General features: G+C 70.7%; 56 protein-coding genes (2 of these 56 running past the window's edge). 15 read left to right on the top strand and 41 right to left on the bottom strand.

Going from position 1 to position 55,367, the window contains the following annotated elements; genetic code table 11:
• Positions 1-956, top strand: the 3' portion of a protein-coding gene (locus DEJ48_RS30030; protein ID WP_223832254.1) for a S1 family peptidase. 208 nt of this gene lie to the left of the window's left edge; the window shows 956 of its 1,164 coding nt (coding positions 209-1,164); its start codon lies beyond the left edge, outside the window; it ends in the stop codon at positions 954-956.
• 26 nt (positions 957-982) lie between these two features.
• Positions 983-1,438 (top strand): hypothetical protein, encoded by a 456-nt coding sequence (locus tag DEJ48_RS30025; protein WP_150219322.1) that lies wholly within the window; start codon positions 983-985, stop codon positions 1,436-1,438.
• Between the two features lie 97 nt (positions 1,439-1,535).
• On the opposite strand, the gene DEJ48_RS30020 is transcribed toward DEJ48_RS30025, so the two are convergent.
• A complete protein-coding gene (locus DEJ48_RS30020; RefSeq protein WP_150219321.1) occupies positions 1,536-2,987 on the bottom strand; it encodes a hypothetical protein in 1,452 nt (483 codons plus the stop codon).
• Positions 2,988-3,211: 224 nt separating this feature from the next.
• On the opposite strand from DEJ48_RS30020, the gene DEJ48_RS30015 reads away from it, so the two are divergent.
• Positions 3,212-5,071: an endonuclease/exonuclease/phosphatase family protein gene (locus DEJ48_RS30015; protein ID WP_150219320.1), complete on the top strand. Its 1,860-nt coding sequence runs from the start codon at positions 3,212-3,214 to the stop codon at positions 5,069-5,071.
• Between the two features lie 21 nt (positions 5,072-5,092).
• On the opposite strand, the gene DEJ48_RS30010 is transcribed toward DEJ48_RS30015, so the two are convergent.
• The 7 genes from DEJ48_RS30010 to DEJ48_RS29980 form a co-directional block, all read right to left on the bottom strand.
• Positions 5,093-5,926 (bottom strand): SRPBCC domain-containing protein, encoded by an 834-nt coding sequence (locus tag DEJ48_RS30010; RefSeq protein ID WP_223832253.1) that lies wholly within the window; start codon positions 5,924-5,926, stop codon positions 5,093-5,095.
• Positions 5,927-5,999: 73 nt separating this feature from the next.
• Positions 6,000-6,623, bottom strand: a complete 624-nt coding sequence (locus DEJ48_RS30005; RefSeq protein ID WP_150219319.1) for an antibiotic biosynthesis monooxygenase — start codon at positions 6,621-6,623, stop codon at positions 6,000-6,002.
• Positions 6,624-6,716: 93 nt separating this feature from the next.
• On the bottom strand, positions 6,717-7,517 hold the full coding sequence (locus DEJ48_RS30000; RefSeq protein ID WP_150219318.1) for an SGNH/GDSL hydrolase family protein: 801 nt from the start codon (positions 7,515-7,517) through the stop codon (positions 6,717-6,719).
• A gap of 51 nt (positions 7,518-7,568) precedes the next feature.
• Complete coding sequence (locus DEJ48_RS29995; RefSeq protein WP_150219317.1) at positions 7,569-8,357, bottom strand: SDR family NAD(P)-dependent oxidoreductase; 789 nt, start codon at positions 8,355-8,357, stop codon at positions 7,569-7,571.
• Positions 8,358-8,427: 70 nt separating this feature from the next.
• Entirely contained in the window at positions 8,428-8,694 is a 267-nt protein-coding gene (locus DEJ48_RS29990) for a DUF4235 domain-containing protein (RefSeq protein ID WP_150219316.1), read from the bottom strand.
• Positions 8,694-9,386 (bottom strand): DUF3618 domain-containing protein, encoded by a 693-nt coding sequence (locus DEJ48_RS29985; RefSeq protein WP_150219315.1) that lies wholly within the window; start codon positions 9,384-9,386, stop codon positions 8,694-8,696. The genes DEJ48_RS29990 and DEJ48_RS29985 overlap by 1 nt, the downstream gene beginning before the upstream one ends.
• Entirely contained in the window at positions 9,383-9,805 is a 423-nt protein-coding gene (locus DEJ48_RS29980) for a phage holin family protein (protein WP_411757495.1), read from the bottom strand. Before DEJ48_RS29980 ends, DEJ48_RS29985 begins: the two co-directional genes overlap by 4 nt.
• 148 nt (positions 9,806-9,953) lie before the next feature.
• Here DEJ48_RS29980 and dapA point away from each other — a divergent pair, with 148 nt between their 5' ends.
• Entirely contained in the window at positions 9,954-10,868 is a 915-nt protein-coding gene (gene dapA, locus DEJ48_RS29975; protein ID WP_150219314.1) for a 4-hydroxy-tetrahydrodipicolinate synthase, read from the top strand.
• Here the strand turns inward: dapA and DEJ48_RS29970 are convergent, their stop codons facing one another.
• The 5 genes from DEJ48_RS29970 to DEJ48_RS29950 form a co-directional block, all read right to left on the bottom strand.
• Entirely contained in the window at positions 10,869-12,095 is a 1,227-nt protein-coding gene (locus tag DEJ48_RS29970; RefSeq protein WP_150219313.1) for a WD40 repeat domain-containing protein, read from the bottom strand. It abuts the gene before it with no gap.
• Positions 12,092-12,655, bottom strand: a complete 564-nt coding sequence (locus tag DEJ48_RS29965) for a SigE family RNA polymerase sigma factor (protein WP_150219312.1) — start codon at positions 12,653-12,655, stop codon at positions 12,092-12,094. The genes DEJ48_RS29970 and DEJ48_RS29965 overlap by 4 nt, the downstream gene beginning before the upstream one ends.
• Before the next feature lie 158 nt (positions 12,656-12,813).
• Positions 12,814-13,434, bottom strand: coding sequence for a hypothetical protein (locus DEJ48_RS29960; protein ID WP_223832252.1), 621 nt, complete (start codon positions 13,432-13,434; stop codon positions 12,814-12,816).
• Between the two features lie 35 nt (positions 13,435-13,469).
• Positions 13,470-14,459, bottom strand: coding sequence for a 2,3,4,5-tetrahydropyridine-2,6-dicarboxylate N-succinyltransferase (gene dapD / locus DEJ48_RS29955; protein WP_150219311.1), 990 nt, complete (start codon positions 14,457-14,459; stop codon positions 13,470-13,472).
• 9 nt (positions 14,460-14,468) lie between these two features.
• Positions 14,469-15,725, bottom strand: coding sequence for an MFS transporter (locus tag DEJ48_RS29950; protein ID WP_150219310.1), 1,257 nt, complete (start codon positions 15,723-15,725; stop codon positions 14,469-14,471).
• A 93-nt stretch (positions 15,726-15,818) separates the two neighbouring features.
• Here DEJ48_RS29950 and DEJ48_RS29945 point away from each other — a divergent pair, with 93 nt between their 5' ends.
• Positions 15,819-16,709, top strand: a complete 891-nt coding sequence (locus tag DEJ48_RS29945) for a winged helix-turn-helix transcriptional regulator (RefSeq protein ID WP_150219309.1) — start codon at positions 15,819-15,821, stop codon at positions 16,707-16,709.
• A gap of 45 nt (positions 16,710-16,754) precedes the next feature.
• Here the strand turns inward: DEJ48_RS29945 and DEJ48_RS29940 are convergent, their stop codons facing one another.
• The 10 genes from DEJ48_RS29940 to DEJ48_RS29895 form a co-directional block, all read right to left on the bottom strand.
• Positions 16,755-17,309, bottom strand: coding sequence for a TetR/AcrR family transcriptional regulator (locus DEJ48_RS29940; protein ID WP_150219308.1), 555 nt, complete (start codon positions 17,307-17,309; stop codon positions 16,755-16,757).
• The gene (locus DEJ48_RS29935) at positions 17,309-17,629 is read right to left on the bottom strand and encodes a DMT family transporter (protein WP_150219307.1); all 321 of its coding nucleotides are present in this window, start codon (positions 17,627-17,629) and stop codon (positions 17,309-17,311) included. The genes DEJ48_RS29940 and DEJ48_RS29935 overlap by 1 nt, the downstream gene beginning before the upstream one ends.
• A gap of 117 nt (positions 17,630-17,746) precedes the next feature.
• Positions 17,747-18,085 carry a metal-sulfur cluster assembly factor gene (locus tag DEJ48_RS29930; protein ID WP_030358830.1) on the bottom strand — a complete coding sequence of 113 codons (339 nt, stop codon included), beginning with the start codon at positions 18,083-18,085 and terminating at the stop codon, positions 17,747-17,749.
• The gene (gene sufU, locus DEJ48_RS29925; protein WP_150219306.1) at positions 18,082-18,552 is read right to left on the bottom strand and encodes a Fe-S cluster assembly sulfur transfer protein SufU; all 471 of its coding nucleotides are present in this window, start codon (positions 18,550-18,552) and stop codon (positions 18,082-18,084) included. Before sufU ends, DEJ48_RS29930 begins: the two co-directional genes overlap by 4 nt.
• Before the next feature lie 16 nt (positions 18,553-18,568).
• Positions 18,569-19,825 carry a cysteine desulfurase gene (locus DEJ48_RS29920; RefSeq protein WP_150166478.1) on the bottom strand — a complete coding sequence of 419 codons (1,257 nt, stop codon included), beginning with the start codon at positions 19,823-19,825 and terminating at the stop codon, positions 18,569-18,571.
• Complete coding sequence (gene sufC, locus DEJ48_RS29915) at positions 19,822-20,586, bottom strand: Fe-S cluster assembly ATPase SufC (protein ID WP_055566802.1); 765 nt, start codon at positions 20,584-20,586, stop codon at positions 19,822-19,824. The genes DEJ48_RS29920 and sufC overlap by 4 nt, the downstream gene beginning before the upstream one ends.
• Positions 20,587-20,593: 7 nt before the next feature.
• Positions 20,594-20,938: a bifunctional 3-phenylpropionate/cinnamic acid dioxygenase ferredoxin subunit gene (locus DEJ48_RS29910; protein WP_055566801.1), complete on the bottom strand. Its 345-nt coding sequence runs from the start codon at positions 20,936-20,938 to the stop codon at positions 20,594-20,596.
• On the bottom strand, positions 20,935-22,116 hold the full coding sequence (sufD, locus tag DEJ48_RS29905; protein ID WP_150219305.1) for a Fe-S cluster assembly protein SufD: 1,182 nt from the start codon (positions 22,114-22,116) through the stop codon (positions 20,935-20,937). The genes DEJ48_RS29910 and sufD overlap by 4 nt, the downstream gene beginning before the upstream one ends.
• 61 nt (positions 22,117-22,177) lie before the next feature.
• Positions 22,178-23,599, bottom strand: coding sequence for a Fe-S cluster assembly protein SufB (sufB, locus tag DEJ48_RS29900; RefSeq protein ID WP_150219304.1), 1,422 nt, complete (start codon positions 23,597-23,599; stop codon positions 22,178-22,180).
• Positions 23,596-24,339, bottom strand: a complete 744-nt coding sequence (locus tag DEJ48_RS29895) for a helix-turn-helix transcriptional regulator (RefSeq protein ID WP_150219303.1) — start codon at positions 24,337-24,339, stop codon at positions 23,596-23,598. The genes sufB and DEJ48_RS29895 overlap by 4 nt, the downstream gene beginning before the upstream one ends.
• A gap of 161 nt (positions 24,340-24,500) precedes the next feature.
• On the opposite strand from DEJ48_RS29895, the gene DEJ48_RS29890 reads away from it, so the two are divergent.
• The 4 genes from DEJ48_RS29890 to DEJ48_RS29875 all read left to right on the top strand — a co-directional run bounded on the left by DEJ48_RS29890 (position 24,501) and on the right by DEJ48_RS29875 (position 28,113).
• Entirely contained in the window at positions 24,501-25,322 is an 822-nt protein-coding gene (locus tag DEJ48_RS29890; protein WP_150219302.1) for an aminoglycoside N(3)-acetyltransferase, read from the top strand.
• A gap of 11 nt (positions 25,323-25,333) precedes the next feature.
• Positions 25,334-26,257, top strand: a complete 924-nt coding sequence (locus DEJ48_RS29885; RefSeq protein WP_150219301.1) for an ABC transporter ATP-binding protein — start codon at positions 25,334-25,336, stop codon at positions 26,255-26,257.
• Complete coding sequence (locus DEJ48_RS29880) at positions 26,254-27,042, top strand: ABC transporter permease (protein ID WP_150219300.1); 789 nt, start codon at positions 26,254-26,256, stop codon at positions 27,040-27,042. Before DEJ48_RS29885 ends, DEJ48_RS29880 begins: the two co-directional genes overlap by 4 nt.
• 63 nt (positions 27,043-27,105) lie before the next feature.
• Complete coding sequence (locus DEJ48_RS29875) at positions 27,106-28,113, top strand: COX15/CtaA family protein (RefSeq protein WP_150219299.1); 1,008 nt, start codon at positions 27,106-27,108, stop codon at positions 28,111-28,113.
• On the opposite strand, the gene DEJ48_RS29870 is transcribed toward DEJ48_RS29875, so the two are convergent.
• The 3 genes from DEJ48_RS29870 to DEJ48_RS29860 all read right to left on the bottom strand — a co-directional run bounded on the left by DEJ48_RS29870 (position 28,093) and on the right by DEJ48_RS29860 (position 30,713).
• Positions 28,093-29,199 carry an amidohydrolase family protein gene (locus DEJ48_RS29870; protein ID WP_150219298.1) on the bottom strand — a complete coding sequence of 369 codons (1,107 nt, stop codon included), beginning with the start codon at positions 29,197-29,199 and terminating at the stop codon, positions 28,093-28,095. The genes DEJ48_RS29875 and DEJ48_RS29870 overlap by 21 nt on opposite strands.
• A gap of 128 nt (positions 29,200-29,327) precedes the next feature.
• The gene (locus DEJ48_RS29865; protein WP_150219297.1) at positions 29,328-29,675 is read right to left on the bottom strand and encodes a hypothetical protein; all 348 of its coding nucleotides are present in this window, start codon (positions 29,673-29,675) and stop codon (positions 29,328-29,330) included.
• An 84-nt stretch (positions 29,676-29,759) separates the two neighbouring features.
• On the bottom strand, positions 29,760-30,713 hold the full coding sequence (locus tag DEJ48_RS29860) for a heme o synthase (RefSeq protein WP_190538076.1): 954 nt from the start codon (positions 30,711-30,713) through the stop codon (positions 29,760-29,762).
• 419 nt (positions 30,714-31,132) lie between these two features.
• Between DEJ48_RS29860 and tkt the strand changes: the two genes are divergently transcribed.
• From tkt to pgl, 5 genes are read left to right on the top strand one after another with little or no spacing between them, the layout of a single operon-like run.
• The gene (gene tkt / locus DEJ48_RS29855; protein ID WP_150219295.1) at positions 31,133-33,220 is read left to right on the top strand and encodes a transketolase; all 2,088 of its coding nucleotides are present in this window, start codon (positions 31,133-31,135) and stop codon (positions 33,218-33,220) included.
• 34 nt (positions 33,221-33,254) lie between these two features.
• Positions 33,255-34,373 (top strand): transaldolase, encoded by a 1,119-nt coding sequence (gene tal / locus DEJ48_RS29850; RefSeq protein WP_150219294.1) that lies wholly within the window; start codon positions 33,255-33,257, stop codon positions 34,371-34,373.
• Between the two features lie 6 nt (positions 34,374-34,379).
• Positions 34,380-35,903 (top strand): glucose-6-phosphate dehydrogenase, encoded by a 1,524-nt coding sequence (gene zwf, locus DEJ48_RS29845; RefSeq protein ID WP_150219293.1) that lies wholly within the window; start codon positions 34,380-34,382, stop codon positions 35,901-35,903.
• Positions 35,900-36,982, top strand: coding sequence for a glucose-6-phosphate dehydrogenase assembly protein OpcA (gene opcA, locus DEJ48_RS29840; protein ID WP_150219292.1), 1,083 nt, complete (start codon positions 35,900-35,902; stop codon positions 36,980-36,982). The genes zwf and opcA overlap by 4 nt, the downstream gene beginning before the upstream one ends.
• Entirely contained in the window at positions 36,979-37,758 is a 780-nt protein-coding gene (gene pgl / locus DEJ48_RS29835) for a 6-phosphogluconolactonase (RefSeq protein WP_150219291.1), read from the top strand. Before opcA ends, pgl begins: the two co-directional genes overlap by 4 nt.
• Positions 37,759-37,811: 53 nt before the next feature.
• Here the strand turns inward: pgl and DEJ48_RS29830 are convergent, their stop codons facing one another.
• The 14 genes from DEJ48_RS29830 to DEJ48_RS29765 all read right to left on the bottom strand — a co-directional run bounded on the left by DEJ48_RS29830 (position 37,812) and on the right by DEJ48_RS29765 (position 53,792).
• Positions 37,812-38,306 carry a DUF2087 domain-containing protein gene (locus DEJ48_RS29830; protein ID WP_150219290.1) on the bottom strand — a complete coding sequence of 165 codons (495 nt, stop codon included), beginning with the start codon at positions 38,304-38,306 and terminating at the stop codon, positions 37,812-37,814.
• An 87-nt stretch (positions 38,307-38,393) separates the two neighbouring features.
• Complete coding sequence (pgi, locus tag DEJ48_RS29825; RefSeq protein ID WP_150219289.1) at positions 38,394-40,046, bottom strand: glucose-6-phosphate isomerase; 1,653 nt, start codon at positions 40,044-40,046, stop codon at positions 38,394-38,396.
• A 189-nt stretch (positions 40,047-40,235) separates the two neighbouring features.
• A complete protein-coding gene (locus DEJ48_RS29820) occupies positions 40,236-40,571 on the bottom strand; it encodes an RNA polymerase-binding protein RbpA (protein WP_003957010.1) in 336 nt (111 codons plus the stop codon).
• Between the two features lie 159 nt (positions 40,572-40,730).
• Positions 40,731-40,961, bottom strand: coding sequence for a preprotein translocase subunit SecG (gene secG / locus DEJ48_RS29815; RefSeq protein ID WP_030784160.1), 231 nt, complete (start codon positions 40,959-40,961; stop codon positions 40,731-40,733).
• A gap of 102 nt (positions 40,962-41,063) precedes the next feature.
• Positions 41,064-41,840 carry a triose-phosphate isomerase gene (gene tpiA, locus DEJ48_RS29810; RefSeq protein WP_150219288.1) on the bottom strand — a complete coding sequence of 259 codons (777 nt, stop codon included), beginning with the start codon at positions 41,838-41,840 and terminating at the stop codon, positions 41,064-41,066.
• 6 nt (positions 41,841-41,846) lie between these two features.
• Positions 41,847-43,058 (bottom strand): phosphoglycerate kinase, encoded by a 1,212-nt coding sequence (locus DEJ48_RS29805; RefSeq protein ID WP_150219287.1) that lies wholly within the window; start codon positions 43,056-43,058, stop codon positions 41,847-41,849.
• Between the two features lie 101 nt (positions 43,059-43,159).
• Complete coding sequence (gene gap / locus DEJ48_RS29800) at positions 43,160-44,170, bottom strand: type I glyceraldehyde-3-phosphate dehydrogenase (protein WP_055566781.1); 1,011 nt, start codon at positions 44,168-44,170, stop codon at positions 43,160-43,162.
• 189 nt (positions 44,171-44,359) lie between these two features.
• Positions 44,360-47,326: a M14 family metallopeptidase gene (locus DEJ48_RS29795; protein WP_150219286.1), complete on the bottom strand. Its 2,967-nt coding sequence runs from the start codon at positions 47,324-47,326 to the stop codon at positions 44,360-44,362.
• Between the two features lie 171 nt (positions 47,327-47,497).
• Positions 47,498-48,487, bottom strand: coding sequence for a DNA-binding protein WhiA (whiA, locus tag DEJ48_RS29790; RefSeq protein ID WP_150219285.1), 990 nt, complete (start codon positions 48,485-48,487; stop codon positions 47,498-47,500).
• Positions 48,478-49,500 carry a uridine diphosphate-N-acetylglucosamine-binding protein YvcK gene (locus DEJ48_RS29785; protein WP_150219284.1) on the bottom strand — a complete coding sequence of 341 codons (1,023 nt, stop codon included), beginning with the start codon at positions 49,498-49,500 and terminating at the stop codon, positions 48,478-48,480. The genes whiA and DEJ48_RS29785 overlap by 10 nt, the downstream gene beginning before the upstream one ends.
• Complete coding sequence (gene rapZ / locus DEJ48_RS29780) at positions 49,497-50,432, bottom strand: RNase adapter RapZ (RefSeq protein ID WP_150166520.1); 936 nt, start codon at positions 50,430-50,432, stop codon at positions 49,497-49,499. The genes DEJ48_RS29785 and rapZ overlap by 4 nt, the downstream gene beginning before the upstream one ends.
• Positions 50,429-52,579, bottom strand: coding sequence for an excinuclease ABC subunit UvrC (gene uvrC / locus DEJ48_RS29775; RefSeq protein WP_150219283.1), 2,151 nt, complete (start codon positions 52,577-52,579; stop codon positions 50,429-50,431). Before uvrC ends, rapZ begins: the two co-directional genes overlap by 4 nt.
• 36 nt (positions 52,580-52,615) lie before the next feature.
• On the bottom strand, positions 52,616-53,245 hold the full coding sequence (locus tag DEJ48_RS29770; protein ID WP_150219282.1) for a L,D-transpeptidase: 630 nt from the start codon (positions 53,243-53,245) through the stop codon (positions 52,616-52,618).
• Positions 53,235-53,792, bottom strand: a complete 558-nt coding sequence (locus DEJ48_RS29765) for a SigE family RNA polymerase sigma factor (RefSeq protein WP_150219281.1) — start codon at positions 53,790-53,792, stop codon at positions 53,235-53,237. The genes DEJ48_RS29770 and DEJ48_RS29765 overlap by 11 nt, the downstream gene beginning before the upstream one ends.
• Before the next feature lie 124 nt (positions 53,793-53,916).
• Between DEJ48_RS29765 and DEJ48_RS29760 the strand changes: the two genes are divergently transcribed.
• Positions 53,917-54,864, top strand: coding sequence for an Ig-like domain-containing protein (locus DEJ48_RS29760; protein WP_223832251.1), 948 nt, complete (start codon positions 53,917-53,919; stop codon positions 54,862-54,864).
• 68 nt (positions 54,865-54,932) lie between these two features.
• Here DEJ48_RS29760 and DEJ48_RS29755 read toward each other — a convergent pair whose 3' ends face one another.
• Positions 54,933-55,367: the 3' portion of a hypothetical protein gene (locus DEJ48_RS29755; protein ID WP_223832250.1), read on the bottom strand. The gene runs 402 nt beyond the window's last position; 435 of the gene's 837 nt are visible here — the last part of the coding sequence; the start codon falls outside the window, past its right edge; it ends in the stop codon at positions 54,933-54,935.

Raw genomic sequence — 55,367 nt, 5'->3', positions numbered from 1 at the left:
TGCCGGAGCGGGACGTCGTCCCGCGCCAGATGGACGACGGCACCCCGACCGACGTCGTCGCGGTGGGCCACATCGCGGCGCAGCGCCAGCAGAGCAGGGCCGGCGGCCGGCGCGCCGAGGACCGCGCCTCGGTGACGTACGGACCGGACGGCAGCGTCAGCGAGCAGCTGGCGGGCCTCGGGCAGCCGCAGCTCGAAGAGCTCGCGGGACGCGGCGCGTTCGAGCCGCAGCTCTTGAAGCGCCGGATGCGCCCGTGCCCCTCGGGCTTCTCGGTCGGCAACGTCCGGGTGACCGCGGGCACGCTCGGCAGCGTGGTCTACGACTTCCTGCCCGGCGCCTCCGTCGACCCGCCCGGCGCGGGACTCGGCGTACCGGCGAAGTTCTACATCCTCTCCAACAACCACGTGCTCGCCGATTCCAACCGGGCGCAGCTGGGCAGCGCGATCGTGCAGCCCGGCGTCTTCGACGGCGGCCAGGACCCGGCCGACCGCATCGCGACCCTGGAGCGGTTCATCACGATCCAGTTCGCCCCGCAGATCCCGCTGGAGCGGCACAACAACGTCGTGGACGCGGCGCTCGGCGCCGTCGACTTCCAGGACGCGACGCGCGAGCAGTACTTCAGCGGCGCCCCGCGGGCCTGGCGGCGCAAGGCCAACGTGGCCGTCGGCGACCTGCTCAAGAAGACCGGCAGGACCACGAACATCAGCTTCGGCCGGATCATCGCGGTCGACGCGACGGTCGACGTGAACTACGGCACGGCGGGCACGGCCCGCTTCAAGGACCAGATCGTCACGACGAACATCTCCGCGGGCGGCGACTCCGGTTCGCTGGTCACCTCGCAGGACGACGTCGCGGTGGGTCTGCTGTTCGCCGGTTCGTCGGTCGCGACCATCGTCAACCACATCGAGAACGTCCGCGCGCTGCTGCGTGTGGAGATCGCCGAGCTGCTGGCCTGACGGTCAGGACGGGAGGAGGGTTTTCCATGACCACTCAGGCACGTAAGCAGAAGGGCGGCCAGTCGCGGACGTCGGAGCACCGCTTCCACAATCCGCAGGGCGCCGAGGTCAAGACGCGCGACGAGGCGTTCGCCGCGCCGATGGCCGAGGTGTCGGCCGAGGCCCTGTCGACGGAGTGCAAGCTGACGCTGCACGCCGGTGCGGTCACGTTCGCCATCGAGGTGAAGTACAACCCCAACACGTATCCGCATGTGGTGACGGGCGGGCAGATCACGTCCGGCATCTGCGGCGCGCCGTGGGACATCACGGGCGGCGCGATCGGCGAGACGATCCGGCTCGACGCGAAGCGCGCGGGGCAGGGATCGTGCGCGAACACGATCACGATCGTGGGCGAGTACCAGAATCCTCCGGCGTACCGGGGGACGTACGGGTTCGACGGGGCGACGTCGTCGTTCAAGCACACGACTCGGTACGAATGTTGATGTGAGCGGGCCTCGGGTGGGCCTGCACCGTTGCCTGCGGGCCCACCCGAGGCGCCGTCGATCGCCCTTCGGGCTCGTCCTCAATCGCCGGACGGGCTCAGAGGTTTCGCGCCTTGAACGCCGCCTTGCGGGCCTCCTTCGCCACCTTCTTGTCGGGGTGCAGGCGGCCCATCGCCTCCAGGACGTCGGCCGTGGCCGGGTGCTCCACGCGCCACGCCGTGGCGAAGAAGCCGCTGTGCTGCTGGGCGAGGCCCTCGACCAGGCCCTGCAGTTCGTCCGAGTTCCCCTCGACGGAGAGCTGCGCGGCGAGCGTGTCGATGGTCAGCCAGAAGATGAGCTCCTCCGACGGCGCGGGCACGTCCGAGGCTCCGTGCTCGGCGAGCCAGACCCGGGCGAGGCCGCCGAGTTCCGGGTCGTCGAGGACGTCGCGCAGGGCGGGCTCCGCCTCGTCGCCGACGAGGGAGAGCGCCTGCTGACAGCGGAGCCTGCGCAGCGGCGCGCCCTCGTCGGAGCCGCGGGCCGCGGCCAGCAACTCCCGTGCGGCGACCAGCGGTTCGTGCCGTCCGAGCCACTGCTCGATCTCGGCCTGCGCGGCGTGCTGCGGGAAGCCCGAGGTGCCTTCGAGCAGCGCGTCCGCGCCCTTGTCCGCGAGGTCGCCGACGGCGGGCGCGTCGACGCCGGCCTCCAGCATGCGGGCGCGCACGCCGTACAGGCCGAGGGGGGTGAGGCGGACCATGCCGTAGCGGCTGACGTCCTCGTCGTCGACGGGGGCGGGCTCCGGCTGGGCGGCCTCGTCGTCGATGTCGGCCATGAGCGCCTCGTCGACCGGCTGGTACTCGACGAGGCCGAGCGGCTCGAAGAGCCGGAACTGGTCGTCGAGCTTCATCATCGCGTCCGACACCTGCTCCAGGATGTCGTCCGTGGGCTCGCCCATGTCGTCGGGGACGATCATCGAGGCGGCGAGCGCGGGCAGCGGCACCGGGCTCTCACCGCCCGCGGCGTCGCCGACGGTGAGCAGGTAGAGGTTGCCGAGGACACCGTCGAGGAAGTCGGCCTCGGCCTGCGGGTCCCAGCCGAGCTCGTCGAAGTCGACCTCGCCGTTCTCCTCCAGGACGTCGAGGAGGTTCTCCATGTCCGGCACGGTCGCGTCCGCGTACACGGTGTCGAGGGCGCCGAGCCAGATGCCGAGGACGTCCTGCGGGCTGCCCTCGGAGAGCAGCGCGAGGTCCTCGCCCTGGGTGACGGTGCCGTCCGCGCCCTCCTCCTCGGCGTCCGTGACGTCGATGAGCCCGGTGTCCACGGCGACCCGCCACGCCTCGCTCGCGTACGCGGCGGCGTCGGGGTCGTCCGCCGAGAGGCCCAGCTCGGCCGCGGCGGCCGGGAGCTGTGCGTCGACGAGCTCGCCGCCCGCGCCGACGCGGGTCTCGGGTCCGGCCCAGCGGGCGAGGCGCACGGCCCGGGAGAGCAGCGGCGTGGCGAGCGCGGCCCGCGCGAGTTCCGCTTCGGAGTGCAGCAGCACCGGCGGCAGGGTGGCGGGGCTTACGGACATCGGCTGGTTCTCCTCCGGAGGGACGGGCTCTGCAGTGGGCAAGCCTAGACGGATTTGGGACCATGCCGCCCGGTTCATGTCCCTGTCAGGAAACGTACAGCGCGGGAACACCCGCGGAACCTTGACAACTCCCCTGGTCACACAAGAGATTGACGCGCGTAGAGCGCCCGACCGGCCCTGCACTGCCGCAGCTTCGTTCCCACACCCTCATCCGGAGTTCCCTGATGTCTCACATATCGTCGCCCCGCGTTCCGAGATCAGCCGCCGTCGGCGCCGTGGTCGCCGCCGCCCTGGCGGCGGGACTGCTCGCCGTCACCTCGTCCCCGGCCGCCGCCGACGAGGTCCGCATCCACGACATCCAGGGCACCACCCGTACGTCGCCCCTGGCCGGGCAGCAGGTCAGCGATGTGCCCGGCATCGTGACGGGCGTGCGCGGCTACGGCTCCAAGGGCTTCTGGATCCAGTCCGCCAAGGGCGCGGCCGACGACGACGCGGCCACCAGCGAGGGCATCTTCGTCTTCACGGGCTCCGCGCCGCTCACGGTGAAGGCGGGCGACGCGGTACGGGTCTCCGGCACGGTCGGCGAGTACGTGCCCGGGGGCACCGGATCCGGCAACCAGTCCCTGACCCAGATCACCAAGCCGACGGTGACCGTGGAGTCCTCCGGCAACGCGCTGCCCGCCCCGGTCGCGGTCACCGCCGAGTCCGTGCCGAGCCGCTACGCGCCCGCGGGCGACCCCGCGCAGGGCGGCAGCATCAACGCGCTGCCGCTGAAGCCGCGCTCGTACGCCCTCGACCTGTACGAGTCGCTTGAAGGCATGAACGTACGGATCGACAGCTCGCGCGTCGTCGGGGCGACCGACGCGTACAACGAGCTCTGGGTGACGGTGAAGAAGCACGAGAACCCGAACCGGCGCGGCGGCACCGTCTACGGCTCGTACGGCGCGCAGAACGGCGGGCGGCTCCAGATCCAGCAGCTCGCCCCGGTCTCCGAGCAGCCGTTCCCCAAGGCGAACGTCGGTGACGTCCTGCGCGGCGGCGCCGTGGGCCCGCTGGACTTCAACCAGTTCGGCGGCTACACCCTCGTGGCGCGCGAGCTCGGCAAGGTCGACGACAAGGGCCTGAAGCGCGAGAAGACGCGGAAGCAGGCCAAGGGCGAGCTCGCCGTGGCCACGTACAACGTCGAGAACCTCGACCCGACCGACCCGCAGACGAAGTTCGACGCGCTGGCGGGCGCGGTCGTCGCGAACCTCTCCTCGCCCGACATCGTGGCCCTGGAGGAGATCCAGGACGACAACGGGGCGAAGAACGACGGCACGGTCTCCGCGGAGGCGACGCTGAAGAAGTTCACGGACGCGATCGTCGCCGCGGGCGGGCCGCGCTACGCGTGGCGGTCCGTCGACCCGCAGAACAACAAGGACGGCGGCGAGCCCGGCGGCAACATCCGTCAGGTCTTCCTCTACAACCCGCAGCGGGTCTCGTTCACCGAGCGCGCGCCCGGCGACGCCACGACGCCCACCGAGGTCGTGCGGGAGAAGGGACGGGCCGCGCTGAGCCACTCCCCCGGGCGCGTCGACCCGGCCAACGCGGCGTGGGCGGACAGCCGCAAGCCGCTGGCCGGCGAGTTCACCTTCCGCGGCCGGACCGTGTTCGTGATCGCCAACCACTTCGGGTCGAAGGGCGGCGACGAGTCGCTGACCTCGCACCACCAGCCGCCGGTGCGCTCCTCCGAGGCCAAGCGGCTGCTGCAGGCGCAGGCGGTGAACGGTTTCGTGAAGGACATCCGCAAGGTCCAGCGCAACGCCGACGTCGTCGTGCTCGGCGACATCAACGACTTCGAGTTCTCGGCCGCCACCAAGGCCCTGGAGGACGGCGGCGCGCTGCGCTCCGCCGTGCGGTCGCTGCCGAGGAGCGAGCGCTACTCATACGTCTACCAGGGCAACTCGCAGGTCCTCGACCAGATCCTGACCAGCCCGGGAGTGGGCGACGCGGACGACTTCAGCTTCGACAGCGTGCACATCAACGCGGAGTTCGCGGAGCAGAACAGCGACCACGACCCGCAGGTGCTGCGCTTCAGGCCGTAGCCGTGCACCGGCCGGGCCGCCTCAGCCGTAGAGGTGGTCCAGCCAGTCCTGCCACGCCAGTTCGGTGCCCTTGGCGTCGGCGTGCGCGCCGAAGTCGTGCACGCTGACGCCGACGGGGGCGCCGAAGTGGTTGCGGCCGTAGAAGCGGTGCAGCGTCTCGTCCGCGCGCAGACCGATGAAGTACCGGCTGCGGAAGTCGATCACCGCGTCCAGCTCGCCGCCCGCGGCCTGCACCCGTACGCGCGCGCCGTCCGTGGCGTCGTCGGGCAGGCCGAGCGCCCTGGCCAGCCTGACGAAGGCGTCCGGGGCGGTGGAGGCGCGCGGGCCGTGCAGGGCGGAGTAGGCGACGGGGCGGCCCTCGAAGTACGCCATGTACTGGCCCAGGGTGTGCAGGTAGAAGTCGGTGTGCTGCACCGCGCCCTCGTACCGCGTGTCCCAGTCGCCGGTGAAGATGCCGCTGTGCACGTGGCGCAGCCAGGAGCGGCGGCCGCCGTCGCGCGGCTCGATGACGTGGTCGAGCTCGTTGAGGGTCTGGCCGGGTATGCGGTCCGGGTCCTCGACGCGGGCGGTGAGGCGGTGGGGCGGGTCCCAGCGGGTGACGGTGCCTCCGGAGGGGGCGGCGCCGCCCTCGCGGGGCTCGTACTCCATGGGCCACAGCCAGCCTCCGGTGCCGGTGGTGAGGGCGGCCCACAGCCGGGCCGGTGAGCCCTCGACCTCCAGCTCCCTGACGATTTCGAAGGCCTTGCCCCCGCCGCCGTCGCCGCCCGTCGCGGCGGGGCCGTCGGCGGCGGACTCCCCCTTGCCGGGCCTGCGTCTGCGCGGCCTGCCCCGGCCGGCCCTCCCGTCCCCGCTCATGGCTCCACCGTCCCGCCGCCTCCAGGGGCTGTCCAGGAGAGCGGGGAGGCCTGCGGTGCGGGGCGGGGAAAATCTACGCCTTGCTCGGTACGAAGCCGTACGCGAAGCGGTACCGGGCGCCTTCTCCGCCGCCCTCCGCGTAGGTGACGACGCGCTTGCCGTCCAGGGTGAGGTGGAAGTGCGCGGCGTACGGGCCGGAGCTGTCGGCGGTGCCCTCGTCCAGGGTTTCGACGGCCCGGTCCGACCAGGCGCGCTGCCCCTCGGGGTCGGGGCTTTCGAAGTCGGTCAGGGTGATCGCCACCGTGCCGGACCCATCTCCGCCGCCCCCTGTCCAACTGCGGTACAGCCGCGTCTTGTTGAGCCCGAGCCGCTCGATGCCGGGCACGGCCGCGTCGATCTCCGTGTTCCTGGCGTCCCTGCCGTTGGCGGCGCCCGCGAAGAAGTCCTGGTACGCCTCTTCGTCCCGCCACTGCGAGTAGTGCAGGACGGTCGACCCGTCGGAGCCCGCGTACACCGTGTAGGCGAGGAGCCCTTCGTGCGGCCAGGGGCGGGTCTCCCAGGCCTTCGCGACGGCGTCCAGCGTGGCCCGGAGCCGCTCGGGCGAGCCGGTGCTCCACGTACTGATGAAGGTGAGGCCTCCGTCGGCGCGGGCCGGGTCGGGGAGGGTGCCGGTGCTGAGGGTGGTGGTCGCGGGCATGGCGTGATCCGTCCGTCTCGGTCGAATTCGGGTGCGGGGGCGGTCGGCCGCCCCCCTGCACGCACCACACTCCGACCTCAACCATGGTCGAGGTCAAGCCCGTTCGTGGCCCGCCGCCGTCACCGCCTCCAGCGCCGGGCGTTTCGCCTCCCTGCCGTCGCCCGACGAGCGTCCCCGCACCCGCCGCCACATCCAGGGGCCCATGAACCCGGCGAACCAGCGCGCCTCCGCCGTCACCGCCCCGAGCACCGACACGGGAGCCAGCGGCGGCAGCGGGCTCAGCCAGCTCTCGTGCCCGTCGAGGCCGAGCGCGTCCGCCATGCCCGCGGCGATCCTGGCGTGGCCGAGCGGGCTCGCGTGCATGCGGTCGCGGCTCCACAGCCGCGGGTCGGTGGTGATGCGGTGCGGGAACGTGTCGAAGACGATCACGCCGTGCCGGTCGGCGGCCGCGCGGATCCGGGCATTCAGGTCCAGGACGCGGGGCAGCGCGCGCCGCGCCAGCGGCGAGACGCGGCCGATGTCCGGGAAGGTGACGGTGGCCACGTGCGCGCCCGCCGCGGTGAGCTCGGTGAACATCTCCTCGACGTCCGCGGCGACGCGCGCCGCGTCGTAGCCGGGACGCACCAGGTCGTTCATGCCCGCCATGACCGTCACGAGATCCGGCTTCAGCGCGAGGGCGGGGCCGAGCTGCTCCGCCTTGATCAGCGCCGTCCTGCGGCCGCGCACCGCGAGGTTGGCGTAGGTGAAGTCCGGGTGCCCGGCGGCGAGGATCTCGGCGAGCCGGTCGGCCCAGCCGCGGTAGCCGCGCTCCTCGTCGCCGTCCCCGAGGCCCTCCGTCTGACTGTCACCGATCGCGACGTACCGCGCGTACGGATGCTGCTGCGTCGTGGCCATGGCCCGAGCTTCCTCCGGGCGTACGGCCCCGTCAACGCGGCCCCGGCCGGTCTACAGGAGGTGGCCGCCGCCGTCGACGAGCAGCACTTCTCCGGTGATGTACGAGGAGTTGGTCAGGTCGACGACCGCCTCGGCGATGTCCTCAGGACGGCCCACGCGGCCCAGCGGCAGCCGCTGTGCCACCGCCTCCATGGACGCCTCGATGCCCTCGACGCCGTCGAACCACGGCGTGTCGATCATGCCGGGCGCCACCGCGTTGACCCGCACGGCCGGGCCGAGCGTCTTGGCGAGCAGCTTGGTCATGTGGTTCACGGCAGCCTTGCTGACCGCGTACGGGATCGAGCTGCCGCTGGGGCGCACACCCGCCTGCGAGGAGATGTTGACGATGCTGCCCGCACCGCTCTCGCGCAGGTGCGGGACGGCCGCGGTGATGGTCTGCCACACGCCGATGACGTTGACGTCGTACAGCTCCCGCCACACGCCGGGGCTCGCCGCCTCCAGGTCGTCGTGGTCGATGAAGCGGGTGGTGCCCGCGCAGTTGACCAGGATGTCCAGGCGGCCGTACGTGTCGACGGCGGTCCGCACGAGCCGCGCGGCGTCCGCCTCGTCGGCGACGCTCGCCTGTACGTAGACGGCGTCCGGCAGTTCGGCCGCCAGCTTCTCGCCCGCCTCGACCGAGCGGGCGGAGTTGACGACGACGCGGACGCCGGCGGCGGCGAGGCGGCGGGCGACGGCGGCGCCGATGCCGGACGAGGAGCCCGTCACCAGAGCGACGCGCCGCTCGTCCCGGCCGGCGCCTACGCCGCCGTCGGTGGTGCTGCTGTGTTCAGTGTTGTTCATCGTGCCTTGGCCTCCGTGTCGGTCCGGCCTGTCGGCGCCCGCGCCGATCATGCCAGACACGGCACGGCCGTCAGCCCGGCCAGCGGCCCGTCACGCGCCGCACCCCGATCGCGCCGCCGCGGTCCACCGCCGCCTTGACCACGGCGAAGATGGCCCCCTGGAGCGCGGCGGCGATGAGGATCTCGTTCCAGGAGCGGTCCTCGTCGTGCGCGTCCGGCGCGTCGTCCTCGCCCGCCACCGCCTTCCAGGTGCGGCGGAACACCGCACCGGCGACCGCGCCGCCCAGCATGCCGAAGCCCATGCCGAGCGGCTTGTAGAGGATCTTGGTCCCACTCATCAGCGGCCGTTCCGCTTCCCGCGGCGCAGCAGCAGCCAGGCCACCAGGACGCCCGCCCCGGCCGCGGCGACCGTCCGCGGGTGGCGGCCGCCGATCCGCGCGACGCCGCTCGCGGCGGCCCGCACGGGCTCGGGCGCGCCCTCCTGTACGCGGCGCGCGGCCTCGGCCACCTTCTCCTCGGCCTGGACCACGGCGGGGTACTGTTCCGCGCGCGCCTTGCCTTCCAGCACGGCGCCCTTGGCACGACCCGCGCCCTCGGCCGCGATGCCCTTGGCGCGTCCCGCGCCTTCCGCCGCCAGGCCCTTGGCCCGTGCGGCGCCCTCGGCCGCCTTGCTCTTGGCGCCTGCCACGCCATCGGCCGCCATGGTCTTGGCGCCTGCCGCGGTTTCAGCCGTGGCGTCCTTCGCCTGTCCGGCCCCGTCCGCGGCCTTGCCCTTGGCGCGCGCCGCCTGTTCCGTCACCTTGTCCTTCACCTGTGCCGCCGTCCCTTGTACGTGGTCCTTCACCGCCGCGGCCCGTTCCCGGGCGCGGGCCTTCACATCCGCCTTCGCCGCGAGTTCCTCGACGGTCTCGCCGAGGTTTCCGCGGGTCTCCTCGATCTGCCGGCGCAGTTCGTCGGATCCCTCGGCGCCCGCGTCCTTCTTCGCGGCAGCGCCCTTGGCGTCCTTGGCGTCCTTGGGGGTGTCCGTCATCGGTGCGCCCTTTCCTTGATCTCTTCGACATCCGCCTTGACGCTGTCCATCGCCTCCTGCGGCACCGGGGGCACCGCGCGGGCCAGCTGCTTGCGGCCCATCGCGGCGAGCACCCCGGCCACGACGAAGAGCACGCCGGTGACGATGAGGGCCGCGCCCCAGACGGGCAGCGTCAGTGCGAGTGCCGCGACCGCCGTGGCCGCGAGCGCCATGAGTCCGATGTACGAGACCGCGCCGGCCGCTCCGAGGAGCCCTCCGCCGCGTCCCGCGCGTTTGCCCTTGGCCGCCATCTCCTGTCCGGCGAGCCGCATCTCCTGGCGTACGAGGTCCGAAAGCTGCGCGGTGGCGCGCTCGACGAGTTCTCCCACCGAGTGCTGCGCGTGATCGCGCGTCGGCTGCTCGCCCATGGTCCCGGTCACGGGGTCCGCCTCCCTTCTGGCTGGGACGGCCGAGTACCCGCACCTGGCGACGCTATCCCCGCCGGTCTCCGGTCCCTTAGCGTTCCTGTCCATTACCTCGTAGGAGAATTAAGTGGAGCTTGCGCACCGGCGTACCGAGACTGCCTCCATGACCTCCCGAACCATGGCGCCCTTCGGCCGCGCCCTCTGCGCGATGATTACTCCCTTCACCGCCGAGGGGGCCCTCGACCTCGACGGCGCGCGGCGTCTCGCCGACCACCTCGTGTCGCGGGGCTGCGACGGACTCGTCCTGTCCGGTACGACGGGCGAGTCGCCGACCACCTCGGACGCCGAGAAGGCGGCTCTCGTCCGAGCCGTGGCCGACACGGTCGGCGACCGTGCCTCCGTCGTCGCGGGCGTCGGCAGCAACGACACCCGGCACGCCGTCGAACAGGCGCTGGAGGCCGAAAAGGCGGGCGCCGACGGCCTGTTGGTGCTCACCCCGTCCTACAGCCTGCCTCCGCAGGACGCCGTCGAGGCGCACTTCCGCACGGTCGCCGACGCCTGCGGGCTGCCCGTACTGCTCTACGACATCCCGGGCCGCACCGGCACCCGCATCGCGACGGAGACGATACTGAGGCTCGCGGACCATCCGCGCGTCGTCGGCGTGAAGGACTGCGCGTACGACATCCTCGGCAGCCAGAAGGTCATGTCCCGCACGGAGTTGGCGTACTACGCGGGCTGCGACGAGTTCAACCTGGCGCTGTACGCGGTGGGCGGCGCGGGCTGTGTCAGCACGGTGGCCAACGTGCTTCCCGGCCGCCCCCGGGAGGTCTTCGACGCGTTCGACGCGGGCGACACGGAGGGCGCGCGCCGGGCGCAGCTGGCCGCGACCCCGCTGATCGAGGCGATGATGGCGTCGGGCCTGCCGGGCACCGTCACGGCGAAGGCACTGCTCGGCGTGCTCGGGCTCCCGTCGGGGCCGGTGCGGGCACCGCTGCTGCCCGCCGGCCGTGAGGCGACCGACGGGCTGCTTGCCGCGTACGAGAGGGCACGGGCCGTCAAGGGCCCGGCGACGGGGTGATCAGCGCTTCGCGAAGATCGGTGTCCAGCGCTTGACCCCGTCGGCCTTCGACGACCGGAAGCCGCTGAGCGGGACGGTCTTCTTGCTCCCGACGGTGACCAGGACGAGCCGGTTGCGGTACTCGCTCGTACCGGGTGCGATGTCCCAGGCGATGAGCCGCTTGTCGTCGGCCCAGGCGAGCAGCTGCTGACCGGGGATCTTGGCGACCCGCTTGCCGGTGAGGGGGTCGAGGACTTCGGTGGCGGTGGTCTTGGCGCTGCCCGCGAAGTCACCGGCGGCGAGCTTCCCGTTCGGGGAGAGCCGCGCGTCGACGAACCAGGACAGGTGCCGCTCCCGCGGGGGCGTGCTCTTCTTCCGCCCCTGGAAGTCGTAGTACTGCTGGTTCGGCGCGCGCAGGAGCCCCGAGTAGACCAGCGAGCCGTCCTCGCTGAAGCCGAAGTCCTGCCTGGTGTTGAGGTCCGACATGCCGAAGCCGCCGCGCTTGGTCTTCACCTCGCTCCAACTGCCCTTCCCCGAGGCCACGTCGAGGACGTAGAAGCCGGTCCTGCTCGGGTCGGCGGGCCCGGGCCTCTCGCTCTTGCCGTCATTGATCGGCCGGTCCTTGTCGAGCCGGTCGGGGTTCTCCGCGTACGTGGTCGCGACGAGCTTCCTGCCGTCGGGGGAGAACTCGACGCCGCCGACCCCGTGCTGCACGGGCAGCCAGCGCTCCACCTTGCCCGTGATCAGGTTCAGCAGACCGATCCGATCGGCGGGGAGCCCCCGCTCCAGGACGACGGCGGTCCGCATGCCGGGTGCGACGTCGACCCACGACCAGCGGGGGTCCTCGCGGTAGGTGCCGGTCTTCTGGTCGAGCAGCCGGTAGGTACGGGTGATGACGGCGTCGCCGTCGGGCTGCTCGACGTCCTCGCTCGTGCTGTACGCGGCGAGCGCCGTGCCGCCCGCGGCGATCAGGTCACGCGGCGGTGTCTGGCCGGGGCGCGCGATGACGTCGTCGGTCTGCAGCTCGCTGGCCGGGCGCGGGCCCTTGTCCGCGGAGTCCTTGCCGATGGTGGGCACCGTCACGCCCACGACGGCGGCCGTGACCACGGCGAGCGAGGTGCCCACGAGCGCCCGGGTCCTGCGCCGTCGGCGCACGGCGAGCACGCGGTCGGCGAAGTTCCCCGGCACGGGCGGCCCTTGGTCCGCCTGCTCCCGCAGCGACTCACGGACCAGTTCTGCCACGTTCACGGTGATACCTCCATGGGCGAGAAGTCACGGGAGTGGGGGGAAGCCCCGGCTGGGCCGGACCTGTCGAGCTGCGCGAGCTCGGGCGCGAGGTTGCGGAGCCGGGCGAGCGAGCGGTGCGTGGTGCTGCGCACGGTGCCGACGGAGCAGCCGAGCACGGCGGCCACCTCCGCCTCCGGCAGGTCCTCGTAGTAGCGCAGGACGAGTACGGTCCGCTGCCGTGCGGTGAGCTTGGCGAGGGCCCCGCGCATCACGATGCGCAGCTCCGCCGCGGCCGTGCCGTCCCCCGACGCGGCACGCTCCGGCGGTTCGGCGACGGCAAGTTCGCGCCGCGGCCACTTCAGCCGCCAGCGGCTGACCTGCTGCCGGTACAGGATCCGGCGTACGTACGCCTCCGGCTCGTCGATCCGCTGCCACCGCCCGGCCGCCTTGACGAGCGCGTTCTGCAGCAGGTCCTCACCCGCGTGCCGGTCGCCCCCGCTGAGCAGTACGGCGGTCTTCAGCAGCGCCGACGATCTGGTCGCCACGAATTCCCGGAAACTGTCCTGCTCATGGGCATCCATCGTCACCTTCGCTCCCTGGTGGGCCTGTTGCCCTCCCGCATGGATGAGGACGGGTCCGGGCGTCCCCCGCTATGCCTCTTCGGCGCAGAAAGTCGACGCGCGAAGAAAACGGAGCGGCCACCCCGCAAAGGGGGTGGCCGCTCCGGTCGAGATGCGTGTCAGCGGTTCGCGGGGAAGCCCGCCGCCTTGGTCCAGCGCAGCGTGTCGCCGCCCCGGCTGAACGTGACCTTCTTGCCTCCGGGGGCGACGACGATCTTCTCCCAGCCGTCGAAGTCCTTCGTGAGGTGCTTGTCCCACTTGGTCAGCGGCCCCACGGCCACCGCGGCGACCGACTCGGTCGGCGGCTCGCCGTCCGCGCAGTACCTGGCGAAGTCGCCGAAGGCCGCGACCGTGCCGTCCTTGGCCTTGAGCGTGATGCCCTGGCAGGCGTCGGTCGCCGTCTTGTACACGACGGCCGGCTTGGACCAGCCCTTGGCGCTGGGGCTGTAGTCCTGCACGAACAGCCCCTGGCCCTTCATGTAGTGCATGGCCACGCGGCGCCCGTCGGCGAGCTTGACCTGCGCGTTGAAGGGGCTGGGGCTGCCGCTCCAGGGGATGTCGCTCTTGCGCAGCGGATAGCTGTGGTCGCCGGTCGCCGCGCTCGTCACCTGGTGCGTGCCGCCACGGGCGGCGCCGTGGGCGTCGTCGCGGGGCTGGCCCACGCTCTGTCCGCACCCGGCCACCAGGCCGAGCACCGCGGCGGCGCCGACGGCCAGTGCTCTCGCACCCGTTCTGTTCATGTGGTTCCCCCTGAGACGGCGTCGGTCGGTCGCGACTAGTTGTGGCTGTGCAGCACGTCGTTCAGACCGCCCCACACCGCGTTGTTCGGGCGGGCCTCGACGGTACCGGTGACCGAGTTGCGGCGGAAGAGGATGTTGGAGGCGCCGGAGAGCTCGCGGGCCTTGACGATCTGTCCGTCGGGCATGGTCACGCGCGTGCCCGCGGTGACGTACAGACCCGCCTCGACGACGCACTCGTCGCCCAGCGCGATGCCGACGCCCGCCTCGGCGCCGACCAGGCAGCGCTCGCCGATGACGATGCGCACGTTGCCGCCGCCGGAGAGCGTGCCCATGGTGGAGGCGCCGCCGCCGATGTCCGAGCCGTTGCCGACGACGACACCCGCGGAGATGCGGCCCTCGACCATGGAGGTGCCGAGGGTGCCCGCGTTGAAGTTCACGAAGCCCTCGTGCATGACCGTGGTGCCCTCGGCGAGGTGCGCGCCGAGCCGCACGCGGTCAGCGTCGGCGATGCGGACGCCCTTCGGCGTGACGTAGTCCGTCATGCGCGGGAACTTGTCGATGGACGTCACGGCGAGGTGGAGGCCCTCGGCGCGGGCGTTGAGCCGCACCTTCTCGACGTCGTCGACGGCGACCGGGCCGAGCGAGGTCCAGGCGACGTTGGCGAGGAAGGCGAACTGGCCGTCGAGGTTCACGCCGTGCGGCTTGACCAGGCGGTGCGAGAGCAGGTGCAGGCGCAGGTAGACGTCGTGGGCGTCCAGCGGCTTGTCGTCGAGGGAGCCGATGACCGTACGGACAGCGATGATCTCCACGCCACGGCGGGCGTCCGGGCCGATGGCCTTGCCGGCGCCCTCACCGAGCAGTTCCACGGCGCGCTCGGCGGTGAGCCGCTCACTGCCTGCGGGGCCCGGTTCGGCGACGAGCTCGGGGGCGGGGAACCAGGTGTCGAGAACGGTGCCGTCGGCGGTGACGGTGGCGAGGCCTGCGGCGACGGCGCCGGTGGTGCGGGAAGCGTTCGTGTCGGTCATGGGTGAAACCTAACCGGAGGTGCGCCGCGCGGGCGAACCGGTCTCAAGGTCCGGGCCGCCCGTGGCGCCGCTCGCCGCCACGGCACCGATCGGTTGCCGCGCCCGGCCCCGCCCCGCCGCGAGGACCAGGCATCCCGCCACCCCGGCGAGCGCCGCGCAGACCGGCCACAGCAGGCCGGGCGCCACGGAGTAGAGCGCCCCGCCGAGCGGCGCCGAGAGCACGACGCCGCTGACCGAGACGCCCGAGTACAGGCTCTGGAAACGTCCCTGCACGTGCGCGGGCGCGTGATCGGCGACGTACGCGGTGGCCGGTGTCTTGTAGAGGATCTCCCCCGCGGTGAGCAGCAGCATCATGGTCACGGCGGTGCCGAGCCCCGTGCCGAGGGCGAGCACGCCGCAGCCCGCGCCGACGAGCAGCAGCCCGGACCCGATGATGCGCAGCGGCGCCCGGTCGCGCAGGGCGAGGGTGGCGGGGAGTTCGAGGAGCAGGATGACGCCGCCGTTGATCGCGAGGAGCCAGCCGTAGACGCCCGTGCCGAGTCCGTGCCGGTCCAGGTCGACGGGGAGGGTCGAGTACTGCTGCCGGTAGACGAGGTCGGTGAGGAGGATGGCGACGAGGAGGACGACCACGGCGGGTCGCTCGCCCAGAGCGGCGAAGACACCGTGCCGCGCCCCCTCCCCGGCATCCGGACGGTCCGGCCCGGAACGCGCTGTACCGCGGGCGGGCAGCACCCGCGCGGCGTACGCGGCGAAGACCAGCGTGCCGATCCCGTCGATGACGAAGAGCCAGGTGTACGAGGTGTGGGCGATGAGGAGCGCGCCGAGCGGCGGCCCGACGGTGAAGCCCGCGTTGCCCGCGAAACGGACGACCGCGAACCCCTGACGGCGTGCGCCCTCCGGCACGGAGACGGCGACGAGGGCGCCGGTGGCGGCGCGTACGCAGCCGCCCGCGTACTGGCTCAGTGGCGGTACGACGTACAGCAGCGCGACCGGCAGCGACGGCAGCGCCAGCACGCCCGCGCCGCCGATCAGCGACCCGGCGAGCAGGACGCGCCGGTGGCCCGAGCGGTCGCCGAACCAGCCGCCGGTGAAGTTGCCCGCGACCATGCCGACGCCGCCGATGCCGCTGATCAGCCCGGCCTGGGCGACGGGGAGGCCGCGTTCGTCCGTCAGATAGACGAAGAAGTAGACGAAGGTGAAGGCCACGACCATGTTGAAGAACTGGCCGGCGGCGAGCAGCCACACGGTCCTCGGCACATCACGCACGCCGCCCCCCGGCAGATCGGTGAGCCGACCCCCGGCAGGCCACCTTCCGGGAGTCAGTTCCGTTTGGGAACGGACTATGTCAGCATGGGCGCCATGGCGCAACGGACCCGACTCGACGACGACCACTGCGCGATCGCGCAGGCGCTGGACGTCGTCGGCGACTGGTGGACCCTGCTGATCGTGCGCGACGCGGCGCGGGGCGTGCGCCGCTTCGACGAGATGCAGCGCGAACTGGGCGTGTCCCGGAAGGTGTTGAGCGAACGGCTGAAGCTCCTGGTGGAGGCGGACGTCGTCACGCGCGTCCCCTACCAGGACCGCCCCGTGCGCCACGAGTACCGCCTGACGCCGCGCGGTCGCGCGCTGCTGCCCGTCCTGGTCGCCCTCCAGGACTGGGGGGACACCTGGGTGCTGGGAGAGGGAGAGACGATGGCGACGGCGGCGGAGACCTCACGGGAGGCGCAGCGGGTGCACGCGCTGCTCGGCACGCGCCTGCCGGAGCTGCGGCTCGCGGGGCACGACGGCGAGCCGCGGGACCCGGTCTCGGCGGACACCCCGTACACGGTCCTGTACTGCTTCCCGGGCGCGTACGCCCGCAAGGACGCGTATCCGCCCGGCTGGGCGGGAATCCCCGGCGCACGCGGCTGCACGCTGGAGTCCTGCACGTTCCGCGACCAGCTCGCGGAGTTCACCGCGGCGGGCGCGACGGTGCACGGGGTGTCGTCACAACGCCCCGACGAACAGCGGGCCTTCGCGGAGAAGGAGGGCCTGCGCTTCCCGCTCCTCTCGGACGCGGAACTCGCGCTCACCGCGGCCCTGCGCCTGCCGACGTTCCGCGCGGCGGGCGTGAGCCGCCTCAAGCGGCTGACGCTGGTGCTCGACGGCGACCGGACCGTACGGGACGTGCAGTACCCCGTCACGGACGTCACGGCGAGCGTCGAGGCGGCGCTGCGAACGGTCAGGGACCTGGCGTCGCGCACCGAGTGAGGGACGAGTCCCGGGGCGGGAGGCCCTCCAGCCGTGCGACAGGCCTCAATCCTTCCGGACCAGCAGCCGGCCGAGCATCTCCCGCGCGTACTCCTCGTTGTACTCGGCCCCCGTGAGCAGCACTTGCAGGCTGATCCCGTCCATCAGGGCCACGAGGGCGCGCGCGGTGACCGGGTCGGTGCGGCGCTCGATGACCTCGGTGAGGCCCGCGCACCATTCGGCGGCCACGGGCCGCAGCGCGGGCCTGCGCACGGCGGCGAGATAGAGCTCGTACTCCAGCTCGACCCCGGCCCGCTCCCCCGCGAACCACTCGCCGAGAACCCTGGCGAGCCCCCGGGCGAGGTCGGCGAGGTCGGCCGTCGGATCCTCGAACACGTCACTGGCGGCCATGACCTTCGCGAAGCCCTCGTTGCTCTGCCGCAGCGCGGCTATCAGCAGCTCGTCGAGCGTCTTGAAGTGGTACGTGGTCGAGCCGAGCGGCACGTCGGCCTCGGCGGCGACCGAGCGGTGACTGAGCCCGGCGATGCCCCTCGCCCCGACGACCCGGATCGCCGCGTCGATGATCCGCTGCCGACGCTCGGGATCGTAACGACGCCCCATCAGTGGGCCCCGCCCAGATTGAGCACGACGACGCCCGCGATGACGAGCGCGATGCCCGCGACCTTGACCAGGTTGGCCGACTCCCCCAGGAAGATCATGCCGATGGCGGCCACGGCGGCGGTGCCGATCCCGGCCCAGATCGCGTAGGCCGTGCCGACGGACAGGGTCTTCAGGGTCTGCGCGAGCAGCGAGAAGGCGAGCAGATACCCCACGACCGTGATCAGCGAGGGCCACAGCCTGCTGAACCCCTCGCTGTACTTCATGGCGGTCGTCCCGGCCACCTCCGCCGCGATGGCGCCGGCCAGCAGTGCGTATCCCATGCGTACGAGTGTACATATCGATGCGTACACCCGTACACAAAAGCGTGACCGGAACGGAAGCGGGCACGACGAAGCCCCCCGGAGGATCTCCGGGGGGCTTCGCGGCAGCGGTGTCGCTCAGACGTTGAACCCGAGCGCCCGAAGCTGCTCGCGCCCATCGTCCGTGATCTTGTCGGGGCCCCACGGCGGCATCCAGACCCAGTTGATCCGGAGCTCGTTGACGATGCCTTCCGTCGCCGACTTCGCCTGGTCCTCGATGACGTCGGTCAGCGGGCAGGCCGCGGACGTGAGCGTCATGTCGATCGTGGCGATGTTGGCGTCGTCGATGTGCACGCCGTAGATCAGGCCGAGGTTGACGACGTCGATGCCCAGCTCGGGGTCGACGACGTCGTACAGCGCCTCGCGGACCTCTTCCTCGGAAGCGGGCTTCGTGGTCAGGGTCTCGTTCTCGCTCATGCGGTCTTCCTTTCAGCGACGGCGTCGTTGCCCAGCGCCTGCGCTGTCGCGTCCTTCCACGCCATCCAGCTCAGCAGAGCACACTTCACGCGTGCCGGGTACTTGGAGACCCCGGCGAACGCGACCGCGTCCTCCAGGACCTCCTCCATCGCGTCGTCGGGCTCCAGCTTGCCCTTGGACTGCATCAGCTCCAGGAAGACCTCCTGGATCTGCTGCGCCTGTCCGAGCTCCTTGCCGACCAGGAGGTCGTTCAGGACGGACGCGCTGGCCTGGCTGATGGAGCAGCCCTGGCCCTCGTACGACACGTCGGCGATCGTCGACCCGTCGTACTTGACGCGCAGCGTGATCTCGTCGCCGCACGTCGGGTTGACGTGGTGCACCTCGGCGTCGCCATCGCGCAGACCACGCCCGTGCGGGTGCTTGTAGTGGTCCAGGATGACTTCCTGGTACATCGAATCCAGCTTCACGTTCCCAGCCAGCCCCTCAGCCGAAGAAGTTCCGTACGTGCTCCAGGCCGTCGACGAGAGCGTCGATCTCGCCGGGCGTGGAGTACAGATAGAACGACGCTCGCGTGGTCGCAGGAATTCCGTACCGGAGGCAGACGGGGCGCGCGCAGTGGTGACCCACGCGCACCGCGATGCCCTGCTCGTCGAGGACCTGGCCCACGTCGTGCGGGTGGATGTCGCCGAGCGTGAAGGAGATCGCGGCGCCGCGCTCCTCGGCCGTGGTCGGGCCGATGATCCGGAGGTCGGGGACCTCCAGGAGGCGCTTGACCGCGTACTCGGTGATCGCCTGCTCGTGCGCGGCGATCTTGTCCATGCCGATGGCCGAGAGGTAGTCCACGGCCGCGCCCAGGCCCACGGCCTGGGAGACCGGCGGCGTGCCGGCCTCGAACTTGTGCGGCGCGGGCGCGTACGTCGACGAGTTCATCGACACGGTCTCGATCATCTCGCCGCCGCCGAGGAACGGGGGCAGGTCCTCCAGGAGTTCCTGCCGGCCCCACAGCACGCCGATGCCCGTCGGACCGCACATCTTGTGGCCGGTGAAGGCCACGAAGTCGGCCTGCAGCGCCTGCACGTCCAGCGGCATGTGCGGGGCGGCCTGCGAGGCGTCGATGAGGACGAGCGCGCCGACCTCCTGGGCGCGGCGCACGATGGCCTCGACCGGGTTGTGCGTGCCCAGGATGTTGGAGACCAGCACGAAGGAGACGATCTTCGTCTTCTCGGTGATGACCTCCTCGATGTTGGAGAGGTCCAGGCGGCCGTCGTCGGTGAGGCCGAACCACTTCAGCTTCGCGCCGGTGCGCTGCGAGAGCAGCTGCCACGGGACGATGTTGGAGTGGTGCTCCATCTCCGTGATGACGATCTCGGTCTCGTGGTCCACGCGGTAGGGCTCGTCGGCCCAGCCCAGCATGTTGGCCACGAGGTTCAGCGACTCCGAGGCGTTCTTGGTGAAGATCACCTCGTCGCGGCTGGGCGCGTTGATGAATTCCGCGACCTTGTCACGGGCGCCCTCGTACAGCGCCGTGGCCTCCTCGGCGAGGACGTGCACGCCGCGGTGAACGTTGGCGTTGTGCTGCTCGTAGTACTCGTTCAGTACGTCGAGGACCTGGCGCGGGGTCTGCGAGGTCGCCGCGTTGTCCAGGTACACGAGCTTCTTGCCGTCGTGGATCGTGCGATCCAGGATCGGGAAGTCCTTGCGGATCGCCTCGGTGTCGAGGAGGCCCGGCAGCTGTGTCACGCGGATGCGCCACCCTTCGTGTAGGCCTCGTAGCCCTCGGCCTCCAGCTTGTCGGCGAGCTCGGCGCCGCCGGACTCGGCGATGCGGCCGTTCGCGAAGACGTGCACGAAGTCGGGCTTGATGTAGCGCAGGATGCGGGTGTAGTGCGTGATCAGCAGGGTGCCGACCTCACCCGTCTCGCGGACGCGGTTGACGCCGTCCGAGACCTGGCGCAGCGCGTCGACGTCCAGACCGGAGTCCGTCTCGTCGAGGATCGCGATCTTCGGCTTGAGGAGCTCCATCTGGAGGATCTCGTGGCGCTTCTTCTCACCGCCGGAGAAGCCCTCGTTCACGTTGCGCTCGGCGAAGGCCGGGTCCATCTGGAGCTGCTCCATCGCGGACTTGACCTCCTTCACCCAGGTGCGCAGCTTGGGGGCCTCGCCGCGGATCGCCGTCGCCGACGTGCGCAGGAAGTTGGAGACCGAGACGCCGGGGACCTCGACCGGGTACTGCATGGCCAGGAACATGCCGGCGCGGGCGCGCTCGTCGACGGACATCTCGAGGACGTCCTCGCCGTCGAGGGTCACGCTGCCCTGGGTGATCGTGTACTTGGGGTGACCCGCGACCGAGTAGGCGAGCGTCGACTTGCCGGAGCCGTTCGGGCCCATGATGGCGTGGGTCTCGCCCTGCTTCACGGTCAGGTCGACGCCCTTGAGGATCTCCTTCGTGGCGTTGTCGGCCTCGACGGTGACGTGCAGGTCCTTGATTTCAAGCGTTGCCATGGGTGCCTCAGGACTCCTGGGAAAGGGAGGCGTGTACGTCAACGAGTACATCGCCCCCTTCGATCTTTACGGGGTATACGGGGACGGGGCGCGTCGCGGGAAGGCCGGACGGCTTGCCGGTGCGGAGGTCGAAGCTGGAGCCGTGCAGCCAGCACTCGATCTGACAGTCCTCCACCTCGCCCTCGGAGAGGGAGACGTTCGCGTGCGAGCAGATGTCGTGAATCGCGTACACCTCGCCCTCGGTGTGGACGACCGAGACCGGCGTGCCGTCGAGTTCCACCCGCTTCGGGGTGTCCTCCTCCAGCTCGCTCAGTCCACAGGCCCGAACGAAGCGGGCTTGGTCGAGGCTCATGCGACGGTCGCCTCCAGCTCCTCTTCGATCTTCGCGATGAGGCGCTCCTCGACGTCGGGCAGGCCGATCTGCTGGACGAGCTCGGCGAAGAAGCCGCGGACGACGAGGCGGCGGGCCTCCTCCTCCGGGATGCCTCGCGACTGCAGGTAGAAGAGCTGCTCGTCGTCGAAGCGGCCGGTCGCGGAGGCGTGGCCCGCGCCGACGATCTCGCCGGTCTCGATCTCGAGGTTCGGCACGGAGTCGACCCGGGCGCCGTCGGTCAGAACCAGGTTGCGGTTCATCTCGTACGTGTCCGTGCCCTCGGCGGCGGCCTCGATGAGGACGTCGCCGATCCACACCGCGTGGGCGTCGTCGCCCTGGAGCGCGCCCTTGTAGACGACGTTCGACTTGCAGTGCGGGGTGTTGTGGTCGACCAGGAGGCGGTGCTCCTGGTGCTGGCCGGCGTCGGTGACGTACAGGCCGAAGAGCTCGGCCTCGCCGCCGGTGCCCGCGTAGTTCACGCGCGGGTGGAGCCGGACCAGGTCGCCGCCGAAGGTGACGACGACGGACTTGAAGGACGCGTCACGGCCGACCAGCGCGTTGTGCTGGGCGACGTGCACCGCGGTGTCGTCCCAGTCCTGGACGGAGACGACGGTGAGCTTGGCGCCGTCGCCGACGACGAAGTCGACGTTGGCGGCGAGCACGGCGTCACCGGTGTGGTCGATGACGACGAGGGCCTCGGCGAACGCGCCGAGCTCGACGACCTGGTGTGCGAAGGCGGTGCCGCCCTCGCCGTGCACGGCGATGCGGATGGGCTCGGTGAGCACCGTGTCCTTGGGGACGGTCACGACCGAGGCCTTCTCGAAGGACGAGTAGGCCTGGGCGGCGACGCGGTCGACGGGCTTGCCCGCCTTGCCGACGCGGGCGTCGTCGCGGCCGACGGTCTCCTGGGTGACGCCCTCGGGGGCGTTCACCTCGACGCGGATGCCGCCGTCGGCGACCGCGCTGCCGTCGTGCAGCCCGCGCAGGCGCTCCAGCGGCGTGAACCGCCACTCCTCCTCGCGGCCGTGCGGGACCGGGAAGCTGTCCACGTCGTACGACGGGGGAGCGCTCATGCGGGTGGCGACGGTGGACTCGGCGGCCACCGCGATGGACCCGGCGGTCGTCGACCCGACCGGAATGTTCTGAGCCTCAGCCATGGCTGTCGTCGTGCTCTCTCTCTGCGTAAGAAGTCAGTCGCTGCGGGGACGGTGTCCGGTCTTAGCCGACCGAACCCTCCATCTGCAGCTCGATCAGCCGGTTGAGCTCCAGCGCGTACTCCATGGGGAGCTCCTTGGCGATCGGCTCGACGAAGCCGCGCACGATCATCGCCATGGCCTCGAACTCCGTCATGCCGCGGCTCATCAGGTAGAAGAGCTGGTCGTCGGAGACCTTGGAGACGGTGGCCTCGTGACCCATGGAGACGTCGTCCTCGCGGACGTCGACATAGGGATAGGTGTCCGAGCGCGAGATCGTGTCGACGAGCAGTGCGTCGCAGAGCACGTTCGACTTCGATCCGGCGGCGCCCTCACCGATCTCGACGAGGCCGCGGTACGACGTACGACCGCCGCCGCGCGCCACCGACTTGGAGACGATGTTGGACGACGTGTTCGGCGCCATGTGGACCATCTTGGAGCCGGCGTCCTGGTGCTGGCCCTCGCCCGCGAAGGCGATGGACAGGGTCTCGCCCTTGGCGTGCTCGCCCATGAGGTAGACGGCGGGGTACTTCATCGTCACCTTGGAGCCGATGTTGCCGTCGATCCACTCCATGGTCGCGCCCTCGTACGCCACGGCGCGCTTGGTGACCAGGTTGTAGACGTTGTTCGACCAGTTCTGGATCGTCGTGTAGCGGCAGCGGCCGCCCTTCTTGACGATGATCTCGACGACGGCGGAGTGCAGCGAGTCCGACTTGTAGATCGGGGCGGTGCAGCCCTCGACGTAGTGAACGTACGCGTCCTCGTCGACGATGATCAGGGTCCGCTCGAACTGACCCATGTTCTCCGTGTTGATGCGGAAGTAGGCCTGGAGCGGGATCTCGACGTGCACGCCCTTGGGGACGTAGATGAACGAGCCGCCGGACCAGACGGCGCTGTTCAGCGAGGCGAACTTGTTGTCACCGACGGGGATGACGGTCCCGAAGTACTCCTTGAAGAGCTCCGGGTGCTCCTTCAGCGCCGTGTCGGTGTCCAGGAAGATGACGCCCTGCTCCTCCAGGTCCTCGCGGATCTGGTGGTAGACGACCTCGGACTCGTACTGGGCCGCGACACCGGCGACGAGGCGCTGCTTCTCCGCCTCGGGGATGCCGAGCTTGTCGTACGTGTTCTTGATGTCCTCGGGCAGGTCCTCCCAGGACTCCGCCTGCTTCTCCGTGGAGCGCACGAAGTACTTGATGTTGTCGAAGTCGATGCCCGTGAGGTCCGAGCCCCAGTTGGGCATGGGCTTCTTGTCGAAGAGGCGCAGGCCCTTGAGGCGGAGCTTGGTCATCCACTCCGGCTCGTTCTTCTTCGCCGAGATGTCGCGGACGACGTCCTCGTTGATGCCGCGCTTGGCAGAGGCACCGGCGACGTCGGAGTCGGCCCAGCCGTATTCGTAGTTGCCCAGGCCCTCGAGTTCGGGGTGGGCAGTCTCCGTGGGGAGCGTCATGCGGGGTTCCTCCCGGCCGTGCTTGCTGATGCTGGTGTGGTGGTCTGCCTGGTGGTGGTGCTGCCGCTGCCGCCGCTGCGCGGAATGAACGTCGTGCAGACGCCGTCTCCGTGGGCGATGGTGGCGAGGCGCTGCACATGCGTGCCGAGGAGTTCGGAGAAGATCTCCGTCTCCGCCTCGCAGAGCTGCGGAAACTGTTCGGCGACATGGGCGACCGGGCAGTGGTGCTGGCAGAGCTGTTCGCCGACCGGTGCGCTGCGCGCCGTAGCAGCGTACCCGTCGGCGGTCAACGCCTTCGCGAGAGCCTCGGTGCGCTGTTCGGGGGGCGCGGCGTCGATCGCCTGCCGGTACGTCTCGGCCTGGGCGGTGATCCTCGCCCGGGCGAACGCGACGACGGCCTCTTCGCCGTGGTGCTCGGTGATCCACCGGAGCGCGTCCGCGGCCAGCTTGTCGTACGACTGGTCGAAGGCGTCGCGGCCGCAGTCGGTCAGCGCGAAGACCTTGGCGGGGCGGCCTCGGGTCCGCGCGCCGTAGACCCGCTGTTCGCGGGGCTCGACCACGTTCTCGTGGGCGAGGGCGTCCAGGTGCCTGCGGACGGCCGCCTGGGTGAGGCCGAGGCGCTTCGCGAGATCGGCGACGGTGGAGGGGCCGTGGTCCAGGATGGACCGCGCGACACGGTTGCGCGTCGAGCGCTCACCGGTCGCGAGTTCCTCCTGCGGAGCCTCGCCAACGTTTTTCACAACGCCATTGTTGCGTAATTCCTCAGAGCCTGACAACCCGCGTCCTGATCACCGGACGGTGCGCTGCATCACTTAGGCATACCTAAGCTGACCTGCGGAAACGATCACCGATCGATCAAACCGGTGGCGCTCGCGCGGTCCTTCCGCGAGACTCCCTGACCATGCCGACACCCCCTCCCACCGGCCCTTTGTGCACCCGCGAGTCCCTCGCGCGCGAGCTGCTCCGGCTCGGTGTGCGCCCCGGCGAGACCCTCCTCGCCCACACCTCGCTGAGCGCGCTCGGCTGGGTGAGCGGCGGCGCCGTCGCACTCGTCCAGGCGCTCCTGGACGCCCTGGGCCCCGAGGGCACGCTCGTGGTCCCCACGCACACCGGCGACAACTCCGAGCCCTCCGTGTGGCAGAACCCGCCCGTGCCCGAGGAGTGGTGGCCGGTGCTGCGCGCGTCGATGCCCGTGTACGACCCGCTGACCTCGCCCACGTACGGCGTCGGCATCGTCCCGGAGACCGTCCGCACCTGGCCGGGCGTGTTGCGCAGCGCCCACCCGCAGACGTCGTTCGCGGCGCTCGGCCCCGCCGCCGCCACGATCACCGCGGGCCACGCCCGCGACTGCCGGCTCGGCGAGCGCAGCCCCCTGGCCCGCCTGGAGAAGGCGGGCGCCCGCGTCCTCCTCCTCGGCGCGGGGTACGACTCGTGCACCTCGTTCCACCTGGCCGAGTACCGCATCCCCGGCCCCGACGAGGAGAACTCCTTCGCCGCGATGACGTCGCGAGGGCGCGTCTGGAAGACCGTGCGGGAGCGCTCGATCGACGAGGAGGACTTCGCGCAGCTCGGCGCCGCGTTCGAGAAGGACACGGAGGTCGTACGCGGCTTCGTCGGCGCCGCCGAGTCGCGCCTCTTCCCCGTGGCGGACGCCGTGGCGTACGCGGAGCGGTGGCTCGCGGCGAACCGCCCCGCGCATCCGGGACCCGAGGGCCGTCCCTAGACTGGCTCACCATGCGAAACGAGCCCGTCGTCCAGGTCAGGAATCTGGTCAAGCGGTACGGCCCCAAGACCGCGGTGGACGGTCTCGACCTGACGGCGGAGGCCGGCATCACCGCCGTCCTCGGCCCCAACGGCGCGGGCAAGACCACCACGATCGAGACGTGCGAGGGCTACCGGAAGCCGGACTCCGGCACCGTCCGGGTACTCGGCCTCGACCCGGTCCGCGAGGCGGACGCGCTGCGGCCCCGCATCGGCGTGATGCTCCAGTCCGGCGGCGTCTACTCCGGTGCCCGCGCCGACGAGATGCTCCGCCACGTGGCCAGACTCCACGCGCACCCGCTGGACGTCGACGCGCTGATCGAGCGCCTCGGCCTCGGCAGCTGCGGCCGTACCACCTACCGGCGGCTCTCCGGCGGCCAGCAGCAGCGCCTGGCGCTCGCCATGGCCGTGGTCGGCAGGCCCGACCTCGTCTTCCTCGACGAGCCGACCGCCGGCCTCGACCCGCAGGCGCGCCGGGCCACCTGGGAGCTCGTGCGGGACCTGCGCCGCGACGGGGTCTCCGTCATCCTCACGACCCACCACATGGACGAGGCCGAGGAGCTCTCCGACGACGTCGCGATCGTCGACGCGGGCAAGGTCATCGCCCAGGGCAGTCCCGACGCGCTGTGCCGCGGCGGCGCCGAGAACACCCTGCGCTTCACCGGCCGCCCCGGCCTCGACGTCGGCTCGCTCCTCAAGGCCCTGCCCCCGGACTCCGCCGCCGCCGAACTCACCCCCGGCACCTACCGCGTGAGCGGCACGGTCGACCCGCAGCTGCTCGCCACCGTCACCTCGTGGTGCGCCCAGCACGGCGTCATGCCGGACCGCATCTCGGTCGAACGCCACACCCTGGAAGACGTCTTCTTGGAGCTCACGGGTAAGGAGCTGCGCGGATGAGCGCCGCCGGAACGTACACGCCGAGGCCGGGCGCCGCCCCGCTCCCCCGCATGATCGCGGCGCAGGCGGTCCTGGAGACGAAGATGCTGCTGCGCAACGGCGAGCAGCTGCTCCTCACCGTCATCATCCCGACGCTCCTGCTCGTCCTGTTCAGCGCGGTCGACATCGTCGACGTGCCTACTGAAACCGCGGGGGGCAAGGGCGAGGCCGTCGACTTCCTCGCGCCCGGCATCCTCGCGCTCGCCGTGATGTCGACGGCGTTCACCGGGCAGGCCATCGCGACGGGCTTCGAGCGCCGGTACGGGGTGCTCAAGCGGCTCGGTGCCTCGCCGCTGCCGCGCTGGGGGCTGATGACGGCGAAGACGCTCTCGGTGCTGGTCACCGAGGTCCTCCAGGTGGTGCTCGTCACCGTCATCGCGTTCGCGCTCGGCTGGTCGCCGCACGGCAACCCCTTCGCGGTCCTGCTGCTCCTCGTGCTCGGCACGGCGGCGTTCTCGGGGCTCGGCCTGCTCATGGCGGGCACGCTCAAGGCGGAGGCGACCCTGGCCGCCGCGAACCTCGTCTTCCTGCTCCTGCTCATGGGCGGCGGCGTCATCGTCCCGCTCGACAAGTTCCCCGACGCGGCGCAGACGCTCCTCGGGCTGCTCCCCATCTCGGCGCTCTCGGACGGCCTGCGCGACGTCCTCCAGCACGGCGCGGGCATGCCGTGGGGGGACCTCGGGATCCTCGCGGTGTGGGCGGTGCTCGGGCTCGGTGCGGCGGCGAAGTTCTTCCGCTGGGAGTAACCGTGGTCACAAAAGCGCCGCCTGCGTCCCCCTCGTGAAGCCGTGCACAAGCGGCCCCCTACGATGGGGCGCGTGCCAAACGTGACCCGAGCCGACATCGCTCAAGCCGTGCGGAACCCGCTCGCCTTCATCGCCGAGCGCTGGACCCCCACGCAGCGGACCGTCCAGCAGGCGGCCCTGATCTCCCTCGTCATGACGGTCCTCATCGTGGTGACGGGTGGCGCCGTCCGCCTGACCGGCTCGGGTCTCGGCTGCCCGACCTGGCCCAAGTGCACGGACGAATCGCTGACGGCCACCCACGAGATGGGCTTCCACGGAGCCATCGAGTTCGGCAACCGCATGCTGACGTACGTGCTCTGCGCGGCCGTCGGCTGGGCGATCATCGCGGCCCGCTCGCAGAAGCCGATGCGGCGCAGCCTGACCCGGCTCGGCTGGATCCAGTTCTGGCTGGTCATGGGCAACGCGGTGCTCGGCGGCATCGTCGTCCTCGTCGGCCTGAACCCGTACACGGTCGCGGCACACTTCCTGCTCTCCACCGCCCTGATCGCGGTCGCCGTCGTCATGTGGCAGCGGACCCAGGAGGGCGACGCCGAACCGCGCCCGCTGGTGGGCAAGCCCGTGGCGCAGCTCGTCTGGGTCCTGGTCGCGGTCTCCGCCGTGCTGATCGCGGTGGGCACCGTCGTGACGGGCGCGGGGCCGCACGCGGGCGACTCCAGCGACGTGCCGCGGATGGGCGTCGACTGGGAGGGCGTCAGCAAGCTGCACGCGGTCGTCGCGTGGATCGTGGTGACGCTGACGTTCGCCCTGTGGTTCGTCCTGAAGGCGGTCGACGCGCCCAAGGGCCCGCTGATCCGCACCCGCCAGCTGTTCCTGATCCTGCTGGCGCAGGGCGCGATCGGTTACGTCCAGTACTTCACGGACCTGCCGGAGCTCCTGGTCGGCCTGCACATGTTCGGCTCGTGCATCGTGTGGATCGCCGCGGTGCGCGTCCTGCTCTCGCTGCGGGAGCGTCCGCTGACCACGGCCGACCTGCCCGCCCAGGCGGACGACTCACGGCTCTCGGCCGTCTGACCCGGCCGGCAGCCCGTACACCCGCCGCGCGTTGCCCGCGGCGATGAGGCCCGCCACGCGCTGCGCGTCGGTGAGCGACCAGGCGCCCTCGGCGACCCAGGTGCCGAGGACCCGGCCGAGGGCCTCCCTGAACAGGTGCGCCCCGACGACGTGCAGCTCGGGCAGTCCGTGGGCGCCGCTGGAGAACAGCAGCTTGCCGAACGGCGCGAGTTCCAGGATCTCGGCGAGCACGGCGGCCGCGCGGGCCCCGGTGCGCACCAGCGCGGGGCCCAGATCCGCGTACACATGCGGGAAGACGGCCGCGAGGTGCGCGGCGCTGCGGTGGTACGGGTAGCCGTGCAGCAGCACCAGATCGGTGCCGAGCCCCGCGGTGGCCCGCGCGAACTCCCCGAAGTACGTCTGCGGGTCCCCGGCGCCCGCGTGGAGCTGGAGCGGCCGCCCCGAGGCCACCGCGATCCACAGCAGGTGCCGCAGGAGCACGGGGTCGGCGAGCACCCCGCCCACCTGCCGGCCCGCCAGCCAGCGCCCCACCGCGCCCCGCACCTCACCGGGCCCCGGCGGTTCCGGGGCGAGGGCGAGCGGGTGGCGTACGCCCGCGACCGAGGTGAAGGCGACGGCTCCGACGGCGGCCGCGTGCACGGACTCGGCGAGGTTGGCGAGGAACGAGTCGGCGGTGCCCGAGGTGTCCGCGACCTGTTCGGCCAGTAATTCCAGGCGGACGATCTCGCGGGCGTCGGCGTCGCCGGTGGAGGCCATCTCGCCGGGGCCCGTCAGGTCCCCGGGCAGGCCCGTGTCGACGAGGTACGTGGTGATACCGCTGCCGCGCAGGAGGCGCCGCCCCGACTCCAGGACGCCCAGTTCGCGGCGGCGGGCGAGATAGCGGGCCGGCGGGCAGTGCGGTTCGATGCCGAGCAGCGGCGGGCACCAGCGGCGCACCGCGAAGCCGGTCTGCGTGTCGAAGAAGGTGGTGCCGGGGGCGGGCGGTCCCCCGCCCCGGCCGAGGTGGGCCTCGAAGGTGCCGAGGCCCAGCTCCGTACGGAGGACGCCATGGCAGTACTGGTCCACCAGGGACGGCGTTTCGATCATCCGGACTCCCGATCGGTGGACCTTGCTTCTACGGTCCTAACGGGTGACGCGGGTGTCAGGTGTTGCTTTCGGCGTGTATCGGCGTCAGCCGTAACTCGGATCGACGTCAGCCGTTGCTCGGATCGGCCTCAGCCGTTGCTCGGGCCGCCGATCTGGATGCCCGCCATCCGCTTCCACTCGTAGGGGCCGGTCTTCACCTTCGCGGCGAATTCCCCGGCGAAATCCTCGTGGACGGTGATCCCGGCCTTCTCCACGGCGCTCTGCGCGACGGCGTAGGTGGGCGCCACCAGGTCGCCCCAGCCGCCGTCCTCGCCGACGAGGACGATCCGGGTGCCTTCGTGCCCGATGTACGCGATCTGCGCCTCGGCGCCGCCGTGCGCCCGCGCGAAGGCGCCGATCTCCTTGGCGAGCCGGGCGGTCTTCCGCTCGGCACGAGCGGCCTGCTTGCTGTCCTCAACCTGCTGGGTCTCTGCCATGGGCAGGATGCTACCGACGGGTAGCACCCTTGGCGACAGACGATCGACGTGGCATCTGCCACGCACCCGCGGAGCGACCAGGGCCTAGCGCAGGAAGGGGTCCACCGCCACGGCCACGAAGAGCAGCGACACATAGGTGATCGACCAGTGGAAGAGCCGCATCTCCTTGAGCTTGCCGCCCGTGACCTCGGCCTTGGCGCGGTTCTGCAGCCCGTGCGCCTCCCACAGCCACCAGCCGCCGGTCACCAGCGCCACCGCCGTGTAGAACCAGCCGGTGTAGCCGAGGGGCTGGAGCAGCAGCGAGACGGCCACCATGACCCAGCTGTAGAGGACGATCTGGCGGGCGACCACCTTGTTGGAGGCGATGACCGGCAGCATCGGCACGCCGACGCGCGCGTAGTCCTCCTTGACCTTCATGGAGAGCGGCCAGTAGTGCGGCGGCGTCCAGAAGAACATCACCAGGAAGAGGATGATCGGCGCCCACGACATGGAGTTGGTGACCGAGGACCAGCCGATGAGGACCGGCAGGCAGCCCGCGATGCCGCCCCAGACGATGTTCTGCGAGGTCCGGCGCTTCAGGATCATCGTGTAGACGACCACGTAGAAGAGCAGGGCGCCGAGCGAGAGCCAGGCGGAGAGCCAGTTGACGGCGAGGCCGAACAGCAGCGTCGAGACGACCGCGAGGGTGATGCCGAAGGCGAGGCACTCCCGGGGGCTGACCATGCCGGTCACCAGCGGCCGCTGCGACGTGCGGTCCATCAGCGCGTCGATGTCGCGGTCGATGTACATGTTGAGGGCGTTCGCGCCCCCCGCGGAGAGGTAGCCGCCCAGGCAGGTCACGAAGACCAGCCACAGGTCGGGCACCCCCTGCTCGGCGAGGAACATCACCGGAACGGTGGTGATGAGCAGAAGCTCGATGATCCGCGGCTTGGTCAGCTCCACGAACGCCTTGACACGAGCCCCGAACGGCCGATGGCTCGGGCTAAGGTCCGTCCCGGAAACCCCCGCTGGACGGGATTCAACGGCCGTCACGCACACCCCTGACAGAGACATCCCAGCAGGCCGACCAGCACCTTCTGACATGAAGATCCGGTAAAGCCCGCGCGTACCACGCCACTGTAGACGTTGCCCATACCTCGCCCTTCGCGGGGGTGGGGTCGTGTTGGGCCGCCAGGGCGAACGGCGTCCGGGGCGGCCCGGGTCGCCACATGAGCGGAACCGTGCGTTCATTGAGCGGACAAATGGGCGATACCTGTGGCCTTTTGAGCGGACATATGAGCGAGCCCGTATTCACTTGCGGAATGTCTTCGCTTTCTTTTCGGGAGGCGCATCCCCGCATGTCGTCGCAGTCTGGAATGACTCGAAAAAATGAGCGTTCTAGCAGCGGTAGGCTCGACAACGGCCGGTGGGATCTACGCCGCCGGCATTCGACATGTGGAGAGGAGCCCTGACTCAGGGTGAGCACCAAGCCGACCACCACAGACCTCGAGTGGACCGAACTGGACCAGCGGGCCGTTGATACCGCCCGCGTCCTGGCCATGGATTCCGTACAGAAGGTCGGCAACGGCCATCCCGGTACGGCCATGAGCCTCGCGCCCGCCGCGTACACCCTCTTCCAGAAGGTGATGCGCCACGACCCGGCGGACGCCGACTGGACCGGCCGCGACCGGTTCGTCCTCTCTGCGGGCCACTCGTCCCTGACCCTCTACATCCAGCTGTACCTGGCCGGTTTCGGCCTGGAGCTGGATGACCTGAAGGCCTTCCGCACCTGGGGTTCGAAGACCCCGGGCCACCCGGAGTACGGCCACACGGTGGGCGTGGAGACGACCACGGGACCGCTGGGCCAGGGCGTGGCCAACGCCGTGGGCATGGCGATGGCCGCCCGCTACGAGCGCGGCCTGTTCGACCCGGAGACGACCGACGGCTCGTCCCCGTTCGACCACTACGTGTACGCCATCGCCGGTGACGGCTGCCTCCAGGAAGGCATCTCCGGCGAGGCCTCGTCGCTGGCCGGGCACCAGAAGCTCGGCAACCTGATCCTGCTGTGGGACGACAACCACATCTCGATCGAGGGCGACACCGAGACGGCCGTTTCCGAGGACACCCTCAAGCGGTACGAGGCGTACGGCTGGCACGTCCAGCGCGTGGCCCCCAAGGAGGACGGCGACCTCGACCCCGCCGCGCTCTACGCCGCGATCGAGGCCGCCAAGGCCGAGACCGAGCGCCCCTCCTTCATCGCGATGCGCTCGATCATCGCCTGGCCCGCCCCGAACGCGCAGAACACCGAGGCCGCCCACGGCTCGGCGCTCGGCGACGAGGAAGTGGCCGCCACCAAGCGCGTCCTCGGCTTCGACCCGGAGCAGACCTTCGAGGTCTCCGACGAGGTCATCGCGCACACCCGCAAGGCGCTCGACCGCGGCCGCGAGGCCCGGGCCGAGTGGGAGAAGGGCTTCGCCTCGTGGCGCAGCGGCGACTCCGCGCGCGCGGCCGAGTTCGACCGCATCGCCGCGGGCGAGCTGCCGAAGGGCTGGGAGGAGAAGCTCCCGGAGTTCGAGACCGGCAAGGGCGTCGCCACGCGTGCCGCGTCCGGCAAGGTCCTGCAGGCGCTCGGCGCGGTCATCCCCGAGCTGTGGGGCGGCTCCGCCGACCTGGCGGGCTCGAACAACACCACCATCGACAAGAACTCCTCGTTCCTGCCGACGGGCAACCCGCTGCCGGGCGCCGACCAGTACGGCCGCACGATCCACTTCGGCATCCGCGAGCACTCCATGGCCGCGGAGATGAACGGCATCGCGCTGCACGGCAACACGCGCATCTACGGCGGCACCTTCCTGGTGTTCTCCGACTACATGCGCAACGCCGTGCGTCTGTCCGCGCTGATGCACCTGCCGGTGACGTACGTGTGGACGCACGACTCCATCGGTCTCGGCGAGGACGGCCCGACCCACCAGCCGGTCGAGCACCTGGCCTCGCTGCGCGCCATCCCGGGCCTGAACGTCGTGCGCCCGGCCGACGCGAACGAGACCGCCATCGCGTGGCGCGAGATCCTCAAGCGCTACACCAAGGAGTTCGGCAAGGGCGCCCCGCACGGCCTCGCGCTGACCCGCCAGGGCGTCCCGACGTACGAGCGCAACGAGGACGCCGCCAAGGGTGGCTACGTGCTGTTCGAGGCCGAGGGCGGTGCGCCCGAGGTCGTACTGATCGGTACCGGCTCCGAGGTCCAGCTCGCCGTCGAGGCGCGCGAGCAGCTGCAGGCCGCCGGCGTCCCGACGCGCGTCGTCTCGATGCCGTCGGTCGAGTGGTTCGAGGAGCAGGACCAGGGGTACCGGGACTCGGTGCTGCCGCCGTCGGTGAAGGCGCGCGTGGCGGTGGAGGCGGGCATCGGCCTGACCTGGCACCGCTTCGTGGGTGACGCCGGACGCATCGTCTCGCTGGAGCACTTCGGTGCGTCGGCGGATGCCAAGGTGCTGTTCCGCGAGTTCGGTTTCACCGCAGACGCGGTGGCCGAGGCGGCCCGGGAATCGATCGCCGCCGCCAAGCGCTGACGCCCATATACGACCAAGTAGGAGATGTAATTCCATGACAGACGCACTCAAGCGCCTTTCAGAAGAAGGCGTCGCGATCTGGCTGGACGACCTGTCGCGCAAGCGGATCACGTCCGGTAACCTCGCCGAGCTGATCGACCAGCAGCACGTCGTGGGCGTCACGACCAACCCCTCGATCTTCCAGAAGGCGATCTCGCAGGGCGACGGTTACGACCAGCAGCTCTCGGACCTCGCCGCCCGCGGGGTCACCGTCGAAGAGGCCATCCGGATGATCACGACGGCGGACGTCCGTGACGCCGCCGACATCCTGCGCCCGGTCTTCGACGCGACCGGCGGTCAGGACGGCCGGGTGTCGATCGAGGTCGACCCGCGGCTCGCCCACAACACCAGGTCGACGGTCGCCGAGGCCAAGCAGCTGGCGTGGCTGGTGGACCGGCCGAACACGCTCATCAAGATCCCCGCGACGAAGGCGGGCCTGCCCGCGATCACCGAGGTCATCGGCCTCGGCATCAGCGTCAACGTGACGCTGATCTTCTCGCTGGAGCGCTACCGCGCGGTCATGGACGCCTTCCTCGCCGGCCTGGAGAAGGCCAAGGAGCGCGGCCTGGACCTCTCGAAGATCCACTCGGTGGCGTCCTTCTTCGTGTCCCGCGTGGACACCGAGATCGACAAGCGTCTGGACGGCATCGGCACGGACGAGGCCAAGTCCCTCAAGGGCAAGGCCGCGCTGGCCAACGCCCGTCTCGCCTACGAGGCGTACGAGGAGGTCTTCTCCTCGGACCGCTGGGCCGCCCTGGACAAGGCGCAGGCCAACAAGCAGCGTCCGCTGTGGGCCTCGACCGGCGTGAAGGACCCGGCGTACAAGGACACCCTGTACGTCGACGACCTCGTCGCGCCCAACACGGTGAACACGATGCCGGAGGCGACCCTGGAGGCCACGGCCGACCACGGGTCGATCACGGGCAACACCATCGCGGGCACGTACGACCAGGCGCGCGCCGAGATCGCCGCGGTGGAGAAGCTCGGCATCGGCTACGACGAAGTCGTGCAGCTCCTTGAGGACGAAGGCGTCGAGAAGTTCGAGGCGTCCTGGACCGACCTGCTCAAGTCCACCGAGGCCGAGCTCAAGCGCCTCGCTCCCGCGAAGGGCTGACCCACTTTGTCAAGCAGCAATCCGCTGCGTGACGCCGCAGACCGACGGCTCCCGCGTATCGCGGGGCCGTCGGGCCTGGTCATCTTCGGTGTCACGGGCGATTTGTCCCGTAAAAAGTTGATGCCTGCTGTCTATGACCTCGCGAACCGGGGTCTGCTGCCGCCGGGCTTCGCCCTCATCGGCTTCGCCCGCCGTGAATGGCAGGACGAGGACTTCGCGCAGGAGGTGCACGACGCCGTCAAGCAGCACGCGCGCACGCCCTTCCGCGAGGAGGTCTGGCAGCAGCTCATCCAGGGCATGCGCTTCGTCCAGGGCAACTTCGACGACGACGACGCCTTCGAGCAGCTGAAGTCCACCATCCAGGAGCTGGACAAGGCGCAGGGCACGGGCGGCAACTTCGCCTTCTACCTCTCCGTGCCCCCGAAGTTCTTCCCCCAGGTCGTCCAGCAGCTCAAGAAGCACGAGCTCGCGGACGCCCCCGAGGGCTCCTGGCGGCGCGCCGTCATCGAGAAGCCGTTCGGCCACGACCTGGCGTCGGCCCAGGACCTCAACGCGATCGTGCACGAGGTGTTCGCCCCGGACCAGGTGTTCCGGATCGACCACTACCTCGGCAAGGAGACCGTCCAGAACATCCTGGCGCTCCGCTTCGCCAACCAGATGTTCGAGCCGATCTGGAACCGGTCGTACGTGGACCACGTGCAGATCACCATGGCCGAGGACATCGGCATCGGCGGCCGCGCCGGCTACTACGACGGCATCGGCGCCGCCCGTGACGTCATCCAGAACCACCTGCTCCAGCTGATGGCGCTGACCGCGATGGAGGAGCCCGCCTCCTTCGACGCCGACGCGCTCGTCGCCGAGAAGGCGAAGGTGCTCGGCGCCGTCCGGCTGCCGAAGGACCTCGGCAAGGACACCGTGCGCGGGCAGTACGCCGCGGGCTGGCAGGGCGGCGAGAAGGCCGTCGGCTACCTCCAGGAAGACGGCATCGACCCCAAGTCGAAGACCGACACCTACGCGGCCATCAAGCTGCAGGTGGACAACCGCCGTTGGGCGGGCGTCCCCTTCTACCTGCGCACCGGCAAGCGCCTCGGCCGGCGCGTCACCGAGATCGCGGTCGTCTTCCAGCGCGCCCCGCACTCCCCCTTCGACCACACCGCCACCGAGGAGCTCGGGCAGAACGCGATCGTCATCCGCGTCCAGCCCGACGAGGGCATCACGGTGCGGTTCGGCTCGAAGGTGCCCGGCACCTCCATGGAGATCCGGGACGTCTCGATGGACTTCGCGTACGGCGAGTCCTTCACCGAGTCCAGCCCGGAGGCGTACGAGCGTCTGATCCTCGACGTCCTGCTCGGCGACGCCAACCTCTTCCCGCGCACGGAGGAGGTCGAGCTGTCCTGGAACATCCTCGACCCGATCGAGGAGTACTGGGACAAGCACGGCAAGCCCGCGCAGTACCCGGCCGGCACCTGGGGCCCGACCGAAGCGGACGAAATGCTCGCACGAGACGGACGGAGCTGGCGCCGGCCATGAAGATCGACCTCACGGACACCACGTCCAGCAAGATCAACAAGGCGCTCGTGCAGGGCCGCCGCGCGATCGGCACGCCGGCCGTCGGCATGGTGCTCACCCTCGTCATCGTCACCGACGAGGAGAACGCCTACGACTCCCTGAAGGCGGCCAGCGAGGCCTCCCGCGAGCACCCCTCGCGCACCCTCGTGGTCATCAAGCGCGCCGCCCGCTCGCCCCGCGACCGCACCACCTCGCGCCTCGACGCCGAGGTCCGGGTCGGCGCGGACGCGGGCACCGGCGAGACGGTGATCCTGCGGCTCTACGGAGAGGGCATCAACCACGCCCAGTCCGTCGTCCTGCCGCTGCTGCTCCCCGACGCGCCGGTGGTCGCCTGGTGGCCGGTGAACGCCCCGCTGGACCCCGCCAAGGACCCGCTGGGCGCCCTGGCCCAGCGCCGCGTCACGGACACGTACGCGGCCGAACAGCCGATCCACGAGCTGACCGCGCGCGCCGAGGCCTACCACCCCGGCGACACCGACCTGGCCTGGACCCGCATCACGCCGTGGCGCTCCATGCTGGCCGCCGCGCTCGACCAGGTCACCTGCAAGGTCACCTCGGTGCAGGTGGAGGGCGAGGAGTTCAACCCGAGCTGCGAGCTGCTCGCCATGTGGCTCGCGGACCGCCTCGACGTCCCCGTGAAGCGCACGCTGTCGGCGGGCCCCGGCCTGACCGGCGTCCGCATGGAGACCACCTGCGGTCCCATCGTGCTCGACCGCGCGGACGGCTCGCTCGCCACGCTCTCCATCCAGGGGCAGCCCGACCGCGCGGTGGCGCTCAAGCGCCGCGAGGTGGCCGAGCTGATCGCCGAGGAGCTTCGGCGCCTCGACCCGGACGACACCTACGCGTCCGCGCTGAAGTACGGCGTGGACCGCCTGGGCGAACCGGCGGAGCGGCCCGAGTCGCTCCGCGACGAGAAGCCGTCCGACGACACGAAGGAAGAGGCCGCGTCCAAGGCGGCCGCTTCGGAGGAGCCGGAGAAGGCGCCCGCCAAGAAGGCCCCGGCCAAGAAGACCGCCGCGAAGAAGGCGGCGGCGAAGTGACCGCGGCCCCGCAGCTCGTCGTCCACCGCGACAAGGAGCTGATGGCGCAGGCCGCGGCGGCCCGCCTCATCACGAAGATCGTCGACGCGCAGGCCGCCCGCGGCCACGCGTCGGTGGTCCTCACCGGCGGCCGCAACGGCAACGGCGTGCTGGCGGCGCTGGCCGCCTCCCCCGCGAAGGACGCGATCGACTGGTCGCGTCTCGACCTGTGGTGGGGCGACGAGCGCTTCCTGCCGGACGGCGACCCGGAGCGCAACTACACCCAGGCCAAGGAGGCACTGCTCGACTCGGTGCCCCTCAACCCGGCCCGGGTGCACCCGATGCCGGCCTCGGACGGCGCGTACGAGGTGGACGCGGCGGCGGAGATCTACGCCGCCGAGCTCACCGCGGCCGCGACCCCGGAGGACCACGGCCCGGTGCCGACGTTCGACGTCCTGATGCTCGGCGTCGGCCCGGACACGCACGTCGCCTCGCTCTTCCCGGAGCTTCCCGCGGTGCGCGAGACGGAGCGCACGGTGGTCGGCGTGCACGGCGCGCCGAAGCCCCCGCCGACCCGCGTCACGCTCACGCTCCCGGCGATCCGGGCGGCCCGCGAGGTGTGGCTGCTCGCGGCGGGCGAGGACAAGGCGAACGCCGCGGCGATCGCCCTGTCCGGCGCCGGTGAGGTGCAGGCCCCCGCGGCAGGTGCCTACGGCCGCTCGCGGACCCTGTGGCTCCTGGACACCGCGGCGGCCTCGCAGCTCCCCCCGGAGCTGTACCCGCCGGCCGTCGCCTGACGGTTCACCGCATTACGTCCCTGAGGGCCCCGCACCATCCCGGTGCGGGGCCCTCAGGCGTCCACGAGGACGCGTCGGTAGCTGGAGCCGTCCTGTTCGCGGACGAGGAGGCCGTCGGTGACGCAGTACCTGCGCAGGGCCGCCGTGTCGTCGTGGACGGTCCGGAACGCGTCGTTGATCTCGCCCTCGCTGTAGGTGCGGTCGGCGTCGAAGAGGGTGTCCGTGAGGTGGACGAGGAGTTCGTGGCGCACGACGGGGCGCACCGGTATGGCCGTCAGACGCCCGTGTGCGAAGAAGCCGGTGAGGCGGCGCGGGACCGTCGGACGGTCGTGCGCGTCGACCGGGTCGGGAGAGCGCCGGAAGACGGCGGGGTCGGCCCGCAGCGAGCCGTCGGGCAGCCGCTCCACGAGCCCGGTGGCGACGAGGCGGCCCAGGTGCTTGCGGGCGACGGCGGAGTCGGCCTCGCGCCGCGGGAGGTCGCCGAGGACGATCCGCGCGTACAGCCTGAGTCTCTCGGGGTCGGCGAGCGCGGCGTGCAACTGGTCCATGACGGGGTCCCTCCCGGCGGGTGACAGAGCCGAAGCAGTGTCACCCGCCGGGCGGGCCGCCCGCATCCGATTAAGCGTCCGTGGGACTCAACGCCCCCGCAGGTCGCGGTACTTGGCGACCAGCGCCGTGGTCGACCCGTCCAGGTCGGGCACCTCGGCGCCCTCGGTCAGCGCGGGCTCGACGCGCTTGGCGAGGACCTTGCCGAGCTCGACGCCCCACTGGTCGAAGGAGTCGATGTTCCACACGGCGCCCTGCACGAAGACCTTGTGCTCGTACAGCGCGATGAGCTGGCCGAGGACCGAGGGGGTCAGCTCCTTGGCGAGGATCGTCGTCGTGGGGTGGTTGCCCTTGAACGTCTTGTGCGGGACGAGCTCCTCCGCGACGCCCTCGGCGCGCACCTCGTCCGGCGTCTTGCCGAACGCGAGCGCCTGGGTCTGCGCGAAGAAGTTGGCCATGAGCAGGTCGTGCTGGGCGACCAGGCCGGGCAGCAGATCGGCGACCGGCTCGGCGAAGCCGATGAAGTCCGCCGGGATCAACTTCGTTCCCTGATGGATGAGTTGGTAGTAGGCGTGCTGGCCGTTGGTGCCGGGCGTGCCCCAGACGACCGGGCCCGTCTGCCAGTCGACCTCCTTGCCGTCCCGGTCGACGTACTTGCCGTTGGACTCCATGTCCAGCTGCTGGAGGTACGCGGTGAACTTGGAGAGGTAGTGCGAGTACGGCAGCACGGCGTGCGACTGCGCGTCGTGGAAGTTGCCGTACCAGATGCCCAACAGACCCATGAGGAGCGGCACGTTGGACTCGGCGGGCGCCGTGCGGAAGTGCTCGTCGACGAGGTGGAAGCCGTCGAGCATCTCGCGGAAGCGGTCGGGCCCGATGGCGATCATCAGGGAGAGACCGATCGCCGAGTCGTACGAGTAACGGCCGCCGACCCAGTCCCAGAACTCGAACATGTTGTCCGTGTCGATGCCGAAGTCGGAGACCTTCTCGGCGTTGGTCGACAGGGCCACGAAGTGCTTGGCGACGGCGTCCTGGCCGGCCTTCAGCTCGGTGAGCAGCCAGTCGCGCGCGGAGGTGGCGTTGGTGATCGTCTCGATGGTCGTGAACGTCTTCGAGGCGATGATGAACAGCGTCTCGGCGGCGTCCAGGTCCCGCACGGCCTCGTGCAGGTCGGCGCCGTCCACGTTCGACACGAAGCGGACCGTGAGGCCGCGGTCGGTGAAGGAGCGCAGCGCCTCGTACGCCATGGCGGGACCGAGGTCGGAGCCGCCGATGCCGATGTTGACGACGTTCTTGATGCGCTTGCCGGTGTGGCCGGTCCACTCGCCGGAGCGGACCTTCTCCGAGAAGGCGCTCATCTTGTCGAGGACAGCGTGCACGGCGGGCACGACATTCTCGCCGTCGACCTCGATGTCGGCGTCCCGCGGCGCGCGCAGCGCCGCGTGCAGGACGGCCCGGTCCTCGGTGGTGTTGATCTTCTCGCCGCGGAACATGGCGTCCCGCAGCCCGAAGACGTCGGTCGCGGCCGCGAGGTCGCGCAGGAGCGTCAGCGTCTCGTCGGTGACGAGGTGCTTGGAGTAGTCGATGTGCAGGTCGCCGACCTGGAGGGTGTACGCCGTGCCGCGCGCCGGATCCGCGGCGAAGAGCTCTCGCAGCTGCACCTCCCCCAGCCGGTCACGGTGCTCGGTGAGCGCCGTCCACTCGGGAATCCGGTCGAGCCTGGCGCGGCTTTCTGCGTTCATCTCGGACTTCAGCCTTCTCTCGTACGCGCGTACGTTAATTGCCCCGCTGCACCCTCCAACCTAATCGATCAGGGAGCGGGATGAGATGTCCGAAACTGTCTCTCCGCACACGTGCCGGAAAGGTGCAAGAACGGGAAACCGGCCGGACACTTATCGGCGTCCGGCCGGTTCCCTTGTCGTATTCAAGTGCTAGATCTCGCCCCGCAGTTTGGCGAGCGCTTCCGCGAGGATGGCCTCCCCGTCCGCGTCGCTGCGCCGCTCGCGTACATACGCCAGGTGCGTCTTGTACGGCTCGGTGCGCGGCGGGTCCGGCGGGTTGTCCCGGTCCTGACCTGCCGGAAAGCCGCAGCGGGGACAGTCCCACGTATCGGGGACCTGCGCGTCGCTGGCGAAGCTCGGCTGCGTCTCGTGCCCGTTGGAGCACCAGAAGGAGATGCGCAGTCGCGGCGCGGACTCACCGCGCTCGGCCTCGCCCATCGGCCCCGCCCCGACCCGACTTCCTCGGATCGCGTTGCCACTTGCCACGGTCGTAACTCCCTGCGTGATGGTGCTGCTGCGGGCGCCTCAGTTTACGTAAGGCCCAACGCGCGTCCAGTGTTGGGAGTTACACCCCACCCCCGGACGCAAGCCCCATGATAAGCCGCACACGCGGGCTCGCACCGGACAAGCGACCAGTGGCTGACGCTAGTTGTTCGCCTTCATCAGAAGGCCGAGCGCGACAATGCACGCGAACCACAGCAGACCGACCACGACCGTGATGCGGTCGAGGTTGCGCTCCGCGACGGAGGAACCGCCGACGGACGACTGCATGCCGCCACCGAACATGTCGGAAAGACCGCCGCCCTTGCCCTTGTGCATCAGCACCAGCAACATCATCAGAGCACTGAAGACGATCAGGGCGATCGAGAACCCCATAACCACGGCTGGACCAACTTCCTCGGATCTTGAATCGACGACGGGGGCCGAAGGCTGGCTCCGACCCCCGTCAGGGTACGACGTAACGCCGCTAGCGCATACTCACTGGTCGCCGAAGCGAACGATCTTGACGAACTCGTCCGAGTCCAGCGCCGCACCGCCGACGAGGGCGCCGTCCACGTCGGGCTGCGCCATGATGTCGGCGACGTTCTTCGCCTTCACCGAGCCGCCGTACTGGATGCGGACCTTGTCGGCGAGCTCCTGCGAGTACAGCTCGGCGAGGCGGCGGCGGATCGCGCCGCAGACCTCCTGCGCGTCCTCGGGGGTCGCGACCTCGCCGGTGCCGATGGCCCAGACCGGCTCGTAGGCGATGACGATGGTCTCGGCCTGCTCGGCCGGGACGTCCTTCAGGCCGCCGTCGAGCTGGTTCAGCGTGTACTGGACCTGCTGTCCTGCCTTGCGGATGTCCAGGCCCTCGCCGACGCAGAGGATCGGGGTCAGGCCGTGCTTGTACGCGGCCTTCACCTTGGCGTTGCAGATCTCGTCGGTCTCGTTGTGGTACTGGCGGCGCTCGGAGTGGCCCACGGCGACGTAGGTGCACTTCAGCTTCGCCAGCATCGGGCCCGAGATCTCGCCGGTGTAGGCACCGGAGTCCTGCGCCGAGATGTCCTGGGCGCCGTACTTGATCTTGAGCTTGTCGCCGTCGACCAGGGTCTGCACGGAGCGCAGATCGGTGAAGGGCGGCAGGACGGCGACCTCGCAGGCCTCGTAGTCCTTGTCCGCCAGGGCGAAGGCGAGCTTCTGGACGTGGGCGATGGCCTCGAGGTGGTTGAGGTTCATCTTCCAGTTGCCCGCCATCAGCGGGGTACGCGTAGTCATCAGGTGTCAGTTCTCCAGTGCGGCGAGGCCGGGGAGCGTCTTGCCCTCGAGGTATTCGAGGGAGGCGCCGCCGCCGGTCGAGATGTGGCCGAATGCGTTTTCGTCGAAGCCCAGGTTACGGACGGCCGCGGCGGAGTCGCCGCCGCCCACCACGGTGAAGCCGTCACAGTTGAGCAGCGCCCGCGCGACCGCGGCGGTGCCGTTCGCGTAGTCGGGGTGCTCGGCGACGCCGACCGGACCGTTCCAGAACACGGTCTCGGCGTCGGCGATCTTCTCGGCGAAGAGCTCCCGCGTCTTGGGGCCGATGTCCAGGCCCTCCATGTCCGAGGGGATGCCGTCCGCGTCGACCGTCTTGAAGTCGGCCGGGGCCTTCGTCTTCAGGTCGGGGAAGTCCGTGGAGACCAGCACGTCGACGGGGAGGACGAGCTCGACGCCGTTCTTCTCGGCGCGCTCCATGTACTCCGTGACGGTCGGGATCTGGTCCTCCTGGAGGAGGGAGATGCCGACCTCGTACCCCTTCGCCTTGAGGAAGGTGTACGCCATGCCGCCGCCGATGAGGAGCCGGTCGGCCTTGCCGAGCAGCTCGTCGATGACGGCGAGCTTGTCGGAGACCTTGGCGCCGCCGAGGATGACGGTGTACGGGCGCTTCACGTCCTCGGTGAGCTTCTTGAGGACGCCGACCTCGGTGGCGATCAGGTAGCCCGCGTAGTGCGGGAGCTTCGCCGGCAGGTCGTACACGGACGCGTGCTTGCGGTGCACGGCGCCGAAACCGTCGCCCACGTAGACATCGGCGAGGGCGGCCAGCTGATCGGCGAACTCGCCGCGCTCGGCGTCGTCCTTGGACGTCTCGCCGGCGTTGAAGCGGAGGTTCTCGACGACGGCGACCTGGCCGGGCTGCAGGCCGTTCACCGCGTCGTGCGCGGCGGGGCCGACGGTGTCCTGCGCGAACGCGACGGGCGCGCCGAGGAGTTCACCGAGCCGCTCGGCGGCGGGCAGCAGCGAGAAGGCCGGGTCCGGGGCGCCCTTGGGGCGGCCCAGGTGCGAGGCCACGACCACCTTGGCGCCCGCGTCGGCGAGGGCCTTGACGGTCGGCAGGACGGCGCGGATGCGGCCGTCGTCGGTGATGGTGGCGCCGTCGAGCGGCACGTTGAGGTCGGCGCGGACGAAGACCCGCTTGCCGTCGACTCCTTCGGCGAGAAGTTCGTCGATCGTCTTCATGAACTGGACTCCTTGGGTGGGCTGACGCGCAACAGGGCCCGGAGCGCGCCTCGTTGCGCGGTCCGGACCCTGTGCTCACATCTTGGTGCCTGCTCTGGTGACTAGAGCTGACCGCCGACGAAGACGGTGAGGTCGACGAGGCGGTTCGAGTAGCCCCACTCGTTGTCGTACCAGCCGAGGATCTTCACCGTCTTGCCCTCCTGGACCATGGTCAGGGAGGAGTCGAAGGTGCAGGACGCCGGGTCGCTGACGATGTCGGACGACACGATCGGGTCCTCGGTGTAGTAGAGGATGCCCTTCAGGTCGCCGTCGTCGGCGGCCTTCTTGAACGCGGCGTTGACCTCGTCCTTGGTGACCTCGCGCTGCAGCTCGACGACCAGGTCGGTGGCGGAGCCGGTCGGGACCGGGACGCGCATCGCGATGCCGTCGAGCTTGCCCTTGAGCTGGGGCAGGACCAGGGCGGTGGCCTTCGCGGCACCGGTCGTGGTCGGAATGATGTTCTCGGCGGCGGCGCGGGCGCGGCGCAGGTCCGAGTGCGGGAAGTCCAGGATGCGCTGGTCGTTGGTGTACGCGTGGACCGTGGTCATCAGGCCCTTGACGATGCCGAAGTTCTCGTCGAGAACCTTCGCCATCGGCGCCACGCAGTTGGTGGTGCAGGAGGCGTTGGAGATGACGTGGTGGTTGGCCGCGTCGTACTTGTCCTGGTTGACGCCCATCACGATCGTGATGTCCTCGTCCTTGGCCGGAGCCGAGATGAGGACCTTCTTGGCGCCGCCGGCGATGTGCTTCTCGGCGTCGGCCTTCTTGGTGAAGATACCGGTGGACTCGACGACCACGTCGACGCCCAGCTGGCCCCACGGGATGTCGGCGGGGTTGCGCTCGGACAGCACCTTGATGGTGTGGCCGTCGACGGTGATGGTGTCCTCGGTGTGCGACACCTCGGCCTTGAGGCGGCCCAGAATGGTGTCGTACTTCAGCAGGTGCGCCGTGGTCGCGGTGTCACCCAGGTCGTTGACAGCCACGATCTCGATGTCCGCACCCTGCTCCAGCAGCGCGCGGAAGTAGTTGCGACCGATGCGGCCAAAGCCGTTGATGCCTACGCGGATCGTCACGAAACCGATCTCCTCGTTGGTACGCCGGTTTTAGACGCCGGCGAGTTGTATGGGATGTCCCCGACCGCCTCCGACCCTACCTCTCTGAAGCCTCTGAGGTGACATCGAGAGGGGCCGTTGGCGGCACAAAGGCCCGTACCCCGCAGTAGGGGTACGGGCCACCGGGTCCTAGGTCCCGATTACGCAGTGTCAGCTGCGCAGATGTGCCAGGGAGGCGCCCATAAGAGCGGCCCTCCCGGCGTCTGTGGGCACGTGCTCGAAGCCGAAGCCGAGGAGCACGCTGTCACGCGCTGTGACCGCCGCGAAGGAGCGGAAGAGCTCCCCGGTCCGCGCCCAGTCGCCTGTGATATTGGGGCTTCCGGCCGGGGGCGGCGCGACGCTCCAGGTGCCGAGCGAGGTCTCGAATCCCTCGGTCTCCGTGGCGTTGCCGTTGATGACGATTTGTGCGTTGTCGGCGAAGAGGCCGCGACCTCCGGTGGAGGGGTCGGTGACGGAGCTGAGGGCCACCTCGATCTTCTTGCCCGCGTAGGGGCTGAGGTCGAAGGCGACGGGTTTCCAGCCGCCGGACGATCCGGTGAAGCTGTTCCAGGCGCCGCTGGTGCCGGACGCCGTGCAGGCGGTCGCGCCGACCGTCAGGTAGTGGCGCAGGAACGGGTGACCGTTGACGAAGAAGCCCGCCTCGCACTCGGCGGGGACGGCGGTGGACGAGTTGCCGTTCTTGTCGGGCAGCGTCGTCCAGTCGTCGGCTCCGGTGGTGTGCGCCTCCAGGAGGCCGTGGTCGTAGCCGGGCTCCAGGTTCCAGTTGAGGGCGAGACGCAGCTCGGGCGCGTCGGCCGCGGTGACGCCGGTCAGGTCGATGGTGCGGGTGAGCCGCTTCCAGTCCTGGTCGGCGTGGACGGCCGAGGCCATGCCCTGACCCGCGAAGGGCGCGTACGGGTTGGTGAGGCCGGGGTAGTCCCCCGCCGCGGCACTCTTGAACTGCGGGAACCGATCGGCGGGCAGCGTCTCGGAGGTGACGGCGAAGCGGCCTGCCTTGTCGAGCGGGTTGGTGTCGGCGGCGGCGAGCGGCGTGGTCACCCCGGAGAGTGCGCCGCTCCCCTTGAAGCTGGTGACCCCCGGCGCGTTGAGCCGCTGGTAGGCGCCCAGGTAGTACTGCGCGAAGTCGTCGGTGAGGGCTTCGCCGAGGTCGACGTTGCCGCCGGTGCGCTCGCCGGACTCGATGAGCTTGCCGCCCTCGTTGAGGTAGTCGCGCAGGGCGAGTTGGGTGGGCGCGCCGGGGACGGGGTCGCCGGTGTAGTGGACGACCGCGGAGAAGTGCGACAGGACGCCGAGCGGGTGCGGTACGCCCTGCTTGGCCACGTCCCAGACGGCGGCGGTGCGTCCGTTGGCCTTGATGGCGTCGACGTACTTCTGGGTCTGGGTGGCCGTCGCGCCCTCCTCGGCGACGACGAGCGTGTTCGCCTTGGGGCGCTCGGCGACGGTGTAGGTGAAGTGCTCGCTCTGGGTGCGGCCCTTCTTCGTACGACCGGTGAACCACACCTCGACCTTGTCGCCGACGCGCGCGTCCTCGATCTCGGCGCGGTACTCGTCGAAGTGGAGGTTGTCCTCGCCGCCGTAGGTCTCGCCGCCCTTCCAGGCCTTGAGGCCGTCGTCGATGGAGTGCGTGCGACCGCCGTTGACGCGGTAGTTGAGCTCCTTGTCGCGCACCGACTTGCGGGCGGTGACGGCGACTTCCTGGTCGCCTCCGCGGGCGTAGGAGGTGGTGAAGGAGTCGGGGGTGAAGTCGGGGGCCTCGATGCCGGTGACGGAGACCGGCTGGTCGGGGTGGAGTGCGGTCTCGGCGACGGCGAGCGCGAACGGGACGTTCTTGGCGAACTCCTGCTGGATCAGCTTCTCGTCGTCCGGGAAGGTGAAGATCGAACCGCAGTCCTCGGGCTTCCACGCGTCATTGGGGTCCACGTTCGACGCGGTCTGGCAGGTGGACATCTCCGGGGTGAACATCGAGAAGCCGTTGACGTTGCCCGCGTGCCCGTCGGCCTCGCCGTTGGTGGTGTAGAGCTCGGAGGACACCTGCGGGTGGTAGCCGGGGACGGCGGGCTTCTCCGGGGTGCCGTTCAGCGCCCGGTAGAGCACGTCGTCCGGGGTCGGCGTGGCGACCTGCCAGCCCACTCCGTAGAGGAGCAGTTCGGCCGCGGAGTGGTAGTTGATGCCGTACGTGAAGCCGATGCGCTTCTGGAAGCGGTCGAGCGCCTTGGTCTCGGGCTCGGACATCGCGCCCGTGCCGCGGTACGTCTCGGAGGACGGCTCGGGGGACGAGCCCTCGTTGTCGTAGCCCCACTTGTAGGCGAAGTTGCGGTTCAGGTCGACGCCGTCGCCCGGCGCGATCTTGCCGTCGCCGTCGACGTCGCGCAGGTTCTTGCGCCACTGGCGGTTGCCGTCGGCGGCGTGCGTGTAGTCGTAGCCGTCGGGGTTGGCGGAGAGCACGAACCACAGCTCGGTGGAGTTCACGAGCTTGGTGATGCGCTTGTCCTTGCCGTAGTTGTCCAGATAGTGGTGCATCAGGCGGCGGGTCATCTCGGGGGTGATCCACTCGCGCGCGTGCTGGTTGGACATGTACAGCGTGGAGGGCTTGGAGCCGTCCTTGGACTTCTTGGCGTTCTTGGAGAGCTTCAGGGCGAGGATGTCCTTGCCCTGGAGGGTCTTGCCGATGGAGACGACCTTGGTGATGCCGGGGTTCGCCTGCCCGGTCTTGACGATCTCCTCCTGGAGACCGCCCTTTCCGCTGTACGGCCGGTAGACGCCGTCCCCCGCGGCCTTGAGCCGCTTCTGCGTCGCCGCCGACACCTGGTGCTCGCTGAGCTCGACGCCCTTGCGCTCGATGTCCTTGGCCTGGCCCTCGGTCAGATACAGCTCGACGCGGGCGGTGCCGCTCTCGGGTGTCTGTCCTGCGAGTTCGTGGGCGTCCTGGCCGGCCTCGACGAGGATCGGTATCTGCTTCTTGGTGACTTCTGCCTGGTAGACCTGCACCGACGCCGGGTCGTCGGCGGCCGGGGCCTTGCCCGGGCCGCCGGCCTGGGCGTTCGGTGCGGCGGCGAGGCCGCCTAGGAGCAGTGCGCCGGTGGCGAGAACGGATCTCGCGCTCGCTCTTCGTCTCATGAGCCCCCCTTGCGGTTGTCCGACACAGATGTGCGGGATGCCAGGCTCGTGACAGTGCATGATCATGTCAATACGGCGAGTGGAGGCGTGCGAAAGCCGCCGGTGTCCTGTGGGACACCGGCGGCTCACGAGGTGTACGAGACTGCTCGGGGGACGTACGGGAGCGGCGGGTCAGACCGCCATGTTGTCCGCGAGCTCCTCGCTCAGGTTGGACTCCGTACCCGGAATGCCCAGGTCCTGGGCGCGCTTGTCGGCCATGGCGAGCAGGCGGCGGATGCGGCCCGCGACGGCGTCCTTGGTCAGCGCCGGGTCGGCGAGCGCGCCCAGCTCCTCCAGGGAGGCCTGCTTGTGCTCCATGCGCAGGCGTCCGGCGGCCGCGAGGTGCTCAGGCACCTCGTCGCCGAGGATCTCCAGGGCGCGCTGCACCCGGGCGCCCGCGGCGACGGCCGCACGGGCCGAGCGGCGCAGGTTCGCGTCGTCGAAGTTGGCGAGGCGGTTGGCGGTGGCCCGCACCTCACGGCGCATCCGCCGCTCCTCCCAGGCGAGCACCGATTCGTGTGCACCCAGACGGGTGAGCAGCGCGCCGATCGCGTCTCCGTCGCGTACGACCACGCGGTCCACGCCGCGCACCTCGCGGGCCTTGCTCGCGATCTGCAGCCTGCGCGCGGCGCCGACCAGCGCGAGCGCGGCCTCCGGACCCGGGCAGGTCACCTCCAGGGAGGAGGACCGGCCGGGCTCGGTCAGCGAGCCGTGGGCGAGGAACGCGCCGCGCCACGCCGCCTCCGCGTCGCAGGTGGCCCCCGAGACCACCTGCGGCGGCAGGCCCCGGATGGGACGGCCGCGGCCGTCGACGAGACCCGTCTGGCGGGCCAGCTGGTCGCCGCCCGCGACGACCCGGACCACATAGCGCGAGCCGCGCCTGAGGCCGCCGGGGGCCATCACGATCAGCTCCGAGCTGTGCCCGAAGATCTCCAGGATGTCCCGCTTGAGCCGCCGGGCGGCCATCGCGGTGTCCAGCTCCGCCTCGATCACGATGCGGCCGCTCACCAGGTGAAGGCCGCCCGCGAACCGCAGGATCGCCGAGACCTCTGCTTTTCTGCAGCAGGTCCGGGTGACGGGGAGCCGGGAGATCTCGTCCTTCACCGCTGCCGTCATCGCCATGGGCCGATCCTTCCATGCATCCGAAAAATACGGTCGTACGCGGCTGCCAGGAGCTCCGGGTCGTGCCTCGGAGTCCCGTCGGGCCGGGCCACCGGCGCCAGCTCGACCGTGGCACCGAGCCGCTTGGCGGCATCGGTCAGTGACTCACGGTCGGGCACGGCGGCCTCGTCGGCCAGCACCACGTCCAGGGCGAGTTTAGGGGCGTGTCGGGCCAAAACCTCCAAATGACGCTGCGGAGAGAACCCTTCGGTTTCTCCCGGTTGCGGCGCGAGGTTGAGCGAGAGGACCTTGCGGGCCTTCGTCTCGGTGAGCGCGTCGAGCAGTTCGGGGACCAGCAGGTGCGGGATCACCGAGGAGAACCAGGAGCCGGGACCGAGGACCACCCAGTCCGCGTCGAGCACGGCGGCGACCGCTTCGGGGACCGCCGGCGGGTCGTGCGGGACGACGTGCACGGACTGGACCTCGCCCGGCGTCAGGGCGACCGTGGCCTGCCCGGCCACGGTGTCCACGTCGTCGGGCCGCTCCGGGTCGTGGCCCTTGACCAGGGCCTGGAGCTCCAGCGGCACGGCCGACATCGGCAGCACCCGGCCCTGCGCCCCGAGCAGCCTGCCGACCAGGTCGAGCGCCTGCACATGGTCGCCGAGCTGCTCCCACAGGGCGACGATCAGCAGATTGCCGACCGCGTGCTCGTGCAGGTCGCCCTTGGACTGGAAGCGGTGCTGGATGACGCGGGACCAGGTCTGGCCCCAGTCGTCGTCACCGCAGAGCGCGGCGAGGGCCTTGCGCAGGTCGCCGGGCGGCAGCACGCCCAGCTCGTCGCGGAGCCGGCCGCTTGAGCCGCCGTCGTCGGCGACGGTGACGACGGCGGTGAGGTCACCCGCTCCGGTGATGCGGCGCAGCGCGGCGAGCGAGGCGGACAGGCCCATGCCACCGCCGAGGGCGACCACCTTGGGCTGGGTGCCCCTCTTGCGGCCCAGCCTGCTCAGGCGGACGCTCCGGCGGTACGAGGTCATTCGCGCCCCATGTCCCGGTGGACGATGACCGTCTCCACGCCCTCGGACGCCAGGCGCGCCGCGAGCTTCTCCGACATGGCGACCGAACGGTGCTTGCCGCCGGTGCAGCCGACCGCGATCGTCACGTAGCGCTTGCCCTCGCGGCGGTAGCCCGCGGCGATGAGCTGGAGCATCTCCGCGTACCTGTCGAGGAACTCCTTGGCGCCGGGCTGGTTGAAGACGTACGCCGCCACCTCTTCGTTGAGGCCGGTGTACTGGCGCAGCTCGGGGACCCAGTGGGGGTTCGGCAGGAAGCGCATGTCCACGACCAGGTCGGCGTCGACCGGCAGACCGTACTTGAAGCCGAAGGACATGACGGTGGCCCGCAGCTCGGGCTCCTCCTCGCCGGCGAACGAGGCGTCCATCTTGGCGCGCAGCTCGTGCACGTTCAGGCTGGAGGTGTCGATGACCAGGTCGGCGTCGCCGCGCAGCTCGCGCAGCAGGTCGCGCTCGGCCGCGATGCCGTCGACGATGCGGCCGTCGCCCTGCAGCGGGTGCGGGCGGCGGACCGACTCGAAGCGGCGGACCAGGGCCTCGTCGGAGGACTCCAGGAACACGATGCGCCGGGTGACGTTCTTCGACTCCAGCTCGGCGAGGGACTCGCGGAGGTTGTCGAAGAACCGCCTGCCCCGCACGTCGACGACGACCGCGATGCGGGCGACGTTGCCCTGCGAGCGGGCGCCGAGCTCCACCATCGTGGGGATCAGCGCGGGCGGCAGGTTGTCGACCACGAACCAGCCGAGGTCCTCCAGGCACTTCGCGGCGGTGCTGCGTCCGGCGCCGGACATGCCCGAGATGATCACCAGCTCGGGAATCGCGGCGTCCGGGACGGCCGGCGTCTCCATGGGCGTGCCCGCACTCACTTGCTCTCCACCTTCGTCGTGCTCGGTCATGTCTCCTGCCCCCGTCGTTCTTCCGGGGTGCCCGCGGTCACGGGCTCCCCGCTCCCATTCTCCCCGGGCGCGGCCCCGGCGGGCGGCACCCGGTCCTCTTCGGCCACGGCGAGCGGCTCGTCGGGGATCGGCTCGTCGGCGGTCGGTTCCTGTTCGACCGCGTCGATCGGATCGTCGTCGTCCAGGATCTCTCCGGTGGTCATGTTGACCGCGGGCGCGGCGGGTGCCGTCCGGGCGAGTGCCACCGCGATGGCCTCGGCCGTCTTGCGGCCCACTCCCGGCACCTCGCAGATCTGGTCGATCGTCGCGGCCCGCAGCCGCTTCACCGAACCGAAGTGCTTGATCACCGTCCGTTTCCTGGCGTCGCCGAGGCCGCGCACCTCGTCGAGCGGTCCGGCCTTGAAGCGCTTGGCCCGCTTGGTGCGCTGATAGGTGATGGCGAAGCGGTGCGCCTCGTCACGTACCCGCTGGAGCAGATACAAGCCCTCGCTCGTGCGCGGCAGGATGACCGGGTCGTCCTCGTCGGGGACCCAGACCTCCTCCAGGCGCTTGGCGAGGCCGCACACCGCGATGTCGTCGATGCCGAGCTCGTCCAGGGCCCGCTTGGCGGCGGCGACCTGCGGCTGCCCGCCGTCGACCACGACGAGCTGCGGCGGATACGCGAACCGCTTGGGGCGGCCGTCCTCCTCGGTGGGTCCGAGGTCGGTGACCTCACCGGTCTCCTCGTCCACCCACTCCCCGCTCCGCTCCTTCTCGGCGAGGTAGCGCTTGAAGCGGCGCGTGATCACCTCGTGCATGGAGCGGACGTCGTCCTGGCCCTCGAAGCCCTTTATCTGGAAGCGGCGGTACTCGCTCTTCCTGGCGAGGCCGTCCTCGAAGACGACCATCGACGCCACGACGTCGTCGCCCTGGAGGTGCGAGATGTCGTAGCACTCGACGCGCAGCGGGACACTGTCCAGCTCCAGGGCGGCGGCGATCTCCTCCAGCGCGCGCGAGCGCGTGGTGAGGTCGGAGGCGCGCTTGGTCTTGTGCAGGACGAGGGACTGCTGCGCGTTGCGCGCGACGGTCTCCATGAGGGCCTTCTTGTCGCCGCGCTGCGGGATGCGCAGCGAGACGCCGGCGCCGCGGCGCTCGGTCAGCCACTCCTGGACGGGCTCTATGGGGTCGGGCAGCGCGGGGACGAGCACCTCCTTGGGCACGGCGTCGCCGCGCTCCTCCCCGTACAGCTGCTGGAGGGCGTGCTCGACGAGGTCGCCGCTGGTGACCGCCTCGACCTTGTCCGTGACCCAGCCGCGCTGGCCGCGCACGCGTCCGCCGCGGACGTGGAAGATCTGCACGGCGGCCTCCAGCTCGTCCTCGGCGAGGGCGATGAGGTCGGCGTCGGTGGCGTCGGCGAGGACGACGGCGCTCTTCTCCATGGCCTTCTTGAGGGCCTCGATGTCGTCGCGCAGGCGTCCCGCCCGCTCGTACTCCATCTCCTCGGCCGCCTCCGTCATCTGCCGCTCCAGACGGCGGATGTACGTGTTCGTGCGGCCGCCCATGAAGTCGCAGAAGTCCTCGGCGAGTTCGCGGTGTTCCTCGGGCGTGACGCGCTCCACGCAGGGCGCCGAGCACTTGCCGATGTAGCCGAGCAGGCAGGGGCGGCCGGTGCGGGTGGCGTTCTTGAACACGCCCGCGGAGCACGTGCGGACCGGGAAGGCGCGCAGGAGCAGGTCGACGGTGTCGCGGATCGCCCACGCGTGGCCGTAGGGCCCGAAGTAGCGCACGCCTTTCTTCTTGGCGCCGCGCATCACCTGCACGCGCGGGAACTGCTCGTTCATCGTCACCGCGAGGTACGGATAGCTCTTGTCGTCGCGGTACTTGACGTTGAACCGGGGGTCGAACTCCTTGATCCAGGTGTACTCCAGCTGGAGCGCCTCGACCTCGTTGGTGACGACCGTCCACTCGACGGAGGCGGCCGTCGTCACCATGGAGCGGGTCCGCGGGTGGAGGCCCGCCAGGTCCTGGAAGTAGTTGGCCAGGCGCTGGCGCAGGCTCTTGGCCTTCCCGACGTAGATCACCCGGCGGTGCTCGTCGCGGAATTTGTAGACCCCCGGGGCGTCGGGGATCTGTCCCGGCTTGGGGCGGTAGCTGGAAGGGTCGGCCATGTCGGACAGCCTACTGGCGGCCGCTGACAGTACGGGTCAGCGAGCGGGACGGCCGGTGCGGACGGTGATCACGTCGCCGGGTTCGACGCTCTCGTGGAACGTGCGGGCGTCGTCCTCGCGCAGGCCGATCCAGCCCTTGGTGACGTCCATGTGGCCCGGGGCCTTCTCGTTGTAGGTCAGCGCGACGACGTAGTTGGTGCCTCCGTCGGGGGTGCGCAGTTCGACGACCCAGGGCAGCGTCAGGTCGTAGTCGTCGAGGCTCACGTTCTCCCCTGTCATGCGCTTCTTGGGGTACGTGGCGACGACCGTCATCCGGCCGGTGGGGGTCGGGTGCGCGGAGGTGCCCGCGGAGACCGGCAGCTCCCGTCCTTCGAGGGTCATGCGGTGCCGGGACAGGTCGACGGTGGCGGCGGGCGCGCGGGCGCTGTCCGTGGCGACGGGGGCCGGTTTCCTGTGCGGCCGGGGGCCGTCGTCGGGGCCGGTCAGGAGTCCGGCGACGACGGTCACGGCCACGGCCGCCGTGGCGAGGGTCGCTCCCGCGGCCGCGGCTCGGCGGCGGCGTCCGCGCAGCACGGCGCGGCGGCGGATCTCGGCGCCGGACACGGGCGGCGGCGTCGCGCGGTCGGCCGCCAGGTCGTGGAGCGCCGAGGTCAGGTCATCGGGCACGGCCACTCTCCTTCGCGCTCCGCCCGTCGCCGTCGTCGCGGGCACCGGTCGCGTCCCGTCCCGCCGGCTCGGCGTCCGACCAGGACAACTGCGCGGCGAGCGCCGCCCGGCCGCGCGAGAGGCGGGCCTTGACCGTCCCGACGGGCGAGCCGGTCTCGGAGGCTACCTGCTCGACGCTCAGGTCGCACAGATGGTGCAGGACGACCGCGGTGCGCTGCGCCTCGGGGAGGGTGCGCAGCGCCTGCACGAGGGCCGTGTGTTCGGGTCCTGGACCGGGGACGCGATCGGCGGGCGGGTTCCTGCGCACCAGGTCGACCCAGCGCCTGGCCCGGCGCCAGCGGCTCACGGCCAGGCGCATGGCGACCGTGCGGATCCAGGCCTCGGGGGCCTCGTCGGCGAGGAAGCTCCGGCGGCGGTCCCAGGCCCGTACGAACGCCTCCTGGACGACGTCCTGCGCCTCGCCGTGGTCACCGGTCAGCGCGTACAACTGGCCGACCAGACGCGGGAAGGCAGCGGCGTAGAACGCGTCGAACTCGTCCTCCGTCATGCCCCGCGCCCCCGTCCGGCCCCGCCGGATCACCTGTTCTGGAAATTCCCGCACCTGGCGTGCAACCCGCCGCCTCTCCCGTGCGTACAGGTCGCGTATATCGAAACACAGCCCAGGGGGACCGATGACCACAGGAATGACGACGAGGCGCGCCACGCGCGCGTGGGGGGCCGCGGTGCTCTGTTCGCTCGCGCTCGCGGGCTGCTCCGCGCAGGGCGGGGCGGACGAGGGCCGGGCGTCGGACCCGAAGCCCGCGCCGACCTCGGCGGACCGCGCGGCCGCCCGGCAGGAGCCCACGAAGAGGCCCGCGCCGGATCCCGCCGCGCTCAAGAACGTGCGGGTCAACGTCGCGGACGGGCAGACCGTCGGCGTAGGCATGCCGATATCGCTCACCTTCGACCGTCCGGTGCCGGAGGCGGAACGGGCCGCGGTCGAGCGGCGCCTGAAGGTGACGACGGACCCCGGCGTGACGGGGTCGTGGAGCTGGGTGAAGGACCGGAACCTGCACGACGGCCAGCGCGTCGACTACCGGCCGCGCGAGCCGTGGAAGCCCGGCACGAAGGTCACCGTCCGTGCGGGCTCGCGGACCACCCGGACGTTCGACGTGGGCCGTTCGCTCGTCGCCACGGTGGACGTCCGGACGCACACCATGAAGGTGGTGAAGGACGGCAGGACGCGCGAGGTGAAGGTGACCGCGGGCGCCCCGGGCATGGACACCTGGAACGGCACGATGGTCGTCCTCGACAAGCAGTCCCGGGTCCTCATGGACTCACGGACCGTGGGCTACGGAAAGGCCTACAAGGACTACTACAACTACGCGGTGCACCTGACGACTTCGGGCACGTACCTGCACGAGAACCCGAACGCGAACGCCACCGCCGGGGAAAGCAACGTCACGCACGGCTGCATAGGCCTGGCCACCGACGGGACCGCGCGGCGCTTCTACGCAGAGGTGATCCCCGGCGACATCGTCCGGGTCGTCGGCTCCAAGGAGACCGTGGCGCCGGGCAACGGGTACGGGGGCTGGAACGTGGACTGGGAGCGGTGGCGGGCGGGCAGCGCACTGAGCTGAAGCCGGTCCCGTGGTCCGAACGGACGGTACGGAGCGGCGGCCGGCGTCCCGGCCGCCGCTCCCCCGGATCAGCCCCGCTGCCGGGCGCCGCGGCGTCGGACGAGTGCGGCTCCGGAGAGGCCGAGGGCGACCAGTGCCCCCGCGCCCGCCAGCGACGAGGCGACCGTGACCGGCCCGCCGTCGTCCGTCTTCGGTCCCTGCGCGGGCTCCTCGTAGCCGCCCGCCTTGCCCGACTTCTCGTACGAGGAGCCCGGCAGCTTGTCGGCGTACGCCTTCCGCACGCGCTCGCGGTAGGCGGCGACCCAGGTGCCCTTGGCGCCCACGGCACGTACCGCGTCCTTGTCGAGGGGCAGCACGCGCGCGTGGGCGTCGTCCCGGCCGTCCAGGACGTACCAGGCGTTGATCTGCGGCTCGTGGAAGACGGTGCCTCCGGGGGCCTTCTTCGCGCCCACGCGCGCGTAGTGGGTCTCGTCGTCTCCGGTGGCGATGTTCACGACCTGCCA

It is taken from the genome of Streptomyces venezuelae (assembly GCF_008642315.1).
GTDB classification, from domain to species: Bacteria; Actinomycetota; Actinomycetes; order Streptomycetales; family Streptomycetaceae; genus Streptomyces; species Streptomyces venezuelae_D.
This window is presented reverse-complemented; position numbering and strand designations above follow the sequence as displayed.

Excerpts from the sequence above, each read along its gene's own strand:
- DEJ48_RS29870 (WP_150219298.1), bottom strand. The coding sequence starts at position 29,199 with ATGATCGAAACGCCGTCCCTGGTGGACCAGTACTGCCATGGCGTCCTC.
- DEJ48_RS30000 (WP_150219318.1), bottom strand. The coding sequence starts at position 7,517 with ATGGCCACGACGCAGCAGCATCCGTACGCGCGGTACGTCGCGATCGGT.
- DEJ48_RS29985 (WP_150219315.1), bottom strand. The coding sequence starts at position 9,386 with ATGACGGACACCCCCAAGGACGCCAAGGACGCCAAGGGCGCTGCCGCG.
- DEJ48_RS29885 (WP_150219301.1), top strand. The coding sequence starts at position 25,334 with ATGCGAAACGAGCCCGTCGTCCAGGTCAGGAATCTGGTCAAGCGGTAC.
- DEJ48_RS30005 (WP_150219319.1), bottom strand. The coding sequence starts at position 6,623 with ATGCCCGCGACCACCACCCTCAGCACCGGCACCCTCCCCGACCCGGCC.
- pgi (WP_150219289.1), bottom strand. The coding sequence starts at position 40,046 with ATGAACGCAGAAAGCCGCGCCAGGCTCGACCGGATTCCCGAGTGGACG.
- DEJ48_RS29945 (WP_150219309.1), top strand. The coding sequence starts at position 15,819 with ATGGCGCAACGGACCCGACTCGACGACGACCACTGCGCGATCGCGCAG.
- DEJ48_RS29880 (WP_150219300.1), top strand. The coding sequence starts at position 26,254 with ATGAGCGCCGCCGGAACGTACACGCCGAGGCCGGGCGCCGCCCCGCTC.
- sufB (WP_150219304.1), bottom strand. The coding sequence starts at position 23,599 with ATGACGCTCCCCACGGAGACTGCCCACCCCGAACTCGAGGGCCTGGGC.
- dapA (WP_150219314.1), top strand. The coding sequence starts at position 9,954 with ATGACCTCCCGAACCATGGCGCCCTTCGGCCGCGCCCTCTGCGCGATG.
- DEJ48_RS30025 (WP_150219322.1), top strand. The coding sequence starts at position 983 with ATGACCACTCAGGCACGTAAGCAGAAGGGCGGCCAGTCGCGGACGTCG.
- DEJ48_RS29795 (WP_150219286.1), bottom strand. The coding sequence starts at position 47,326 with ATGAGACGAAGAGCGAGCGCGAGATCCGTTCTCGCCACCGGCGCACTG.
- DEJ48_RS29995 (WP_150219317.1), bottom strand. The coding sequence starts at position 8,357 with ATGAACAACACTGAACACAGCAGCACCACCGACGGCGGCGTAGGCGCC.
- secG (WP_030784160.1), bottom strand. The coding sequence starts at position 40,961 with ATGGGGTTCTCGATCGCCCTGATCGTCTTCAGTGCTCTGATGATGTTG.
- DEJ48_RS29935 (WP_150219307.1), bottom strand. The coding sequence starts at position 17,629 with ATGGGATACGCACTGCTGGCCGGCGCCATCGCGGCGGAGGTGGCCGGG.
- DEJ48_RS29805 (WP_150219287.1), bottom strand. The coding sequence starts at position 43,058 with ATGAAGACGATCGACGAACTTCTCGCCGAAGGAGTCGACGGCAAGCGG.
- DEJ48_RS30010 (WP_223832253.1), bottom strand. The coding sequence starts at position 5,926 with ATGAGCGGGGACGGGAGGGCCGGCCGGGGCAGGCCGCGCAGACGCAGG.
- DEJ48_RS29785 (WP_150219284.1), bottom strand. The coding sequence starts at position 49,500 with ATGACCTCGTACCGCCGGAGCGTCCGCCTGAGCAGGCTGGGCCGCAAG.
- DEJ48_RS29965 (WP_150219312.1), bottom strand. The coding sequence starts at position 12,655 with ATGGATGCCCATGAGCAGGACAGTTTCCGGGAATTCGTGGCGACCAGA.
- DEJ48_RS29830 (WP_150219290.1), bottom strand. The coding sequence starts at position 38,306 with ATGGACCAGTTGCACGCCGCGCTCGCCGACCCCGAGAGACTCAGGCTG.
- tal (WP_150219294.1), top strand. The coding sequence starts at position 33,255 with ATGACAGACGCACTCAAGCGCCTTTCAGAAGAAGGCGTCGCGATCTGG.
- DEJ48_RS29875 (WP_150219299.1), top strand. The coding sequence starts at position 27,106 with ATGGGGCGCGTGCCAAACGTGACCCGAGCCGACATCGCTCAAGCCGTG.
- DEJ48_RS29960 (WP_223832252.1), bottom strand. The coding sequence starts at position 13,434 with ATGAACAGAACGGGTGCGAGAGCACTGGCCGTCGGCGCCGCCGCGGTG.
- DEJ48_RS29930 (WP_030358830.1), bottom strand. The coding sequence starts at position 18,085 with ATGAGCGAGAACGAGACCCTGACCACGAAGCCCGCTTCCGAGGAAGAG.
- uvrC (WP_150219283.1), bottom strand. The coding sequence starts at position 52,579 with ATGGCCGACCCTTCCAGCTACCGCCCCAAGCCGGGACAGATCCCCGAC.
- dapD (WP_150219311.1), bottom strand. The coding sequence starts at position 14,459 with ATGACCGACACGAACGCTTCCCGCACCACCGGCGCCGTCGCCGCAGGC.
- DEJ48_RS29760 (WP_223832251.1), top strand. The coding sequence starts at position 53,917 with ATGACCACAGGAATGACGACGAGGCGCGCCACGCGCGCGTGGGGGGCC.
- DEJ48_RS29865 (WP_150219297.1), bottom strand. The coding sequence starts at position 29,675 with ATGGCAGAGACCCAGCAGGTTGAGGACAGCAAGCAGGCCGCTCGTGCC.
- sufC (WP_055566802.1), bottom strand. The coding sequence starts at position 20,586 with ATGGCAACGCTTGAAATCAAGGACCTGCACGTCACCGTCGAGGCCGAC.
- DEJ48_RS29940 (WP_150219308.1), bottom strand. The coding sequence starts at position 17,309 with ATGGGGCGTCGTTACGATCCCGAGCGTCGGCAGCGGATCATCGACGCG.
- DEJ48_RS30020 (WP_150219321.1), bottom strand. The coding sequence starts at position 2,987 with ATGTCCGTAAGCCCCGCCACCCTGCCGCCGGTGCTGCTGCACTCCGAA.
- DEJ48_RS30015 (WP_150219320.1), top strand. The coding sequence starts at position 3,212 with ATGTCTCACATATCGTCGCCCCGCGTTCCGAGATCAGCCGCCGTCGGC.
- DEJ48_RS29910 (WP_055566801.1), bottom strand. The coding sequence starts at position 20,938 with ATGAGCCTCGACCAAGCCCGCTTCGTTCGGGCCTGTGGACTGAGCGAG.
- sufD (WP_150219305.1), bottom strand. The coding sequence starts at position 22,116 with ATGGCTGAGGCTCAGAACATTCCGGTCGGGTCGACGACCGCCGGGTCC.
- tpiA (WP_150219288.1), bottom strand. The coding sequence starts at position 41,840 with ATGACTACGCGTACCCCGCTGATGGCGGGCAACTGGAAGATGAACCTC.
- DEJ48_RS29990 (WP_150219316.1), bottom strand. The coding sequence starts at position 8,694 with ATGAGTGGGACCAAGATCCTCTACAAGCCGCTCGGCATGGGCTTCGGC.
- rapZ (WP_150166520.1), bottom strand. The coding sequence starts at position 50,432 with ATGACCGAGCACGACGAAGGTGGAGAGCAAGTGAGTGCGGGCACGCCC.
- DEJ48_RS29765 (WP_150219281.1), bottom strand. The coding sequence starts at position 53,792 with ATGACGGAGGACGAGTTCGACGCGTTCTACGCCGCTGCCTTCCCGCGT.
- opcA (WP_150219292.1), top strand. The coding sequence starts at position 35,900 with ATGAAGATCGACCTCACGGACACCACGTCCAGCAAGATCAACAAGGCG.
- whiA (WP_150219285.1), bottom strand. The coding sequence starts at position 48,487 with ATGGCGATGACGGCAGCGGTGAAGGACGAGATCTCCCGGCTCCCCGTC.
- DEJ48_RS29890 (WP_150219302.1), top strand. The coding sequence starts at position 24,501 with ATGCCGACACCCCCTCCCACCGGCCCTTTGTGCACCCGCGAGTCCCTC.